At 66.3% G+C, this 54,841-nt stretch carries 56 protein-coding genes and 2 pseudogenes (1 of these 58 cut by a window edge); 24 read left to right on the plus strand and 34 right to left on the minus strand.

The features are described from left to right. Both FAZ69_RS24510 and fghA read left to right on the plus strand, forming a co-directional pair. Positions 1-118: pseudogene (locus FAZ69_RS24510) on the plus strand (zinc-binding dehydrogenase); the annotation flags it as partial. Between the two features lie 14 nt (positions 119-132). Continuing rightward, complete coding sequence (fghA, locus tag FAZ69_RS24515) at positions 133-981, plus strand: S-formylglutathione hydrolase (protein ID WP_136897692.1); 849 nt, start codon at positions 133-135, stop codon at positions 979-981. Here fghA and FAZ69_RS34580 read toward each other — a convergent pair. The 5 genes from FAZ69_RS34580 to FAZ69_RS24540 all read right to left on the minus strand — a co-directional run bounded on the left by FAZ69_RS34580 (position 945) and on the right by FAZ69_RS24540 (position 5,203). Further along, positions 945-1,715, minus strand: a complete 771-nt coding sequence (locus FAZ69_RS34580) for an amino acid permease (protein ID WP_136897693.1) — start codon at positions 1,713-1,715, stop codon at positions 945-947. The two genes, fghA and FAZ69_RS34580, sit on opposite strands and share 37 nt — an antisense overlap. 335 nt (positions 1,716-2,050) lie before the next feature. Then, positions 2,051-2,833: a metal ABC transporter permease gene (locus FAZ69_RS24525; protein WP_136898002.1), complete on the minus strand. Its 783-nt coding sequence runs from the start codon at positions 2,831-2,833 to the stop codon at positions 2,051-2,053. Then, on the minus strand, positions 2,826-3,743 hold the full coding sequence (locus FAZ69_RS24530; protein ID WP_240702454.1) for an ABC transporter ATP-binding protein: 918 nt from the start codon (positions 3,741-3,743) through the stop codon (positions 2,826-2,828). The genes FAZ69_RS24525 and FAZ69_RS24530 overlap by 8 nt, the downstream gene beginning before the upstream one ends. After that, positions 3,740-4,660 (minus strand): metal ABC transporter solute-binding protein, encoded by a 921-nt coding sequence (locus FAZ69_RS24535; RefSeq protein WP_240702455.1) that lies wholly within the window; start codon positions 4,658-4,660, stop codon positions 3,740-3,742. The genes FAZ69_RS24530 and FAZ69_RS24535 overlap by 4 nt, the downstream gene beginning before the upstream one ends. A 69-nt stretch (positions 4,661-4,729) precedes the next feature. Continuing rightward, positions 4,730-5,203, minus strand: coding sequence for a Fur family transcriptional regulator (locus FAZ69_RS24540; protein ID WP_136897695.1), 474 nt, complete (start codon positions 5,201-5,203; stop codon positions 4,730-4,732). A gap of 276 nt (positions 5,204-5,479) precedes the next feature. On the opposite strand from FAZ69_RS24540, the gene FAZ69_RS24545 reads away from it, so the two are divergent. From FAZ69_RS24545 to FAZ69_RS24575, 7 genes are all read left to right on the plus strand, one after another. Further along, the gene (locus FAZ69_RS24545) at positions 5,480-6,256 is read left to right on the plus strand and encodes an L-iditol 2-dehydrogenase (protein ID WP_136897696.1); all 777 of its coding nucleotides are present in this window, start codon (positions 5,480-5,482) and stop codon (positions 6,254-6,256) included. A 90-nt stretch (positions 6,257-6,346) separates the two neighbouring features. Then, on the plus strand, positions 6,347-7,672 hold the full coding sequence (locus FAZ69_RS24550; RefSeq protein ID WP_136897697.1) for an ABC transporter substrate-binding protein: 1,326 nt from the start codon (positions 6,347-6,349) through the stop codon (positions 7,670-7,672). A 220-nt stretch (positions 7,673-7,892) separates the two neighbouring features. Beyond that, the gene (locus FAZ69_RS24555) at positions 7,893-8,828 is read left to right on the plus strand and encodes a carbohydrate ABC transporter permease (RefSeq protein ID WP_136897698.1); all 936 of its coding nucleotides are present in this window, start codon (positions 7,893-7,895) and stop codon (positions 8,826-8,828) included. Positions 8,829-8,907: 79 nt separating this feature from the next. Further along, positions 8,908-9,771: a carbohydrate ABC transporter permease gene (locus tag FAZ69_RS24560; RefSeq protein WP_136897699.1), complete on the plus strand. Its 864-nt coding sequence runs from the start codon at positions 8,908-8,910 to the stop codon at positions 9,769-9,771. 2 nt (positions 9,772-9,773) lie between these two features. Then, positions 9,774-10,490: an HAD family hydrolase gene (locus FAZ69_RS24565; protein ID WP_136898004.1), complete on the plus strand. Its 717-nt coding sequence runs from the start codon at positions 9,774-9,776 to the stop codon at positions 10,488-10,490. A gap of 45 nt (positions 10,491-10,535) precedes the next feature. Then, on the plus strand, positions 10,536-11,651 hold the full coding sequence (locus FAZ69_RS24570) for an ABC transporter ATP-binding protein (RefSeq protein ID WP_136897700.1): 1,116 nt from the start codon (positions 10,536-10,538) through the stop codon (positions 11,649-11,651). 106 nt (positions 11,652-11,757) lie between these two features. Next, entirely contained in the window at positions 11,758-13,389 is a 1,632-nt protein-coding gene (locus tag FAZ69_RS24575; protein WP_169708756.1) for a methyl-accepting chemotaxis protein, read from the plus strand. Positions 13,390-13,532: 143 nt separating this feature from the next. Here FAZ69_RS24575 and FAZ69_RS24580 read toward each other — a convergent pair whose 3' ends face one another. The 6 genes from FAZ69_RS24580 to kynB all read right to left on the minus strand — a co-directional run bounded on the left by FAZ69_RS24580 (position 13,533) and on the right by kynB (position 20,724). Then, positions 13,533-14,486 (minus strand): sugar-binding transcriptional regulator, encoded by a 954-nt coding sequence (locus tag FAZ69_RS24580; RefSeq protein WP_136897702.1) that lies wholly within the window; start codon positions 14,484-14,486, stop codon positions 13,533-13,535. 21 nt (positions 14,487-14,507) lie between these two features. Next, positions 14,508-15,989, minus strand: a complete 1,482-nt coding sequence (gene xylB, locus FAZ69_RS24585) for a xylulokinase (protein ID WP_136897703.1) — start codon at positions 15,987-15,989, stop codon at positions 14,508-14,510. A gap of 86 nt (positions 15,990-16,075) precedes the next feature. After that, positions 16,076-17,473 carry a D-arabinitol 4-dehydrogenase gene (dalD, locus tag FAZ69_RS24590; protein ID WP_136897704.1) on the minus strand — a complete coding sequence of 466 codons (1,398 nt, stop codon included), beginning with the start codon at positions 17,471-17,473 and terminating at the stop codon, positions 16,076-16,078. A gap of 307 nt (positions 17,474-17,780) precedes the next feature. After that, a complete protein-coding gene (gene kynA, locus FAZ69_RS24595; RefSeq protein ID WP_169708757.1) occupies positions 17,781-18,749 on the minus strand; it encodes a tryptophan 2,3-dioxygenase in 969 nt (322 codons plus the stop codon). A gap of 16 nt (positions 18,750-18,765) precedes the next feature. Beyond that, positions 18,766-20,016: a kynureninase gene (gene kynU, locus FAZ69_RS24600; protein ID WP_136897705.1), complete on the minus strand. Its 1,251-nt coding sequence runs from the start codon at positions 20,014-20,016 to the stop codon at positions 18,766-18,768. Between the two features lie 60 nt (positions 20,017-20,076). Then, on the minus strand, positions 20,077-20,724 hold the full coding sequence (kynB, locus tag FAZ69_RS24605; protein WP_136897706.1) for an arylformamidase: 648 nt from the start codon (positions 20,722-20,724) through the stop codon (positions 20,077-20,079). 130 nt (positions 20,725-20,854) lie between these two features. Here kynB and FAZ69_RS24610 point away from each other — a divergent pair, with 130 nt between their 5' ends. Then, a complete protein-coding gene (locus tag FAZ69_RS24610; protein ID WP_136897707.1) occupies positions 20,855-21,346 on the plus strand; it encodes an Lrp/AsnC family transcriptional regulator in 492 nt (163 codons plus the stop codon). Between the two features lie 28 nt (positions 21,347-21,374). On the opposite strand, the gene FAZ69_RS24615 is transcribed toward FAZ69_RS24610, so the two are convergent. Next, positions 21,375-21,884, minus strand: a complete 510-nt coding sequence (locus FAZ69_RS24615) for a flavin reductase family protein (protein ID WP_136897708.1) — start codon at positions 21,882-21,884, stop codon at positions 21,375-21,377. Positions 21,885-22,201: 317 nt separating this feature from the next. Between FAZ69_RS24615 and msrA the strand changes: the two genes are divergently transcribed. After that, positions 22,202-22,753 (plus strand): peptide-methionine (S)-S-oxide reductase MsrA, encoded by a 552-nt coding sequence (msrA, locus tag FAZ69_RS24620; RefSeq protein ID WP_136897709.1) that lies wholly within the window; start codon positions 22,202-22,204, stop codon positions 22,751-22,753. Positions 22,754-22,781: 28 nt separating this feature from the next. Here msrA and FAZ69_RS24625 read toward each other — a convergent pair whose 3' ends face one another. From FAZ69_RS24625 to pdxH, 3 genes are all read right to left on the minus strand, one after another. After that, positions 22,782-24,110 carry a DUF72 domain-containing protein gene (locus tag FAZ69_RS24625; RefSeq protein ID WP_136897710.1) on the minus strand — a complete coding sequence of 443 codons (1,329 nt, stop codon included), beginning with the start codon at positions 24,108-24,110 and terminating at the stop codon, positions 22,782-22,784. Between the two features lie 39 nt (positions 24,111-24,149). Further along, complete coding sequence (locus tag FAZ69_RS24630) at positions 24,150-25,364, minus strand: class I SAM-dependent methyltransferase (protein ID WP_136897711.1); 1,215 nt, start codon at positions 25,362-25,364, stop codon at positions 24,150-24,152. Positions 25,365-25,560: 196 nt separating this feature from the next. Next, on the minus strand, positions 25,561-26,196 hold the full coding sequence (gene pdxH, locus FAZ69_RS24635) for a pyridoxamine 5'-phosphate oxidase (RefSeq protein WP_136897712.1): 636 nt from the start codon (positions 26,194-26,196) through the stop codon (positions 25,561-25,563). Positions 26,197-26,462: 266 nt separating this feature from the next. Between pdxH and FAZ69_RS24640 the strand changes: the two genes are divergently transcribed. Further along, positions 26,463-27,344, plus strand: coding sequence for a tRNA threonylcarbamoyladenosine dehydratase (locus tag FAZ69_RS24640; RefSeq protein WP_136897713.1), 882 nt, complete (start codon positions 26,463-26,465; stop codon positions 27,342-27,344). Between the two features lie 69 nt (positions 27,345-27,413). Here the strand turns inward: FAZ69_RS24640 and trxA are convergent, their stop codons facing one another. The 4 genes from trxA to tsaE all read right to left on the minus strand — a co-directional run bounded on the left by trxA (position 27,414) and on the right by tsaE (position 31,534). Then, on the minus strand, positions 27,414-28,262 hold the full coding sequence (gene trxA, locus FAZ69_RS24645; protein ID WP_136897714.1) for a thioredoxin: 849 nt from the start codon (positions 28,260-28,262) through the stop codon (positions 27,414-27,416). 160 nt (positions 28,263-28,422) lie between these two features. Further along, positions 28,423-29,304: a pirin family protein gene (locus FAZ69_RS24650; RefSeq protein ID WP_136897715.1), complete on the minus strand. Its 882-nt coding sequence runs from the start codon at positions 29,302-29,304 to the stop codon at positions 28,423-28,425. A 119-nt stretch (positions 29,305-29,423) separates the two neighbouring features. Continuing rightward, entirely contained in the window at positions 29,424-31,004 is a 1,581-nt protein-coding gene (locus tag FAZ69_RS24655; protein WP_136897716.1) for an N-acetylmuramoyl-L-alanine amidase, read from the minus strand. Beyond that, entirely contained in the window at positions 30,986-31,534 is a 549-nt protein-coding gene (tsaE, locus tag FAZ69_RS24660; RefSeq protein ID WP_136897717.1) for a tRNA (adenosine(37)-N6)-threonylcarbamoyltransferase complex ATPase subunit type 1 TsaE, read from the minus strand. The genes FAZ69_RS24655 and tsaE overlap by 19 nt, the downstream gene beginning before the upstream one ends. A gap of 17 nt (positions 31,535-31,551) precedes the next feature. On the opposite strand from tsaE, the gene queG reads away from it, so the two are divergent. The 5 genes from queG (at position 31,552) to plsY (ending at position 35,535) form a co-directional block, all read left to right on the plus strand. Then, positions 31,552-32,763 (plus strand): tRNA epoxyqueuosine(34) reductase QueG, encoded by a 1,212-nt coding sequence (gene queG / locus FAZ69_RS24665; RefSeq protein WP_136897718.1) that lies wholly within the window; start codon positions 31,552-31,554, stop codon positions 32,761-32,763. A gap of 49 nt (positions 32,764-32,812) precedes the next feature. Beyond that, on the plus strand, positions 32,813-33,286 hold the full coding sequence (locus FAZ69_RS24670; protein WP_136897719.1) for a methylated-DNA--[protein]-cysteine S-methyltransferase: 474 nt from the start codon (positions 32,813-32,815) through the stop codon (positions 33,284-33,286). A 5-nt stretch (positions 33,287-33,291) separates the two neighbouring features. Further along, a complete protein-coding gene (gene xerD / locus FAZ69_RS24675) occupies positions 33,292-34,245 on the plus strand; it encodes a site-specific tyrosine recombinase XerD (RefSeq protein WP_136898006.1) in 954 nt (317 codons plus the stop codon). 25 nt (positions 34,246-34,270) lie between these two features. Continuing rightward, positions 34,271-34,762: a Cys-tRNA(Pro) deacylase gene (ybaK, locus tag FAZ69_RS24680; protein WP_136897720.1), complete on the plus strand. Its 492-nt coding sequence runs from the start codon at positions 34,271-34,273 to the stop codon at positions 34,760-34,762. Positions 34,763-34,899: 137 nt separating this feature from the next. Continuing rightward, positions 34,900-35,535, plus strand: a complete 636-nt coding sequence (gene plsY, locus FAZ69_RS24685) for a glycerol-3-phosphate 1-O-acyltransferase PlsY (protein WP_136897721.1) — start codon at positions 34,900-34,902, stop codon at positions 35,533-35,535. 64 nt (positions 35,536-35,599) lie between these two features. On the opposite strand, the gene FAZ69_RS24690 is transcribed toward plsY, so the two are convergent. Further along, entirely contained in the window at positions 35,600-36,085 is a 486-nt protein-coding gene (locus tag FAZ69_RS24690) for a YajQ family cyclic di-GMP-binding protein (protein ID WP_136897722.1), read from the minus strand. A 175-nt stretch (positions 36,086-36,260) separates the two neighbouring features. Here FAZ69_RS24690 and murB point away from each other — a divergent pair, with 175 nt between their 5' ends. Continuing rightward, positions 36,261-37,316, plus strand: a complete 1,056-nt coding sequence (murB, locus tag FAZ69_RS24695) for a UDP-N-acetylmuramate dehydrogenase (RefSeq protein WP_136897723.1) — start codon at positions 36,261-36,263, stop codon at positions 37,314-37,316. A 113-nt stretch (positions 37,317-37,429) separates the two neighbouring features. Here murB and argF read toward each other — a convergent pair whose 3' ends face one another. Continuing rightward, a complete protein-coding gene (argF, locus tag FAZ69_RS24700; protein WP_136897724.1) occupies positions 37,430-38,359 on the minus strand; it encodes an ornithine carbamoyltransferase in 930 nt (309 codons plus the stop codon). Positions 38,360-38,790: 431 nt separating this feature from the next. Here argF and FAZ69_RS24705 point away from each other — a divergent pair, with 431 nt between their 5' ends. Next, positions 38,791-39,126: a DUF3579 domain-containing protein gene (locus FAZ69_RS24705; RefSeq protein WP_136897725.1), complete on the plus strand. Its 336-nt coding sequence runs from the start codon at positions 38,791-38,793 to the stop codon at positions 39,124-39,126. 175 nt (positions 39,127-39,301) lie between these two features. Here the strand turns inward: FAZ69_RS24705 and rpsT are convergent, their stop codons facing one another. Beyond that, entirely contained in the window at positions 39,302-39,577 is a 276-nt protein-coding gene (gene rpsT / locus FAZ69_RS24710; RefSeq protein ID WP_136897726.1) for a 30S ribosomal protein S20, read from the minus strand. Positions 39,578-39,780: 203 nt separating this feature from the next. Here rpsT and murJ point away from each other — a divergent pair, with 203 nt between their 5' ends. Both murJ and FAZ69_RS24720 read left to right on the plus strand, forming a co-directional pair. Beyond that, complete coding sequence (murJ, locus tag FAZ69_RS24715; protein ID WP_439654798.1) at positions 39,781-41,424, plus strand: murein biosynthesis integral membrane protein MurJ; 1,644 nt, start codon at positions 39,781-39,783, stop codon at positions 41,422-41,424. A gap of 5 nt (positions 41,425-41,429) precedes the next feature. Next, positions 41,430-42,269 carry a SirB1 family protein gene (locus tag FAZ69_RS24720; protein WP_136897728.1) on the plus strand — a complete coding sequence of 280 codons (840 nt, stop codon included), beginning with the start codon at positions 41,430-41,432 and terminating at the stop codon, positions 42,267-42,269. A 107-nt stretch (positions 42,270-42,376) separates the two neighbouring features. Here the strand turns inward: FAZ69_RS24720 and FAZ69_RS24725 are convergent, their stop codons facing one another. The 5 genes from FAZ69_RS24725 to lpxK all read right to left on the minus strand — a co-directional run bounded on the left by FAZ69_RS24725 (position 42,377) and on the right by lpxK (position 46,323). Continuing rightward, the gene (locus FAZ69_RS24725) at positions 42,377-43,135 is read right to left on the minus strand and encodes a 3-hydroxyacyl-CoA dehydrogenase (RefSeq protein WP_136897729.1); all 759 of its coding nucleotides are present in this window, start codon (positions 43,133-43,135) and stop codon (positions 42,377-42,379) included. 251 nt (positions 43,136-43,386) lie between these two features. Continuing rightward, positions 43,387-44,049: an adenylate kinase gene (gene adk, locus FAZ69_RS24730; protein WP_136897730.1), complete on the minus strand. Its 663-nt coding sequence runs from the start codon at positions 44,047-44,049 to the stop codon at positions 43,387-43,389. 230 nt (positions 44,050-44,279) lie between these two features. Next, positions 44,280-45,098: a 3-deoxy-manno-octulosonate cytidylyltransferase gene (gene kdsB / locus FAZ69_RS24735; protein ID WP_136897731.1), complete on the minus strand. Its 819-nt coding sequence runs from the start codon at positions 45,096-45,098 to the stop codon at positions 44,280-44,282. Positions 45,099-45,119: 21 nt separating this feature from the next. Then, on the minus strand, positions 45,120-45,326 hold the full coding sequence (locus tag FAZ69_RS24740; protein WP_136897732.1) for a Trm112 family protein: 207 nt from the start codon (positions 45,324-45,326) through the stop codon (positions 45,120-45,122). After that, positions 45,307-46,323, minus strand: a complete 1,017-nt coding sequence (gene lpxK, locus FAZ69_RS24745; RefSeq protein WP_136897733.1) for a tetraacyldisaccharide 4'-kinase — start codon at positions 46,321-46,323, stop codon at positions 45,307-45,309. The genes FAZ69_RS24740 and lpxK overlap by 20 nt, the downstream gene beginning before the upstream one ends. A 473-nt stretch (positions 46,324-46,796) precedes the next feature. Here lpxK and xseA point away from each other — a divergent pair, with 473 nt between their 5' ends. Both xseA and sodB read left to right on the plus strand, forming a co-directional pair. Further along, a complete protein-coding gene (xseA, locus tag FAZ69_RS24750) occupies positions 46,797-48,197 on the plus strand; it encodes an exodeoxyribonuclease VII large subunit (protein WP_136897734.1) in 1,401 nt (466 codons plus the stop codon). Positions 48,198-48,380: 183 nt separating this feature from the next. Continuing rightward, the gene (gene sodB, locus FAZ69_RS24755; protein WP_136897735.1) at positions 48,381-48,962 is read left to right on the plus strand and encodes a superoxide dismutase [Fe]; all 582 of its coding nucleotides are present in this window, start codon (positions 48,381-48,383) and stop codon (positions 48,960-48,962) included. Between the two features lie 78 nt (positions 48,963-49,040). Here sodB and FAZ69_RS24760 read toward each other — a convergent pair whose 3' ends face one another. The 3 genes from FAZ69_RS24760 to clpP form a co-directional block, all read right to left on the minus strand. Beyond that, positions 49,041-50,375: an NHL repeat-containing protein gene (locus FAZ69_RS24760; protein ID WP_136897736.1), complete on the minus strand. Its 1,335-nt coding sequence runs from the start codon at positions 50,373-50,375 to the stop codon at positions 49,041-49,043. A 140-nt stretch (positions 50,376-50,515) separates the two neighbouring features. After that, on the minus strand, positions 50,516-50,842 hold the full coding sequence (locus FAZ69_RS24765) for a hypothetical protein (protein WP_136897737.1): 327 nt from the start codon (positions 50,840-50,842) through the stop codon (positions 50,516-50,518). A 42-nt stretch (positions 50,843-50,884) separates the two neighbouring features. Then, entirely contained in the window at positions 50,885-51,514 is a 630-nt protein-coding gene (gene clpP, locus FAZ69_RS24770; RefSeq protein WP_136897738.1) for an ATP-dependent Clp endopeptidase proteolytic subunit ClpP, read from the minus strand. A 281-nt stretch (positions 51,515-51,795) separates the two neighbouring features. Here clpP and FAZ69_RS24775 point away from each other — a divergent pair, with 281 nt between their 5' ends. Further along, positions 51,796-52,206, plus strand: coding sequence for a pyruvate formate-lyase-activating protein (locus FAZ69_RS24775; RefSeq protein WP_169708754.1), 411 nt, complete (start codon positions 51,796-51,798; stop codon positions 52,204-52,206). Here the strand turns inward: FAZ69_RS24775 and FAZ69_RS34260 are convergent. The 4 genes and pseudogenes from FAZ69_RS34260 to mdtD form a co-directional block, all read right to left on the minus strand. Further along, positions 52,168-52,380: a hypothetical protein gene (locus FAZ69_RS34260; RefSeq protein ID WP_255451565.1), complete on the minus strand. Its 213-nt coding sequence runs from the start codon at positions 52,378-52,380 to the stop codon at positions 52,168-52,170. The genes FAZ69_RS24775 and FAZ69_RS34260 overlap by 39 nt on opposite strands. After that, positions 52,361-52,716, minus strand: a pseudogene (locus FAZ69_RS34480) (LytS/YhcK type 5TM receptor domain-containing protein). Before FAZ69_RS34480 ends, FAZ69_RS34260 begins: the two are co-directional and overlap by 20 nt. 138 nt (positions 52,717-52,854) lie before the next feature. Then, positions 52,855-54,129: an EAL domain-containing protein gene (locus tag FAZ69_RS24785; protein WP_136897739.1), complete on the minus strand. Its 1,275-nt coding sequence runs from the start codon at positions 54,127-54,129 to the stop codon at positions 52,855-52,857. A gap of 211 nt (positions 54,130-54,340) precedes the next feature. Next, positions 54,341-54,841, minus strand: the end of a protein-coding gene (gene mdtD, locus FAZ69_RS24790; protein ID WP_439654799.1) for a multidrug transporter subunit MdtD. 855 nt of this gene lie beyond the right edge of the window; 501 of the gene's 1,356 nt are visible here — the last part of the coding sequence; the start codon falls outside the window, past its right edge; it ends in the stop codon at positions 54,341-54,343.

The following is a 54,841-nucleotide window of genomic DNA, read 5'->3' on the forward strand; positions in this document are numbered from 1 at the left end:
GGAAGGCAAGCTCAACATCGACGACCTCATCACGCACACGCTGCCGCTCGAGAAGATCAACGACGGCTTCGAGCTGATGAAGAAGGGCGAATCGATTCGCTCGGTCGTGCTGTATTGAGCGGGAGGCGGGGCATGCTCGACATCGTCGAAGAGCACGCGTGCCACGGCGGCGTGCAGCGCATCTACCGGCACGACTCGCGCGCGATCGGCTTGCCGATGCGGTTCTCCGCGTATCTGCCGCCGCAGGCCGCGCACACTCGCGTACCCGCGCTGTTCTATCTCGCAGGACTCACTTGCACCGAGGAGACGTTCGCGATCAAGGCGGGCGCGCAGCGCTTCGCGGCGCAGCACGGGATCGCGCTGATCTCGCCCGATACGAGCCCGCGCGGCGCGGGCGTGGAGGGCGAGAGCGCATCGTGGGACTTCGGCGCCGGAGCCGGGTTCTATGTCGATGCGACCGAGGCGCCGTGGTCGAAGCACTACCGGATGGGCTCGTACGTCGTCGACGAACTGCGCGAGACGGTGTTGGCCGAGCTGCCGGTCGAGGGCGGCAAGCTCGGCATCTTCGGGCATTCGATGGGTGGGCACGGCGCGTTGACGCTGGCGCTGCGCAATCCGGGGATCTACCGCAGCGTGTCGGCGTTTGCGCCGATTGCGGCGCCGATGCGGTGTCCGTGGGGCGAGAAGGCGTTCTCCGGCTACCTGGGAGCGGATCGCGAAACGTGGAAGCGGTACGACGCGAGCGAGTTGGTGGCGCGCTCGGGCGGCGCGAAGTTCGCCGAAGGCATTCTCATCGACCAAGGGCTTGCCGATCAGTTCCTGCCGACCCAACTGAACCCGGATGTCTTCGAAGCCGCATGCCGCGCGGCGGGCCAGCCGCTCACGCTGCGCCGTCACGCGGGGTACGACCACGGGTATTACTTCATCTCGACGTTCATGAGCGATCACCTCGCGCACCACGCGAAGGTGCTGTGCGCGTGAAATGCGCCTGGCAAGCGCACTAGGACGCTACCGCAACGGTGGCGTCCGATCACGCCGCCAACACCGCATCCATCCACCCAGCGAATAGCCTGGGTGCCCACGCCCTTGCTTTCCGCCGTGATCTGCAACGCTAAACCTCCGCACGACGTTTCGCGGTACTTGGCATCCATATCCTTGCCCGTTTCGTACATGGCGGCGATCACCTTGTCGAGCGACACCTTCGGGCCGCCCAGCGTTTCGATCATGCCCAGGATCACCGGGTTCTGGAAGTGGTTGGCCAGGTAGGACAGGATCGAGAGGTTCTGCGCCTTGGCTGCGGCGAGATCGGCCGGAGACAGGCTGAACACGCAACTGAACACGAAGAACGCCACCGACAGCACCATCGTCACGTGAGCGCGGATCAGTACGCGGCCGGAAACCTTCTCGGCGTCGGTGCCGTGCAGCTTGCGCTGGTCGACCGCGAACGACGAGATGATCGGCGAGTGGTTGAACGAGAACACCATCACCGGGATGGCGAGCCACAGGGTCTTGTAGAAGGCGCCGCTCGAGCGCGCGCGGCCCAGGCTGCCGGCTTGCTCGAGGGCCGAGCCGTTCCATTGCGGGATCAGGTAGACGGCGAGCAGCATCAGCGCGCACACGAACGGATAGACGAGGATGCTCATCGCCTTGACGATCACCTTGCCGCCGAGCCGCGCGATCGACATCAGGCCGAGGATCAGGGCCAGCGAGAACACGGCGCGCGTACCGATGCCGGTGCCGACCGAGACGTGCAGCTGGTGTAAGCGATTGCCGATAACTTGAAAAGGCGTTTGACTCTGGTCAACCGGTTTCTCGTGCTTGGTTGGCCTGGTGAGGGTTCGAGCCGCAGGGTGCGGTAAATTTCAGCGCCGTTTCTAGAGCGCGATTTCTATTTATTTTTAGAAAAATCGGCGTGCTGGATTAATTGGTTGATTTTTTCCAGGGCGATTTTTCGATTGCTCTCGAAAAGCGGGAAATCCTGGCCCAATGCAAACAGCCCCGGAATGCGGGGCTGTTTGCATTAGGAAAAGTCAGGCAGGCTTCCGAGCGTTCAACGTCGCGCGAGCAAGCTCAAGCCATAGACGACCGCTGCGAGCGCGGTGATCCAGAAACTCGTGGGCCAATCGGTGTAGAACGCGAGCGTGACACCGAGCCACGCCTGCGCGAGCGCGAAGAGTGCGGCGAGCAGCAGGCCCATGGAGAGCCGCGTCGACAGGTTCTGCGCCGCCGCCGCCGGCCCGACCATCAGCGTGAACACGAGCAGCACGCCGACGATCTGCGTGCAGGCCGCCACGGCCAGCGCCGCGATCGTCAGGAACAGCACGGACACGAGCCGCAGCGACACGCCTTTCGCCTCGGCCAGCTCCGGCTGCAGCGACGCGAACAGGAGCGGACGCATGATCGCACCGAGCGCGATCAGGCTGAAGGCGCCGATGCCGGCGAGCACCGCGAGCGTCGAGGTATTCACGCCGAGCACGTTGCCGAAGAGGAGCGCGGTGACCTGCGTCGCGTAGGCGGTGAAGAAGTGCAGGAACAGGAGCCCGAAGCCGAGCGACAGCGACAGGGTCACGCCGATCGCCACATCGCGCCCTGCGAGCTTTTCGCCGAGCGCCCCCATGCCGACGCCGGCCGCGACCGTGAAGCCGATCATCCCCCAGATCGGCGAGATGCCGATCAGCACCGCGCCCGTCGCGCCCGTGAAGCCGACATGCGAGAGCGCGTGCCCGGCGAACGTCTGTCCGCGCATCACGAGGAAGTAGCCGACGATGCCCGCGAGCACCGCGACGATCCCCGATGCGGCGAACGCGTTGATCATGAAATCGTATTCAAACATCGTGCTTGTGTCCGTCGCGAGAGGAGTGGGGCGCGCCTGCCGCGTGCGCGTGGCCGTGCTCGTGGTCATGCGCATGGCCGCCATGGCCGTGATCGTTTTCATGCTCGTGGTCGTGCTTTTCGACCTCGACGTCGCCCGACATCACGAAGATGCGCCCGTTCATGCGCATCACGTCGATCGGCGAGCCGTACAGGCGCGAGAGCACCGGCTTCGTGATGACTTCGTCGACGGTGCCGAGCGCGGCGACGCCGCTGCCGAGATACAGCACGCGGTCGAGCGCGTTCAGGAGCGGATTGAGCTCGTGCGCGGAGAACAGCACGGTGATGCCGAGCTCGCGCTGCACGTGGCGCACGAGCTCGACGACGCCGCGCTGGTGATTCGGATCGAGGCTGATGAGCGGCTCGTCGAGCAGCAAGAGGCGCGGTTCGCCGAGCAGGCATTGCGCGAGCAAGAGGCGCTGCCGCTCGCCGCCCGACAGCTCGGAGAGCGGCCGTTCCGCGAGCGCGCGGCCGCCGACGAGATCGAGCGCGCGCTCGACGTTCGCGCGCGTCTTCGCATCGGCGCTCGGGAGGCCCCAGCGGTGTCCGTCGGCAGCCATCGCGACAAAGTCGCGGCCGCGCACGCGACGGCCGGCGAGCGCGCTGCGCGTCTGCGGCATGTAGCCGATCGCCGGATTGCCGCGCGCAACGGGTTCGCCCGCCACGCGGATCGTGCCGCTCGCCGCGGGCACGAGGCCGAGCACCGCGCGCATCAGCGTCGTCTTGCCCGCGCCGTTCGGGCCGAGCACGCCGATGAATTCGCCCTGGTTCACGGTGAGGCTCGTCTCGGTGAGGATCGTGCGTCCGCCGAGCTCGAGCGTCACGCGCTCGAGCTCGAGCGCGTGCCGCGGCTTGCTGCCTGAAACGCTCATTGTCCCTTTCCTTCGAGCGCGGCCGACAGCGCGTCGAGCTGCACGGCCATCCATTTCTGGAAGTTCTTGGCCGCAGGCTCCGTCTCCGTGACGCTCATCGCCGGCACCTTCGATTGCTGGGCAAGCTTGAGCATGCGCCTGGTCAGCGCCTCGGTCGCCTGGCTGTTGTAGATCAGCACGCGCACGCGCTTCTCGCGCAGGTCTTTCTCGAACGCGGCGATGTCCGACGCGCTCGGCTCGGTGTTGTTCATCACCGCAAGCTGGAAGCTCGGGTTGCGCATCGCGAGGCCGATCGCGTCCGACATGTAGCCGAACACGGGCTCGGTCGCTGTCACCGGCACGCCCGCGTAGCGCGCGCGCAGCGCGGCGACCTTGGCGTCGATGGGCTTCAGCGAATCGAGGAACTTCGCGAGGTTCGCGTCGTAGTCGGCCTTGTGCGCCGGGTCGGCCGTCACGAGCGCCGCGCTGACCGCGCGCGCGACTGCGGGCATGGTCGCCGGGTCGTACCAGAGGTGCGGGTTGTCGCCGGCCTTCTTGCCGACGAGGTCGGCGGCGATGATCACCGTGCGCTTCGCGTTCTTCGACACGTCGAGGAGCTTGGTCATCCACGGGTCGTAGTCGGCGCCGTTATAGACGACGAGGCTCGCGTGCTGCAGCGCGCGGGCCGTCTTCGGGCTCGCTTCGAAGAGGTGCGGGTCTTGGTCCGGATTGCTGAGGATGCTCGTCACGTCGACATGGCTGCCGCCAAGTTGCTGCACGACGTCGCCGTAGAAGTTTTCCGCGGCGACGACGGGAATCTTCGCGTTCTGCGCAAACGCGGCGTTGCAGAACGCCAGCGCCGCTGCGCCCGCCGCGATGAGCTTCGACAGTTTCAGCGCGCGGCGCGCGATGCCCTGCATGGGTCCGATTGCATTCATTCTTGTGTTCCTATCATGGGTGTCCGGCCGAGCGGCGGCGCGGGGTCATAAAACGGTGGTGCGCGGCGCTCAGGCGCCCGCTTCCTTGGACTTCGACTTGCATTCGCCGCACAGGCCGGTGAGCTCGACCACCTGCTTGTGCACCTCGAAGCCGTGCGCGGGCGGCGACGCCGACAGCCGCTCGGCGAGCTCCTCGCCGGGAATCTCGACGGTTTCGCCGCAGCGCTCGCAAATCAGGAACTGGCTCTGGTGCGGCTTGCCGATCTCGCAGCAGGCGACGAACGCGTTGCGCGATTCGATGCGATGCACGAAGCCGTTTTCGACGAGGAATTCGAGTGCGCGATAAACGGTGGTGGGCGGCACGCGGCCGCGCTGCGGCTCGAGCGCGGCGAGCAGGTCGTAGGCGCCGATCGGCTTCGCGGCCGTGACGATCAGCTCGTAGACCTGCCGGCGCAGCGGCGTGAGCGTCAGGTCGTGTTCGACGGCATAGGCGTCGGCGCGCGCGAGACGCTCGGCGGAAGAGTGGACGTGGTCGGCGGACATGACGGTGAATCCGGGATCGCTGAAGTGGCGATGATATAACGTATCGCGATTTTGTGCCGATAAGCGGCTTCCTCGCGTCAATCAAAAGCGTTCCGGTTTCCTTCCTGGAGCGCCGCGCTCCGCGCTGCTCTACCGCACCGCACCATCGAAATCCATTGCTTCACCTTGACAGTGCCCAACGCGTATCCGATCATTCGATCAATAACCGAGCAATTGCTCTATCGCTGAGCGTTCGCTCACCACGCGAAGCAAAGCACAACGATTCGGAGACATGCAGTGAGACTGCAAGACAAGGTCGCGATCCTGACGGGTGCCGCTAGCGGCATCGGAGAAGCCGTGGCGCTGCGCTATCTCGACGAAGGCGCGAAGTGCGTGCTGGTCGACGTGAAGCCGACGGCCAAGTTCGCGCAGCGTCTCATTGAGACGTACCCCGAGCGCGTCCACGCGGTCAGCGCGGACGTCACGCGCCGCGAGGACATCGATGGGATCGTCGCGGTCACCGTCCAGCACTTCGGCGGCGTCGACATCCTCTTCAACAACGCTGCGCTCTTCGACATGCGCCCGCTCGTCGACGAATCCTGGGACATCTTCGACAAGCTCTTCGCCGTCAACGTGAAGGGCATGTTCTTCCTGATGCAGGCGGTCGCGCGCCGCATGGTCGAGCAGGGGCGCGGCGGCAAGATCATCAACATGTCGTCGCAAGCGGGCCGGCGCGGCGAAGCGCTCGTCTCGCACTACTGCGCGACCAAGGCGGCGGTGCTGAGCTACACGCAGTCGGCGGCGCTCGCGCTCGCGCCGCACAAGATCAACGTCAACGGCATTGCGCCGGGCGTCGTCGATACGCCGATGTGGGACCAGGTCGACGCGCTTTTCGCACGCTACGAGAACCGGCCGCTCGGCGAGAAGAAGCGGCTCGTCGGCGAGGCGGTGCCGCTCGGCCGCATGGGCGTGCCGGCCGACCTGACCGGCGCCGCGCTGTTCCTGGCGTCGGCCGATGCCGACTACATCACCGCGCAGACGCTGAACGTCGACGGTGGCAACTGGATGAGCTGATTTCCCCCGCAACAACGCGCAGTACCGCCTACCCTGAAAAGGCGAGCGATCCCATAACGATTCATAACGCACAAGAGAAAGGAGACAAGCATGAAACGAACGTTTAGACCCACGCTCAAGGCGCTATGCGGCGCCGCCCTGGCGTGCACGGCGCTTGGCGCATCGGCCGCGCAGACGATCACGATCGCGATGTTGAACAACCCGGACATGATCGAGCTGAAGAAGCTCTCGCCCGCCTTCGAGCAGGCCAATCCGGACATCAAGCTCAACTGGGTGGTGCTCGAGGAAAACGTGCTGCGTCAGCGCGCGACCACCGACATCACGACCAACAGCGGCCAGTTCGACGTGATGATGATCGGCACGTACGAAGCGCCGCAGTGGGGCAAGCGCGGCTGGCTCGCGCCGATGGCCAACCTGCCGGCCGACTACGACCTGAACGACGTCGTGAAGACCGCGCGCGATGGCTTGTCGTACAACGGCACGCTTTATGCGCTGCCGTTCTACGTCGAGAGCTCGATGACGTACTACCGCAAGGACCTGTTTGCGGCGAAGGGCCTGAAGATGCCGGATCAGCCGACCTACACCCAGATCGCGGAGTTCGCCGACAAGCTCAACGACAAGGCCAACGGCGTCTACGGCATTTGCCTGCGCGGCAAGGCGGGCTGGGGCGAGAACATGGCCTACTCGACGACGGTCGTGAACACCTTCGGCGGCCGCTGGTTCGACGAGGGCTGGCATGCCCAGCTGACCTCGCCCGAATGGAAGAAGGCGATCACGTTCTATGTGGACCTGCTCAAGAAAGACGGCCCTCCGGGAGCGAGCTCGAACGGCTTCAACGAGAACCTGACGCTGATGTCCTCGGGCAAGTGCGCGATGTGGATCGACGCGACGGTCGCGGCCGGCATGCTGTACAACAAGCAGCAGTCGCAGGTCGCCGACAAGATCGGCTTCGCCCCCGCGCCGATCGAAGTCACGCCAAACGGCTCGCACTGGCTGTGGTCGTGGGCGCTCGCGATTCCGAAGTCGTCGAAGCAGCCGGACTCGGCGAAGAAGTTCATCACCTGGGCGACCTCGAAGGGCTACATCGAGATGGTCGCGAAGGATGAGGGCTGGGCGTCGGTGCCGCCGGGCACGCGCGAATCGACTTACGCGCGCCCCGAGTACCAGCAGGCCGCGCCGTTCGCGAGCTTTGTGCTGAAGGCGATCCAGACCGCCGATCCGAACCATCCGACCGCGAAGCCGGTGCCGTACACGGGCGTGCAGTTCGTCGGCGTCCCTGAGTTCCAGTCGTTCGGCACGGTGGTCGGGCAGAGCATCGCCGGCGCCATCGCGGGCCAGATGACCGTCGATCAGGCGCTGGCCGCGGGCCAGGCGACCGCCAACCGCGCGGTGCAGCAGGCCGGCTATCAGAAATGACGTAACGCGTCCCGCGTGAGGCGCACTCCCCGGCGCGCCGCACGCAGGACTCCGCAGCACAGCGGGCCGCCATTCTCGCGCGGCCCGCGCACGAGTCAGATGGGCTTCCAAACCTGGCGCTACGCGCCAGGCCCCCCGAGGGGGGCAATCACCCAAGGGGACTTCCTTCGGGGCGAAAAACTTGGTGCGGCCCGGCGTTTTCTTGAGAGGTGTCCCGAACATGCGTCATCTTCATCTTCCCCTCACCCACGCCCCAGCGCTCACCGAGCACGAACGCGAAGAGCGGCGCGCGTCCTCGTCGCGCTGGCTGATCGCGCCGTCCGTGTCGGTGCTGCTGCTCTGGATGGCGATTCCGCTCGCGATGACGATCTGGTATTCGTTCTCGCGCTACAACTTGCTGAACCCGGACCTGAAGGGCTTTGCCGCCCTCGACAACTACCGGTTCCTCGTCACCGATCCGTCGTTCGTGCCGTCGATCCTGCACACGATCGAATTGATCGGCTCGGTGCTGATCATCACGGTGGTGGGCGGCGTGCTGATGGCGGTGCTGTTCGACCGCAAGTTCTACGGCCAGGGCATCGCGCGCCTGCTCGCGATCGCGCCGTTCTTCGTAATGCCGACAGTGAGCGCGCTGATCTGGAAGAACATGATCCTGCATCCGGTGTACGGTCTCGTCGCCGATGCGATGCGCGCGCTCGGCCTGCAGCCGATCGACTGGTTCGCCACCTATCCGCTCACGGCGGTCGTCGTCATCGTCGCGTGGCAGTGGCTGCCGTTCGCGTTCCTGATCCTGTTCACTGCGATCCAGTCGCTCGACCAGGAGCAGAAGGAAGCCGCCAAGATCGACGGCGCCGGCCCGTTCTCGATGTTCTTCTTCATCACGCTGCCGCACCTGAAGCGCGCCATCGCGGTCGTCGTGATGATGGAGACGATTTTCCTGCTGTCGATCTTCGCCGAGATCTATACGACGACGGCCGGCGGTCCCGGCAACGCGACCACCAACCTGTCGTACCTGATCTACGCGGTCGGCCTGCAGCAGTTCGACGTGGGCCTCGCTTCGGCGGGCGGCATTCTTGCCGTGGTGCTCGCGAACATCGTGTCGTTCTTCCTCGTGCGCATGCTGGCGAAGAACCTCAAAGGGGAGTACGAGAAATGAACCACCCCCACGCTCACATTCGTTCGCTGCCCCCCGAGGGGGCGGATGCCCCCTCGGGGGCGGCCCGGCAGGAGGCATCATGAGCAGCCCCACTTTGCAAAACCCCGTGCAATATCGCGCACCGTCGCCGGTGCTTGGCGCGATCAAGAAGGTGCTGCCGGGCGTGATCGCCTGGCTGATCGCCGCGGCGCTCTTCTTCCCGATCTTCTGGATGACGATCACTGCTTTCAAGACCGAGCAGCAGGCGTACGCGTCGTCGCTGTTCTTCATCCCGACGCTCGAGAGCTTCCGCGAGGTGTTCGCGCGCAGCAACTACTTCGCGTTCGCCTGGAACTCGGTGCTGATCTCGGCCGGCGTCACGGCGATCTGCCTGGTGTTCGCGGTGCCGTGCGCCTATGCGATGGCGTTCTTCCCGAACCAGCGCACGCAGAAAGTGCTGCTGTGGATGCTGTCGACGAAGATGATGCCGTCGGTCGGCGTGCTCGTGCCGATCTACGTGATGTGGAAGAACGCCGGCATGCTCGACACCGTCTGGGGGCTCGTCGTCGTCTACTCGCTGATGAACCTGCCGATCGCGGTGTGGATGGCGTTCACCTATTTCAACGAGATTCCGAAGGACATTCTCGAAGCCGGGCGCATCGACGGCGCGGCGACCTGGCAGGAGATCGTCTACCTGCTGATGCCGATGGCGCTGCCGGGGCTCGCATCGACTGCGCTCCTGCTCGTGATCCTGTCGTGGAACGAGGCGTTCTGGAGCATCAACCTGTCGAGCTCGAACGCTGCGCCGCTCACGGTGTTCATCGCGTCGTACTCGAGCCCTGAAGGGTTGTTCTGGGCGAAGCTGTCGGCCGCGTCGCTGCTGGCCGTGGCGCCGATCCTGATCGTCGGCTGGCTGTCGCAGAAGCAGCTCGTGCGCGGCCTCACGTTCGGGGCGGTCAAATGACCATGACCGCTTACGCGAAGCGCGGCGAGGCCAACGGCGGCAAGTCGGTGCTGATCTGCGATTGCGACGGCGTGCTGATCGACAGCGAAGCCGTCGCCGCGCAGATGCTCGTGAGCGAGCTGGAAGCGCGCTGGCCCGACGCCGACGTCGAGCCGGTCGTGATGCCGCTGCTCGGCCTGCGCATCGAGCGCGTGCTGGCCGGCGCCGCGGCGCAGCTCGGCAGGACGCTCTCGGCCGGCGACATCGAGGCGATCCGCCGCGCGGTCGAGGCGGCGGCGATAGAAGCGCCGATGGTCGCCGGGATCGAGACGGCGCTCGCGCAGATCGACCTGACCAAGGCGTGCGCGAGCAACAGCTATACCGACTACGTCGAGGCGGTGCTGACGCGCACCGGGCTCACGCGCTTCTTCGGCCACCGCTTGTTTTGTGCGGACAGTGTCGAGTTGCCGAAGCCCGCGCCGGACGTCTATCTGGCGGCGGCGCGCTCGCTGGGCGCGCCGCCGGAGGCGTGCCTCGTCGTCGAGGACAGCGTGACGGGCGTGACCGCCGCGACCGCCGCGGGGATGACGGTGATCGGCTTTATCGGCGGCGGCCACGCGACGAGCGCGCAGATGGATGCATTGCGCGGCGTCGGCGCGCGGCACGTGTTCGACGACATGAGCGAGCTGCCGCGGCTCGTGGAGCAATGGCGGGTAAGCGGGGCGCTGAACGTCCACTGAGTTGGCGTGGGCTTGAACGGAACTTGAATAGACGGGAGACAGATCATGGCAAGCGTGACATTGCGCAACGTGGCGAAGCGCTATGAAGACAACGAGGTGCTGCGCAACGTGAACCTCGACATCAACGACGGCGAGTTCGTCGTCTTCGTCGGCCCGAGCGGCTGCGGGAAGACGACGCTGATGCGGATGATCGCGGGACTCGAAGACATCAGCGCCGGCGACCTCAACATCGACAGCACGCGCATGAACGACGTGCCGCCCGCCAAGCGCGGCATCGCGATGGTGTTTCAGTCATATGCGCTCTATCCGCACATGACGCTCTACGACAACATGGCGTTCGGCCTGAAGCTCGCGGGCGCGAAGAAGCCCGAGATCGACGCCGCAGTGAAGAACGCAGCGAAGATCCTGCACATCGATCACCTGCTCGAGCGCAAGCCGAAGCAGCTGTCGGGCGGCCAGCGGCAGCGCGTCGCGATCGGCCGCGCGATCACGCGCAAGCCGAAGGTGTTTTTGTTCGACGAGCCGCTCTCGAACCTCGACGCGGCGCTGCGCGTGAAGATGCGGCTCGAGTTCGCGCGGCTGCACGACGAATTGAAGACGACGATGATCTACGTGACGCACGACCAGGTCGAGGCAATGACGCTCGCGGACAAGATCGTCGTGCTGTCGGCGGGCAACGTCGAGCAGGTGGGGAGCCCGAACCGGCTCTATCACGCGCCGGCGAACCGCTTCGTGGCGGGCTTCATCGGATCGCCGAAGATGAACTTCCTGAACGGCGTCGTCAACGCGGTGACGGCCGACGGCGTGCTCGTGCGCTACGAGACGGGCGAAACGCAGCGCTGCGCGGTCGAGCCGGGCAATGCGCGCGTGGGCGACGCGGTGACGGTCGGGATCCGGCCCGAGCATCTGCATATCGCCGGCGCGGGCGACGACGGCATCGCTTCGCGGACGATGACGGTGGAATCGCTGGGGGATGCCGCGTATCTGTATGCGGAGTCGGCAGTGGCGCCGGATGGGTTGATCGCGCGCATTCCGCCGCTCGATCAGCACGACAAGGGAGCGACGCTCAAGCTCGGCGCGACGCCGGATCACTGCCATCTGTTCGATAGCGATGGGAAGGCGTTCGATCGGCGGATCGTGGAGGTGCGGTCGGCGGCGTGAGGATGAGGGGGCTCGAACGGGAGCATTCGTGGGGCACGGCCGCCAATGCGATGGCAGGCCCAGAGTAGATCGATTGGTAAACTCGACAACTGGCCAGGGGGCCTCGATGCGCGCGTTTGATCGACTCAATATCTTTGCTCAGCTGCTAGCCGGCTCGGCGGCCATGGTCGCGCTGCTCGTGATGCTGGGCGGCATCGCGATCGTCGAAATGCGGCACGGCAACGACCGTGTGACGAGTCTGCAGGGCACGCAGCTTCCCGCGGTGCGGAGCAGCCTTCAGATGGCCTCGTCCGTGCGCGAGATGGCGCTCGGCGAATTTCTCGCTGCGGGCGCGAACACCCCTGTGGATCTCAAGCACAGCACGGATGTCATCGACGCGGGCATGGCCGCGTTCCAGGCCGCCTTGGCTGAATTTCGCACGCTGGCGGCGCGTGAAGGCCCGGACGCGCAGGCCGCCGCGAGGCGCGTGTCCGATGCGTTCACGCAGTATGTGAACGTGGATCGCAAGATCCGCGCCGCGCTGGCCGACGGCAACCAGGCCGATGCCATGCAGCAGATCATGGGGGCCGCCGCCGCGGGGCGGGCCTCGCTCGATCGCGAGCTTGCCGGGATCGTCGCCAACAACGACGCGGCCGCGGCGAAGGAGGGCGCCGCCGCGCAGTCCGACTATCACCAGACCATTGCCACCGTGCTCGCTTTCATCGTGTGCTCCTCGGCGCTCGCCGTGGCGATCTCGGTGATCATTGCGCGCGGCGTGCTTCGGCAGCTCGGGGGCGAGCCGCGCGTTGCCGCGCACCTGACCGGCCGGATCGCGGCCGGCGACCTGTCGGTCGCGGTCCGCGTCCGGCCCGGCGATGAGGACAGCCTGATGGCGAAGCTCGCGTTCATGCGCGACCAGCTGGCGTCCATGATTGCGCATGTCAAGCACGCAAGCGGGTCGATCTCGGTCGCCTCGGCCGAAATCGCGCAAGGCAATCTCGACCTGTCGCGACGGACCGAGAGTCAGGCCAATTCGTTGCGGCAAACCGTCGACGCGATGGCAAAGCTCAATGCGGCGGTACACCAGACCGCCGAAACCGCCGGCCAGGCGGCATCGATGGCGCAGACCGCGACGACCACGGCGCAGACGAGCGGCGACGAGGTGCAGCGCATGGTCGATACGATGCTGGGCATCCGGGCCAGCTCGACGAAGGTGGGAGAGATCGTCGGCGTGATCGAGGGCATCGCATTCCAGACCAATATCCTTGCGCTGAATGCCGCCGTCGAGGCTGCCCGTGCGGGAGAGGAGGGGCGGGGCTTCGCTGTCGTCGCGGGCGAGGTGCGCACGCTCGCGCAGCGAAGCGCCGTGGCGGCAAAGGAAATCAAGGCGTTGATCCGCGATTCGGTCGCGCAGGTGCAGGCCGGCGCGGAGCTTGTCGAAGGCGCGCGTGGCACGATCGGCGAAGTGTCCGGCTCGGTCGCGCGCGTGAGCGGCATGATCAACGGGATCTCGCTTGCGTCGGGGGAGCAGAGCGTCGGCATCGATGAAATCGCCCATGCCCTCGAGAACATCGATGAGGTCACGCAACAGAATGCAGCCCTCGTCGAACAGGCGGCAGCGGCGGCCTCATCGATGGCGGAACAGGGGGACCTGCTGCTGCGAGCCGCGTCCGCGTTTACGCTGGAGCCCGCAGCTCACGCCGGCAGCGAAGGGCTTGCATTCGGGCGGCGGGTCGTGGCGTTGCCGTTGGTGGCGTGAACGGGCGTTTTTTGGAAGCCGGAGGATAGGGGCGGGCCTCCTCCAGGCTCATTTCGCAATCCATCTCACGTGGATATGTTCGGCGGCGGCCGTCACGCTGCCCGTTTCGACGACGGCAAAGAAGGCGGCGGGGCGGGTAAAGTTCATGCCCCCCCCTCCAACGCCGCCCGCGCGCAAACCTCATCGGTCACGAGCCCCGACAGCCACCCGCCTTTAAGCGCAGCCATCACCGCCCCGCGCTTTCTCTCCCCGCCCGCAAACCCGATCGTCGGCCGCTTCGGCGGCGAACCGAGCCGGATGCTCGTCACGCGCCGCCCGGTGGGCGATTCGATGCGCTTGCCGTCGGCGTCGATCGGCAGACCCAGCATCTCCGCCACCGCGTCCAGCTCCATCAGCTCGTTCAGCTCGTCGGTGGTGATGAACCCGTCTTCATGCAGCGGACAAAGCGGCCCGATATTGCCGATCCCGACAAACGCGACATCAGCCTCGCCCGAGAGCGCCTCGACGATCCGATACAGCCGGTGACTGCACCACTGCGCGCGCTCCGCTTCGTTATCGGCGATGAGCGGCGCCGGCAGCAGGAAGTGCTTGCCGCCCGTCTTCTCCGAGATATGCAGCGCGACGTCGTAGCGGTTCGACGAACCGTCCTGGGCAATCGCCCCGACCATCGATACCAGCCGGTGCTGCGGACGGTCGAGCTGCGCGATCTGGTCGACCGCCGCCTTCAGCGTGCGGCCGCTGCCCACCGCGATCACCATCGGCTTCTCGGCGATCAGGTAGCGCTCCATCACCTGCGCGCCGGCCACGGCGAGCTTGCGGTCGAGCGCTTCGGGGCTGTCGGCGTCGATCGGCACGACTTCGCACATCGATAGCCCGTAGCGCGCCGAGAGCTGGTCGGCCAGCGCCAGGCAGTCGGCGAGCCGATGGTCGACGCGCACGCGGATCAGGTTCTTCTCGACCGCGAACGCGACGAGCCGTTGTGCGACCGGGCGCGACACCTGAAGCTTTTCGGCGATCTCGTTCTGCGTGTTGCCGGCGACGTAGTAGAGCCAGGCTGCGCGCGTCGCGAGATCGAGTTTTTCGTTGGATTTGGGCACGATGTCGCTGGAATCGAAGGGTTATGCGAGCCGTTTGCGCGACGGCTCGAAAAGCGGCTGCACATGGCGGTACAGCTCGCGGTAGGCGGTAAGCCGCTCGCGCAGTTGCGCGTGACGTCCGGCGTTCGGCGCGAACTCGGCCTGGACCGGCGGCTTGGAAAGCACCTGCGCCGGGTCGCCGCCCGCGGCGAGCCAGCCGAGGCGCGCCGCACCGAGCGCGGCGCCCGTCTCGCCGCCGCCGTGCTTGCGCGTCGTGGTGGCGAGCGCGTCGGCGATGAGCTGCGCCCAGTACGTGCTGCGCGCGCCACCGCCGATCAGCGACAGCGCGCTCACCTCGGTGCCGGCCGCGGCGAGCGAGTCGAGCCCGTCGGCGAGCGCGAGCGTCACGCCTTCGAGCACCGCGTAGCCGAGCAGCGCGCGATCGGTGGCGTGCGTCATGCCGAAGAAGACGCCTTGCGCGTAGGGGTCGTTGTGCGGCGTGCGCTCGCCGGAGAGGTACGGCAGGAACAGCGGGGCGCCCGCAAGCGCGTTGCCGTCGAGCGCCTCGACTTCGGCGAGCAGCGTGGGCTCGTCGGTGCCGGTGAGCTTGCAGACCCAGCGCAGGCAGCTCGCCGCCGACAGCACCACGCTCATCTGATGCCAGCGATCCGGAATCGCGTGGCAGAACGCATGCACGGCCGACGCGGGATTCGGCCGGAAGCGGTCGCCGACGACGCACAGCACGCCCGACGTCCCGAGCGACACGAAGCCGTCGCCGGGCTGCGTCGCGCCGATGCCGATGGCGCTCGTCGCGTTGTCGCCGCCGCCTGCCGCGACCACGACTTCGCCTGAGAGGCCCCACTCGCGCGCGAGCTCGGCGCGCAGCACGCCCGAGGGTGCGCTGCCTTCGGCAAGCCGCGGCATCTGCGAGCGATCCATGTTGCACGCGGCGAGCAGCGCATCGGACCAGTCGCGCTTGGCGACGTCGAGCCACAGCGTGCCGGCCGCGTCGGACGGATCGGAGACCTTGCCGCCCGTCAGCTGCAGGCGCAGGTAATCCTTCGGCAGCAAAACGCAGGCGGTCTGCCGGAACACCTCGGGTTCATGGCGCGCGACCCACAGCAGCTTCGGCGCGGTGAAGCCGGGCATCGCGAGATTGCCTGCGATGCGATGCAGGTCCGGCGCACGCTCGGTCAGCTCGGCGCATTCGTCGACGCTGCGCATGTCGTTCCAGAGGATTGCTGGCCGCAGTATGCGGTCTTCGCTATCGAGCAGCACCGCGCCGTGCATCTGGCCCGACAGGCCGATGCCGCGGATCTGCGCGAACGCGGCGGGATGGGCCGCGCGCAATGCGGAGATCGCGGCGCGCGTGCCGTTCCACCAGTCGGCGGGGTTCTGCTCGGCCCAGCGGGCGTGCGGGCGCGAGACCGTGAACGGCGAACCTGCGGTGCCGATCACGTTGCCGCCGGGGGCGAGCAGCAGCACTTTCACTTCGGACGTGCCGAGGTCGATGCCGAGATACATGGGCAGGGGGCTGGTCGTTGAGAATGCGCTACTTTAGCCGCGCGGCGCATGCAACGACAATGGGCGCTCACCCCGAATCGCCGACCTCACGCGCGTTTCGCGAGCCATGCATCCACACGTGAGAGCGCCGCGCGCACCGCATTTTCGAGCGGCGCGCTCTGGGCCATGCCGCCCCACAGCAGGCGATCCGCGCAGAATGCGGCAAGCGGATCCGGGGCGGCGAAGAACGCGCGCGCCGCGGGCTCGTCCATCACGCCGTCCTGGTAGGCGTAGGGCAGCAGGCCCTGCTGCCAGCGGTCGAGAAAGCGGAAGAACAGCGCGGGCAGCATGGCCGTCGCCGCTGGCTCTACGCCGCGCTTGACGCATTCGGCGAGCGTCGGCGCGATGAAGCCGGGGATCTTCGAGAAGCCGTCCGCGGCGACGCGCTGGTTCGTGTCGAGGATGTACGGGTTGCTGAAGCGGTCGAGCACCACGTCGCGGTAGCGCGCGAGATCGAGCGGGCTCGGCGTGAGACACGGGATCACGTCTTCGGTCACGTAGTCGTGGGCGAAGCGGCGGATGTCGGCGTCGAGCGTGCCTTCGTGGATGTAGCTCAGGCCGACGAGTGTGCCGGCCCACGCGATGCAGCTGTGCGTCGCGTTGAGGATGCGGATCTTCGCCTCCTCGTACGGCAGCACCGATTCGACGAGCTCCGCGCCTACGCGCTCCCACGCCGGGCGTCCCGCGCAGAAGCGGTCTTCGATCACCCATTGGATGAACGCCTCGCCCATTACCGGGCAGGCGTCGGCAAAGCCCGTCGCGGCGAGCACGCGTTCGCGCACGTCGTCGGTCGGGCGCGGCGTGATGCGGTCGACCATCGAGTTCGGACAGGCGGTGTTCGCACCGAACCACGCGAGCAGGTTCGCTTGTCCGCGCTGCTCGAGGAACGCGCGCATCCCTGCGTGAAAGCGCTCGCCGTTGCTGCGCAGGTTGTCGCAGCTTTGCAGCGTGACGGGTCCCACGCCGCGCTGCATCCGGGCTTCGAGGATCGCCGCGAGCGCGCCGTAAATCGTGGCGCGCGCGCCTTTCAAGTCGGCGGCGAGATCGGGATTGGCGGCGTCGAGGCGGTCGTGCTCGTCTAGGTAGTAGCCGCCTTCGGTGACGGTGAAGGACACGATCTTGCAGGCCGGATCGGCGCCCGCCTCGACGAGCTCAGCGAGCGACGCCGACCACGGCACGACTCGCTGAATCGAGCGGATCGTCTCGTAGGCGCGCTCGCCTTGCGGCGTCACGGTCTCCAGCGTGTAGACGCCGTCCTGCGCGGCGAGCGCGTCGAGCACGGAGTTCATGTCGCCGCGGATGTTGCCGACCGTGAGCGACCAGCGCTCGCTCGCCGGGGATGCCTCGTTCAACCGGTGCAGATACCACGCCTGATGCGCGCGATGAAACGATCCCGCGCCGATGTGCAGGATCACGTTCGTGCCGGCGCCGCTTGAGTTGTCCATGGGGTGTGTCTCCAGCTGGATAGGCGGCTCAGGACGCGTTGTGGTCCGGGCCGCTTTCTTGGTCGATGTGATTGGAGCATTTGCTCGCACAATGAACGAATGATCGTATTCGGGTTGTCGAAAGTCAAGGCAGTGACGGGAGCATTTCGATGGCGCGTTGCGGCGCGTGAAGGGGTGTGGCGTGACGCGCGCCTTGCCGAGCGGGATCGCGTCGCAGATGCTGCGGCGCACAAGCAAAACAGCCCGGCGTTGCCGCCGGGCTGCTCTTATGTGAATGGACGAACGCCCGAGGGCGTCTACAACAGGTTCAAAGCACAGTCCGCACGTGCCAAAGCTCGGGAAACAGCACGACATCCAGCATCTTGCGCAGATACGGCGCGCCGCTCGTGCCGCCGGTGCCTTGCTTGAAACCGATGATCCGCTCGACCGTCGTCACGTGCCTGAACCGCCACTGCCGGAACGCGTCCTCGAGATCGACGAGCTCCTCGGCCATCTCGTAGAGCTCCCAGTGTTGCGTCGGATTGCGATAGACCTCGAGCCACGCCGCCTCGACCGACGCGTCGTGCTCCGTCGGCAGCGTCCAGTCGCGCTCGAGCCGCGCGGGCGCGATCGGAAAGCCGCGCCGCGCGAGCAGGCGCACGACTTCGTCGTAGAACGACGGCGCTTCGAGCGCCGCTTTCACCTCGGCGAAGATCTCCGGACGATGCGCGTGCGGCTTGAGCATCTGCTCGTTCTTGTTGCCGAGCAAAAATTCGATCTGCCGGTACTGGTACGACTGGAACCCCGACGACGCGCCCAGGTACGGCCGCATCGCCGTGTATTCGGACGGCGTCATCGTCGCCAGCACGTTCCACGCCTGCACCAGCTGCTCGAGGATGCGCGAGACGCGCGCGAGCATCTTGAACGCGGGCGGCAGGTCGTCGCGATGCACGCAGGCGAGCGCGGCGCGCAGCTCGTAGAGCGCGAGCTTCATCCAGAGCTCGCTCGTCTGGTGCTGGATGATGAACAGCATCTCGTTGTGATCGGGCGAGAGCGGATGCTGTGCCGACAAGATCTTCTCCAGCGAGAGATAGTCGCCGTAGCTCATCGACTTCGAAAAATCGAGCTGCGCATCGTGCCAGCCGGTGTCGTTGGCTTCGGGGACGTGCTGGCCGGGCGCCGCGTGCGCCGCGCCCTCGCTGCCGTGGCCGAAGGGGCAGCCGCCTTGCGGCGTCCGGGGCGTGGCCTGCGCGTCGTCGGCTCGCGCGTCTTCCGGCAATTGCATATGGTCGGTCATCGCAATTCTCCTCGCCTTACGTCACCGAGCCGCGCGCGGCGAACTCGGGCGAGCGCCACGCCTCGGTGGCGAGCACGTCGCGCAGCGTCTCGACGGCATCCCAGACGTCGACGAAGCGCGTATAGAGCGGCGTGAAGCCGAAGCGCAGGACGTGCGGCTCACGATAGTCGCCGATCACGCCGCGCGCGATCAGCGCCTGCATCACCTCATAGCCGTGCGGATGCTCGAAGCTCGCATGCGAGCCGCGCTGCACATGCGCGCGCGGCGTGACGAGCTTGAGCGACATGCCCGCACAGCGCGTCTCGACGAGCTCGATGAAGAGGTCGGTCAGCGCGAGCGACTTGCGGCGGATCGTCTGCATGTCGGTCTGCAGGAACACGTCGAGCCCGGCCTCGACGAGCGCCATCGACACCATCGGCTGCGTGCCGCAGAGGAAGCGGCCGATGCCGTCGTCGGGCTGGTAGCGCGGGTTCATCGCGAACGGCGTGCGATGGCCCCACCAGCCGGAGAGCGGCTGCGCGAACGCGTTCTGGTGACGGTGCGGCACCCAGACGAACGCGGGCGAGCCGGGTCCGCCGTTCAGGTACTTGTACGTGCAGCCGACGGCGTAGTCGGCGCCGACGCCGTTCAGGTCGACCGGCACCGCCCCCGCCGAGTGCGCGAGATCCCACAGCGCGAGCGCGCCCGCCTGATGGATCATCCCGGTGAGCGCGGCCATGTCATGCATGTAGCCGGTGCGGTAGTTCACGTGCGTGATCATGGCGACGGCCGTGTCGCTGCCGATCGCCTCCGGCAGCTCCGACGGATCGTCGACGAGGCGCAGCTCGTAGCCGCGGTCGAGCTGCTCGATGAGGCCCTGCGCGATGTAGAGATCGGTCGGGAAGTTCGAGCACTCGGAGACGATCACGCGCCGCTTCGGATCCCGTTCATGCGCGAGCTTGAGCGCCGCCGACAGCACCTTGAACAGGTTGATCGAGATCGTATCGGTGACGACGACCTCGTTCTCGGCCGCGCCGATCAGCGGCGCGAGCTTGTTGCCGAGGCGGCGCGGCAGCGCGAACCAGCCGGCGGTGTTCCAGCTGCGGATCAGGCCCTCGCCCCATTCGCTGCCGATCACCGCTTGCGCGCGGGCCGCCGCCGCGGCGGGCGGCGCGCCGAGCGAGTTGCCGTCGAGATAGATGACGCCGGGGTGGAGCGCGAACTGGCCGCGCAGAGGGGCGAGGGGATCGTCGCGGTCGAGCGCGAGGGCTTCTTCACGGTGTTTCATGGCGGAGGCGTTTCCGGTTTCCAGTGGGTTGTGTCGTGTTGCCTTGGGGCCGCGCGCCGCTCACGCGGCCGGCAGCGCGCGCAGCACCGCGCGCACCGGGCTCGCATCGAGCGTCGCGAATTTGAGGGGCAGGGCGATCAGCTCGTAGTCGCCGGGCGCCACCGCATCGAGCACGATGCCTTCGAGGATCGCCATCCGATGCGCGCGGATGCGGTGGTGCGCGTCCATCGTCTTCGACTCCTGGGGGTCGAGCGACGGCGTATCGATGCCGACGAGCTTCACGCCGCGCGCGGCGAGCAGGTCGATGGTCTCGGGGGCGACCGCGCAGAACGCGCTGTCCCAGGCGGCGAGCGGGGCGCGCGCGTAAGTGCGCAACAGCACACGCGGCGGCAGATCGGTGAGATTCGCGGCGAGGCTCGCGGCGATATGCTCGGGCGTCACGAGCGGCGCCGCGCCCACGCAGTGGATCACGCGGCAGCGCCCGAGGTAGGCGTCGAGCGGCACGGCGCCGATCGCGGCGCCCTCGGCGTCGTAATGAAGCGGTGCGTCGGTATGCGCGCCGGTGTGCGGCGAGAGCGTCACGCGCGCCACGTTGACGGGCGAGCCGGCCTCCATCTTCCAGACGCGCTCGATGCCGACCGGGGTGTCGCCGGGCCAGACAGGGGTGGCGGTGTCGATGGCGGGGGTGATGTCCCAGAGCGTTTCCATGTCTCCGTATCTCGTTATCTCGATGCTTTCGATGATAGGCAAGACCGAGTAGAAAGTGCTTGCGAAATAGTCGCCCGCAGACGCCCCGGCTAGAACATAATTCGAGATAAGTCGAAAAGGGAGACCAAAAATGAATGCGATCTCACTTGACGCCACCGATTGCCGTATCCTCACCGTCCTCCAGAGCGAGGGGCGGATCAGCAATCTCGACCTGGCCGAACGGATCGCGCTGTCGCCTTCGGCGTGCCTGCGCCGGCTGAGGCTACTCGAAGAGCAGGGGGTGATCGAGCGGTACCGGGCGTGCCTGAACAAGGAAGCGCTCGGCTACGAGCTGGAAGCGTTCGTGCAGGTGTCGATGCGCAACGATCAGGAGAACTGGCACGAGCACTTCGCCGACGCGCTGCGCGAATGGCCCGAGGTGGTCGGCGCGTTCGTCGTGACGGGCGAGAGCCACTATGTGCTGCGCGTGCTCGCCCACAACCTCAAGCACTACTCGGACTTCGTGATTTCCAAGCTCTACAAGGCGCCCGGGGTAATGGACATCCGCTCGAACATCGTCTTGCAGACGCTCAAGGAAGACACCGGCGTGCCGGTCGGGCTGACGCCGGAAACGGAGCGGTAGCGGGCGGCGCGCGCAGTTGCGTCCCGCGTCAGAGCGGGTCGAGCCCGTGGAATTCGCCGCCTTGAAATACGAGCGGCTTCAGATCGGCGGCGTTTTCATGCACCCCGCAGCGCTCGACCTCGCCGACAAAAATCACGTGGTCCCCTTCCTCGTAGCGGCTGCGGTTGTGGCACTCGAACCAGGCGAGCGCGCCCTCCAGCACCGGCATCCCCGAATCGCCCGCCGAGTGCGGGACGCCCGCGAAGCGGTCGCCCTTGAGCGTGGCGAAGCGTTGGCAGAGATCGAGCTGCGACGCGGCCAGCACGTTGACGACATAGTGGCTGTTGGTCTGGAACACCGGCATCGACGCCGATTTGGTCGAAAGGCTCCAGAGCACGAGCGGCGGATCGAGCGAAACCGAGTTGAACGAGCTCGCGGTGATGCCGATCAACTGGCCCGAGGACGCGCGTGTCGTGATGACCGTGACGCCGGTGGCGAATTGGCCGAGCGCCTGCTTGAATGCGCGGGTATCGAAATTGGGCGGGCTGGCGCGCTTCATCGGGCGTGGCCTCCGGAGCGGGGCTTCAGGGCGGCGCGCTGCCGGGGAAGCAGGGGAACTGAATCGAAAGAATCGAAAGTCATGTAGAAGATCGGCGAGTTGCCCCGATTTTAACGGAATCTCCCGTGCCGACGGGTAGGCCGGCCATTGGACGAGGGCATTGCGCCGGCCTTCGCAAAAAAGGCTAAGCTGAGCGGCGGAGGAATGGCGCATTCGGCGCTCGCGTTGCCGGTGGCATATCGGCGCGACGCTTGGCCCGCAGTCTTCCGAACGCGTGCTCCAGGCACGCGAGGCGCGGCAATCAACGAGGAGCAGGCATGACTCAAGCAAGCGAGACCGCCACGCTGGGCGGCGGTTGTTTCTGGTGTCTCGAGGCGGTGTACCTGGGCGTCGACGGGGTCAGCGCGGTCGAATCCGGCTATGCGGGCGGCACGGTCGAGCATCCGACCTATGAGCACGTCTGCGACGGCCGCACCGGCCACGCCGAAGTCGTGAAGGTCGAGTTCGATCCGGCGAAGATCGGCTACAAGGACATTCTCGAGATCTTCTTTGCGATCCACGATCCGACGCAGTTGAACCGGCAGGGCAACGATGTCGGCACGCAATACCGGTCGGTGATCTTCACGCACTCGGAGGCGCAGCGCGAGACCGCGCTCCAGGTGATCCGCGAGATCGCCGCCGAGGGTCTCTACGACGGGCAGATCGTCACGCAGGTCCTGCCGCTCGACGGCAACTACTGGCCTGCGGAGGCCTATCACCAGAACTATTTCGCACAGCATCCCGAGCAAGGGTATTGCGCGTTCGTCGTCGCGCCGAAGGTGGCGAAATTCCGCCAGAAATTCGCGCACCGGATGAAGCCTGGGGTGTGAAGGCGCGGCGCATCGAGCGCCGGTTTGGCTAAAGCGCCGGGCCTTCGCCGCGCATCTGCCCGCACGCCGCCGCGATTTCGCGCCCGAGTTCGACGCACGACAGCGGCGCGGAACCCTCCGCTTTGTTGTTGATGGTGATGAGCACCGCCTGCCCCGCCAGCGCATAGCGCGCCGCGAGTTCGGCGAGCGCGGCGCGCGTGTTGGGGTCTTCGTCGACGAGGCGGTTGAACGGGTCGTACTTCGCTTTCGCCTGCTCGTACTTGAACCCTTGGTGCAGGCTCCAGCGCACGATGAGCGGGCCGCTTGGCTCGTCGCCGTCCAGCAGGGCAAGCGCCGCCGCTTGCCGCAGCGGGTCGGGCATGCGCGCATGCAGACCGACGCAGTAGCGCACGCCGCACGCGCGCAGCATGCGGATGAAGCGCGGCGTCAGCAGGCAGGCGTCGCGAATCTCCACCGCGTAGCACGGCCCCTCCGGCAGCGGCGGCAGCGCGGCAAAGAACTGCGCGAGACGCTCGATGAAACCGGCCGGCTCGGCGAGGATTGGATCGGGCAGCGGCGAGAACTGGAAGACGAGGGCACCGGCTTTCGCGCCGAGTCCGTCGAGGCAAGGCCGCACGAACTCGTCGGCGGCAAGCCGCGCATTCAGAAAACACGGGTTCGGCGCCACCGGCTCGCCGCGCTCGGCGCGCACCGTCGCGTCGGTCACGGACGCCGGCGCTTTCACGATGAAACGGAAATGATCGGGCACCTGCTGGGCGTAGCGCAGGTAGTCGGTCAGCGTGAGCGGCTGGTAAAACGAGCGGTCGATGCTCACCGTGCGCAGCAGCGGATGCGCGCCGTAGGCGGCAAGGCCGTCGCGCGCGAGCTTCGAGTTGCTGTACTCGTCGCCATAGACGATGCCCTGCCAGCCGGGAAACGACCATGATGACGTGCCCAGATGCACGTGCGGCGGCAGCGCGTTTGCGGCGTCGAGCACGTCGGAAGAGGGCGGCGCCGGAAGCACCTCGCGCGCGCGGCGCTTAGGTTTGGGTTTGGCGGGCGATGCGGCGCCGGACTCGGCGGATGCGGCCTCCGTCTCTTCGCCGCCTGGTTCTGCTTCGCCGTCTCCCGCATCGGGTTCGTCGTCGCCCCACAGCGTGGCAGTGCGCGCGGACGCGCGCCGCGGCGGCTCGGCATCGGTGGATGGGGAAGAAGGCGCGGCGGGCTTGACGCCGTTGCCGCGCCTCGAAGGCGGGCTGGCCGGCTCCGCGGGCGGCGCCGGCGCACCGAAGAGGTCGAATTGCTCGCCTCCGGTTTCGCCGGTCTCCGATTCGTCACCGCTTTGTCGCGCCCAGTCGCGCGGCCTGCCGTCGTCCATCGATCGCTTGTGATTGACCCGCGCGACGCGCGGGACGCATCACAGCGGCTTTTCGTACATATAGCGCCGCGACCACGGCAGCGTTGTCGCGCTGCGCCCGGCCTTGCGGCACACCACTTGGTAAAGCGACACGTCGTCGTGCTCGAACGCGTAGGCGCAGCCCGCCAGATACACGCGCCAGATGCGGAATTTCTCGTCGTCGACGAGCTTCTTCGCTTCCTCGGCCTTCGCTTCGAAGTTGTCGGCCCAGATGTCGAGGGTGTGCGCATAGTGCCGACGCAGGCTCTCGACGTCAACTGCCTCGAGCCCGCCGCGCTGCATCGCTTCGAGCGCGAGGCTGATGTGCGGCAGCTCGCCGTCGGGGAACACGTAGCGGTCGATGAACTCGCCGCCGCCGAGCGCCGTCTCGCCGCTGTTGTAGTCGGTCGAGGTGATGCCGTGGTTCATCGCGACGCCGTCGTCGACGAGCAGGTCGTGGATCTTGCGGAAGTACTCGGGCAGGTTCTTGCGGCCGACGTGCTCGAACATGCCGACGCTCGTGATGCGGTCGAACTGGCCGGGGACGTCGCGGTAATCCTGCAGACGAATCTCGATCTTGTCCGAGAGGCCGGCGGCTTTCACGCGCTCGGTCGCGAGATCGAACTGGTTCTGCGAGAGCGTGACGCCGACGCACTGCGCGCCGAACTTGCTCGCCGCGCGCAGCACGAGCGCCCCCCAGCCGCAGCCGATGTCGAGCAGGCGCTGGCCCGGCTGCACCTGGATCTTGGTGAGGATGTGGTCGATCTTATTGATTTGCGCGGTGCCGAGATCCTCGTCGCCGTTCTCGAAGTACGCGCACGAATAGACCATGTTCTCGTCGAGCCACAGCTTGTAGAACTCGTTCGAGACGTCGTAGTGATACTGGATCGCCTTCTTGTCCGACACTTTCGTGTGACTGAAGTAGCGGCGCACGCGCGCCAGCTTGCTTGCGCTCGTCACCGTGCTCCGGGCGAGCGAATAGCTGATGTTGATGATGTCGGAGAGCTTGCCTTCGATATCGATCTTGCCCTTGACGTAGGCCTCGCCGAGATTGTCGAGGCTCGGCTCGAGCAGGAGCGGCAACGCCGCTGCGCTATTGACCTTCAGCGTGACCTGCGGCGCCGCGAAATTGCCAAAGTCCAGCTGCTGGCCGTTCCACAACACCAGGCGGGCGGGGATGTTGGCCTTCTCCCGCACGTCCTGCACCCACTGCGCCAGCTTTTTCTCCCAGAACATGTTCTCCCTCCGTGTCCGATGAAATGAAAGGCAAAGCAACCATTCGACCGTTACGCAGGTTCGCCCAGGAGACCGGCGCAGCGGCAAGATCAGGCAGGGCGGCGGGCAGCGTGAGGCCGTCCGCGGGACCGAGTGCAGGCCGGCGATGCGCGCCGCGCGCAGGGGCGGCGCGGCGAAGGGCCGGCCGGCAAAAGCGTCAGGGCGAGAGCCGCGAGATGAGCCAGCCGCCGGCGTCGCGCGTATACACGATGCGGTCGTGCAGGCGCGAGGGGCGCCCTTGCCAGAATTCGATCGTGTCGGGCACGAGCCGGTAGCCGCCCCAATGCGGCGGACGCGGCGGGTTTTCGCCGTAGCGCTCGCTCATTTCGCGTTCGCGCGTTTCGAGCACGGCGCGGCTTTCGATCAGCTGACTCTGGTCCGACGCCCATGCGCCGATGCGCGAGCCGAGCGGCCGCGACGCGAAATACGCATCGCTTTCCTCGGCGCTCGTCTTGACGACGGCACCCTCGATGCGGACTTGCCGCTCGAGTTCGATCCAGTAGAACAGCAGGCTGGCGTGCGGGTTGTGCTCGAGATCGCGGCCTTTGCGACTTTCGTAGTTCGTGAAGAAGACGAAGCCCCGTTCATCGACGCCTTTGATGAGCACGATGCGTGCCGACGGGCGCCCACGCTCGTCGACGGTGGCCAGCGTCATGGTGTTCGGTTCCGGCAGCTTGGCATCGACTGCCTGCTTGAACCACGCTTCGAATTGCCTGATCGGATCGCGATCGACGTCGGCTTCATCCAGTGACCCGAGCGCGTAGTTTTTGCGGAGTTCGGCAAGTGTGCTCATATTCTTATGCGAACGCTTCAATTTATTCAGTATAGCGAAGGCGCGAATTTCTTGTGTGAAGGCACGCGTGTCCTGGAGGTGCCTGATCCAGCCTTTGCAAGACGATGCCCCTGGCTCGGCGCAGCTTAGCTTTGTCGTTGGCGCTTGCTAGTGTCGTACAAGGCAGTCCTGCGCGGCGGCGCCTCGCCAAGCTCGCCGCGCCGATCCAAGTGCCGCCGGCGATCAGGCAAAATATCGGCTTCAATTGCCCGTTATGCCCCATCGCCATGTCCAGCACCCCCGCCACCGCGACGAGTCCCGATCTTACTACCAGCCGCGCAGACGAGTTTGACGTGGATCGCGCGCGCCGCTTCGGCGGCGTGTCGCGGCTCTACGGCGCACCGGCGCTCGCCGCGTTCGAGCGCTCGCACGTGGCGGTGATCGGGATCGGCGGGGTGGGCTCGTGGGCGGTCGAGGCGCTTGTGCGCAATGCAATCGGCACGTTGACGCTGATCGATCTGGACAATGTCGCCGAAAGCAACACGAACCGGCAGATTCATGCGCTCGACGGCAACTACGGAAAGCCCAAGGTCGAGGCGATGGCCGAGCGCATCGCGCTGATCAACCCGGCCTGCGACGCGCGCCTGGTCGAAGATTTTGTCGAGCCTGACAATTTCGACGCCCTGCTGGGCGGCGGCTTCGACTATGTGATCGACGCGATCGACAGCGTGCGCACCAAGACGGCGCTGATCGCGTGGTGTGTCGAGCGCCGGCAGCCGCTCGTGACGGTGGGTGGCGCGGGCGGGCAGCTCGACCCGACGCGCATCCGTATCGACGACCTCGCGTTGACGATTCAGGACCCGCTGCTGTCGAAGGTGCGCGCGCAACTGCGCAAGCACCACGGCTTCCCGCGCGGCCCGAAGGCGAAGTTCAAGGTGAGCGCGGTGTATTCGGACGAGCCGCTGATCTATCCCGAGGCCGCGGTGTGCGATATCGACGAGGAGGCGCAGCACGTCCAGCACGTCGTCACGTCGCCGGGCCATACGGGGCCGGTCGGGCTGAACTGCGCGGGATTCGGCTCGAGCGTCTGCGTGACGGCAAGCTTCGGATTTGCGGCCGCCGCGCACGCGCTGCGCGCGCTGGCGAAGGCGGCCGCTACGGCTGAATAAAGGCATCGGCTTGACGAAGCGTTATCGGCTTCGTCAAGCCCGCCTTCCCTACGGCCGGGGGGCGGCCGTTCAATTCAGTGCCGCACTGAGCCTGCGGCGCCATTTCGACACCAGCTCCGGCTGGTGCGCCGCGAGATCGAACACCGACAGCATCGTCTTGCGCCCGACATCGTCCTGATACGAGCGATCGCGCTGGACGATCTCGAGCAGGTGCCCAAGCGCGCCGTCGTAGTCGTGCCGCGCGATCAGCGCGTTGGCCAGGTCGAAGCGCGCGGCGAGGTCGGCCGGGTTCGCGGCCACCTGGGCTTCGAGCGCGTCGGTGGGAGGCAGGTCGGCCGCGACGTCGAGCGCGTCGAGCCGCGTCTTCAGCGCGTTGTAGCGCGGGTCGATCCCCTGCGTGATTCTCGGCGACAGCAGCGTGGCTTCCGCGCGCGCTGCTTCCACGTGGTTCTGCATGAGCAATAGCTCGATCAGGTCAAGACGCGCATCGTCATAGCCCGGATCGAGCGCGAGCGCCGCCTGCAGGCGATCGAGCGCTTCTTCCGTCTGTCCTTCGGCCAGCGCGAGCTGTGCGGCGCGCCGTTCGGCTTGCGCCGGGTCCGGCACGAGCCGGTCGATGAACTCGCGCAACTGCCCTTCGGGCAGCACGCCGATGAATTGATCGACGGCCTGCCCGTCGACGAAGGCGATGACGTGCGGAATGCTGCGCACCTGGAAGTGGGCGGCGAGCTGCTGGTTCTCGTCGACGTTCACCTTCACGAGCCGCCACTTGCCTTCATGCTCGCTTTCCAGCTTTTCGAGCATCGGGCCGAGCGACTTGCAGGGACCGCACCAGGGCGCCCAGAAGTCGACCAGCACCGGTGCAAGCAGCGACGCCTCGATGACGTCTTTTTCGAAAGTGGCCAGGGTGGTGTCCATCGCATCCTCGTCAAATAGTGTCTGGCGAGCGCGCCGCAAGGAAACCCGAGGGCGGCTCGACGCATGGTTGCGAGATGGGGGCGGCACAGCGGCTTTCAATGGCGGGTTGCGTCCGGGATGCCGCCGTCATGCCGTGCCCGTCGTGCTTGTCGCGTCGCACTTACCGTGCCGCGCGCTCCGGCAGCGGAATCCATTCCGTCTCGCCCGGGATCTTCCCCATTTCCTGCCGCATCCAGGTCTCCTTTGCACGCTCGATCTTCTCGCGCGAGCTCGCGACGAAGTTCCATTCGATGAAGCGCTCGCCCGCGAGCTTCTCGCCGCCGAGCAGCATCACGGTCGCGCCTTCCGTGCTGGAGAGCGTGACGGTCTCGCCCGGCGTGAGCACAGCCATTTGCGCCACGGCGAGCGGTTCGCCGTCGATCGCGAGATCGCCGTCCACGAGATAGACGCCGCGCTCCTCATGCTCGGGCTCGAGCGCGAACGCGCTGCCGGGCGTGAAATGCGCGGCCACGTAGAGCGTGCCGGAGAACGTCGTGACCGGCGAGGCCTCGCCGAACGCCGTGCCCGCGATCACGCGCAGCGTCACGCCGTTGCGCTCGATCTGCGGCAGCGTTGCGGCGGCGTGGTGCTCGAAGAACGGCGCGTCGTCCTCGTGCTCGAGCGGCAGCGCGATCCAGGTCTGGATGCCGTGCATCGTCAGGCCGCGCCCGCGGTCTTCGTCGGGCGTGCGCTCGGAATGGACGATGCCGCGTCCGGCTACCATCCAGTTCACGTCGCCGGGGACGATCTTCTGGACCGAACCGATGCTGTCGCGATGCATGATCGCGCCCTCGAACAGATAGGTGACGGTCGCGAGCCCGATATGCGGATGCGGGCGCACATCGAGACCGATGCCGGGTGTGAGCGTGGCCGGCCCCATGTGATCGAAGAAGATGAACGGGCCGACGAGACGCGCGGCCATGGCGGGAAGGACGCGGCGCACGGCGATGCTGCCGACGTCGCGCACGTGGGGCTTGAGGATGGCTTTGATCGAGGCGGGCATGGCGATTTCCGGAACGCGCTGCGTTGTGATGAACGGGGAGCGCCCATTCTACTGCGCACCGGGCGGCGGGTTGGGCCGCTGCCCGGTGCGTTGGCCATTCGGCCGATGCCCGCGCGCGCTTACGCCATGCGATTCTTGGCTAGCGGCGGATTCGCCGCGAAATAGCGCTTGATGCCCTTCAGGATCGCGTCGGCCATCTTGTCGCGGTAGGCCTCGTCGTTGAGCTTCTGCTCTTCCTCGGGGTTGCTGATGAACGCCGTCTCGACAAGGATCGACGGGATGTCGGGCGCCTTCAGCACCGCGAAGCCGGCCTGCTCGACCGAACCCTTGTGGAGCTTGTTGATGTCGCCGATCTCATTCAATACGAAGCCGCCGTAGCGCATCGAGTCGCGGATCTGCGCCGTCGTCGACATGTCGAAGAGCGCGCGGTTCACCGATTCGTCCTGCGTTTTCACGTTGATGCCGCCGATCGAGTCCGACGAGTTTTCCTTGTTCGCCATCCAGCGCGCGGCCGCGCTCGACGCGCCGTGCTGCGACAGCGCGAATACCGACGAGCCGCGCGCCTCCGGCGTCGTGAAGGCGTCCGCGTGGATCGACACGAACAGATCGGCGCCGACGCGGCGCGCCTTCTGCACGCGCACGTTGAGCGGCACGAAGAAGTCGGCGTCGCGCGTCATCATCGAGCGCATGTTCGGCTGGGCGTCGATCTTCGCGCGCAGGCGCTTTGCAATGTCGAGTGCGACGTGCTTCTCGTAGGTGCCTGCGCTGCCGATCGCGCCGGGGTCTTCGCCGCCGTGGCCTGGGTCGATCGCGACGGTCAGCAGGCGAATCGTGTTGCCGGCGCCGGGCTTCGACGGTGCGGTGAAGCCGTAGGCATCGTTGCCGCCGGCGTCATCGCCGCCGTTGTTGCGCGCGAGCGCAGACTGTGCCGAGGAGAGGGGGGCGGCAGGCGGCGCGACGGCCGGCGCGCGCGGGGCAGGCGCTGGAGCCGGAGCCGGAGCCGCATGGACCGGCGGTCGCGGCACGTCGGCCCCTGGCGTGTTCTGCGCGTACTGCTGGAAGAACGCCTCGCTGTTGTCGGCGGTGGCGGCGGGCGGCGCAGCGGGGCCCGCGAGCGGCGCGGGCGCCAATGCCTGGTTGTCTTGGCTCAGGCGCTGCTCCTTGCGCTCGGTCTGCGCGAGCAGGTCCATCAGCGGGTCAGGCGCGACGGCCGGGTACAGGTCGAACACGAGCCGGTAGTGGTAGGTGCCGACGGGCTCCAGCGAGAACACCTGCGGCTTCACCTGACCTTTCAGGTCGAACACCATGCGCACCACGTGCGCCTGATATTGGCCTACGCGCACCGCTTTGATCTGCGGATCGTTCGGCGTGATCTTCGAGACGAGATCCTTGAGCGCCTGATCGAGATCGAGACCGTTCAAGTCGACGACGAGCCTGTCCGGTGCGGCGAGCAGCGTCTGGGTGGTTTGCAGCGGCTGATCCGATTCGATCGTCACGCGCGTGTAGTCGCGCGCGGGCCACACGCGCACGCCGAGCACCGAGCTCGCCCACGCGAGGCGAGGCGCCATGAACGGCGCAGCGAGCCCGAGCACGAGCGTCGAGGCGCCCGCGCGCAGCACGTGCCGGCGGCGCCAGTTGTGCGCAGCGGTCGCGGCCGATTCGATCGAGCGGAACGGCTTGATTAACATCTTTCTAGACATGCTTTTCCTGATTCGCTGTACGCGCGCGCATCGAGCGCGCGGCCGTCGCCGGCTACCTCGAGCGAGAAGACGAGATCCGGAATGCCGAGCAAGCCCCCTGCCTGCTGCGGCCATTCGACGAGGCAGATCGCAGTCGAATTGAAATACTCGCGAAACCCGGCGTCGGCCCATTCGGCCGGATCGGTGAAACGGTAGAGATCGAAGTGGTAAAGCTCGAGTTCCCCATCGGGCCGCTCGAGGGCGTACGGCTCGACGAGCGTGTAGGTCGGGCTGCGCACGCGGCCCGTATGGCCGAGCCCGCGCAAGGTCGCCCGTACGAGCGTGGTCTTGCCCGCGCCGAGCTCGCCGATCAGTTGCACGTGCAGCCCGTTGAACGGCCGGTCCTCGCGGTTTTCCGTGCGCACGCTCTCGATCGCCTCGCCGAAGCGCGCACCGAAGGCATTGGTGGCGGCTTCGTCCGCGAGCGGGAAACGGCGCGCGAGCAATGGGCTCGCGGACGGCTGAATCGAGGGATCGGGCTTGACGGGCATTCTCGTAAAATAGCGTGATGAACCGATGTCCGGAACATTCCATGTCCCGCACGCCTTTGTCCGATGACGACTGCCGTGCGTCGCGCCGCTTCGACGAAGCCGCGTTGGCGGCGCTCGCGCAGCGCGTCAAGGAGTGGGGGCGCGAGTTGGGTTTCGGTGCGGTCGGTATCAGCGATATCGACCTGACGGACGCCGAGGCGGGCCTGGCCGCGTGGCTCGAGGCGGGCTGCCACGGCGAGATGGATTATATGGCCAAACATGGCGTGAAACGCGCGCGTCCGGCCGAGCTTGTGGCCGGCACGCTACGCGTGATTACGGCGCGCATGGCTTATTTGCCGGCGTCGACGCGGGATGAAAGCGAGCCGTCAGGCGGCTGGCGCGCACGGGAAATGGCGCGGCTTGCCGATCCATCGACGGCTGTCGTCTCGATCTACGCGCGCGGGCGCGACTATCACAAGGTCATGCGCAACCGGCTGCAACAGCTCGCGCAGCGCATCGAGGACGAAATCGGCGCATACGGCTATCGCGTCTTCACGGATTCGGCGCCGGTGCTCGAGATCGAGCTTGCGCAGAAGGCGGGCATCGGCTGGCGCGGCAAGCATACGTTGCTGCTGCAGCGCGACGCGGGGTCGCTCTTCTTCGTCGGCGAGATCCTTGTGGATGTGCCGTTGCCGACGGATGCCGAGACGTCGCCCGAGCGTGCCCCCGAAGCGCCGGGCGCACATTGCGGGCAGTGCACGCGCTGCATCGATGCGTGCCCGACCGGCGCGATCGTCGCGCCTTATCGCGTCGATGCGCGGCGCTGCATTTCCTATCTGACGATTGAATTGAAGGGCAGCATTCCGGAAGACTTGCGGCCGCTGATCGGCAATCGTGTCTACGGATGCGACGATTGCCAGCTCGTGTGTCCGTGGAACAAGTTCGCTCAGGCTGCGCCTGTCGACGATTTCGACGTGCGGCATGGCCTCGACCGTGCGACGCTCGTCGAGTTGTTCGGCTGGAGCGCCGGTGAATTCGATACGCGGATGCAGGGCAGCGCGATCAGGCGCATCGGCTACGAGCGATGGCTGCGCAATATCGCCGTGGCGATGGGCAACGCGTTGCGCTCGGACGCGGCGTCTATCGGCGATGCCGCGCGCGCGGAGATCGTCGCCGCGCTCGAGAGCCGCGCCGACGACGACTCGCCGCTCGTGCGCGAACACGTGCAGTGGGCGCTCGCGGCGGCATGATGTCCGCTTCGAATCAGCGCCGTAGGTCTGGAATGCTAAGGAGAAAGCCATGTTCAACGCTGTGATCGACGCGCCGTTCGGCAAAGTCGGCATTCGCACCGATGGCGTGACGGTGCGTGAGATCGTCTATCTGCCGGATTCGGCGCCGAACGTCGAGCCGGATTCGCCGCTTGCCGCACGCGCGGCCGAGCAGATCGGACGTTACCTCGCGGACCCCCGCGCGAGCTTCGATTTGCCGCTTGCCCGGATCGGCACGGAATTTCAGCGCCGCGTCTGGCAGGGCATTTGCGCGATTCCTCCAGGCGAAGTGCTGACCTACGGGCAGCTCGCCAAGGAAATCGGCAGCGTAGCGCGCGCGGTCGGCCAGGCCTGTGGCGACAATCGCTTCCCGCTGGTGATTCCGTGTCACCGGGTGGTGGCGGCGGGCGGCATCGGCGGCTTCGCGCATGATGCAGGGGAGGGCTACCTGCGCCGCGCGAAGCGCTGGCTGCTCGCGCACGAAGGCCTGGTGCAGTACGCATGAGCCGCATGAACGACGATGCGATTGCCGCGGTGGCGGCCGCCGGCGAGGCGCCGCCGCCGTCGCCTTCGCTTGTGGCGAGCACCGGCTCGATCGACGCGTTCTGCGACGCGCTGTGGCTCGAGCACGGCCTGTCGCGCAACACGCTCGACGCCTATCGCCGCGACTTGCGTCTCTTCGCCGAGTGGCTCGCCGCCACGCACGCGGCGTCGATCGACGGTGCGAGCGAGGCTCAGCTGAACGGCTACATCGCCGCGCGCCGCGCCGACAAGGCGACTTCCGCGAACCGGCGGCTGTCGGTATTCCGCCGCTTCTACGCGTGGGCTGTGCGCGAGCATCGCAGCACCGTCGACCCGACGCTCAAGATACGCTCCGCGAAGCAGCCGCCGCGCTTTCCGTCGACGCTCTCCGAAGCGCAAGTCGAAGCGCTGCTCGGCGCCCCCGACATCGACACGCCGCTCGGCCTGCGCGACCGCACGATGCTGGAGCTGATGTACGCAAGCGGCTTGCGCGTGACCGAGCTCGTCACGCTGAAGACGGTCGAGGTGGGGCTCAACGAGGGCGTCGTGCGCGTGATGGGCAAGGGCTCGAAGGAGCGGCTGATTCCGTTCGGCGAGGAGGCGCACGGCTGGATCGAGCGCTATCTGCGCGGGGCGCGGCCGGCGCTGCTCGGCGCGCGTGCGGCGGACGCGCTATTCGTCACGGCGCGCGGCGAGGGCATGACGCGCCAGCAGTTCTGGAACATCATCAAGCGCCATGCGCGGGCCGCCGACGTGCAGGCACCGCTCTCGCCGCACACGCTGCGGCACGCGTTCGCGACGCACTTGCTCAACCACGGCGCGGACTTGCGCGTGGTGCAGCTGCTGCTCGGCCACACCGATATCTCGACGACGCAGATTTACACGCACGTCGCGCGCGAACGGCTGAAGTCGCTGCACGCGACGCACCATCCGCGGGGCTGAGGGGTGGGATTGCTAGAATGCGCCGATGAGCAAATCGAAACACGTCTCCGAAACGCCTGCCACTCAGTTTCTCCGCCGCAACAAGGTGAGCTTCGGCGAGCATCCCTACGACTATGTGGAGCACGGCGGCACGTCCGAGTCGGCGCGGCAGCTCGGCCTCGACGAGCATTGCGTCGTCAAGACGCTCGTCATGGAGGATGAGCAAGCGAAGCCGCTGATCGTGCTGATGCACGGCGACCGCACGGTCTCCACCAAGAACCTCGCGCGGCAGATCGGCGCAAAACGCGTCGAGCCGTGCAAGCCCGAGGTGGCGAACCGGCATTCCGGCTATCTCGTGGGCGGCACGTCGCCGTTCGGCACGAAGAAGGCGATGCCGGTCTACGTCGAGTCGACCATCCTCGAGTTCGACACGGTCTACCTGAACGGCGGCAAGCGCGGCTACCTCGTGAGCATCGCGCCCGGCGTGCTGACGGCGCTGCTCGGCGCGAAGCCGGTGCAATGCGCGAGCGTCGATTGACGAAGGCGAGGGCCCGCCGCGCAACCTGCGCGTGGACAGGGAAAGCAAGGATCATCGGCGCAGCGGCGGTTCGGTAGAATGAGCGCCGGTCCGCGTTCGGACCCGCTCGCTAACGATACGTTGAAAGAGTCCCTTACATGGAAATCCTGATCGCCACCGTTGCTGCCTACCTGATCGGATCGGTGTCGTTTGCCGTGATAGTCAGCGCCGCGATGGGGCTTGCCGACCCGCGCTCGTACGGCTCGAAGAATCCCGGCGCGACCAACGTGCTGAGAAGCGGCAACAAGAAAGCGGCGATTCTCACGCTGATCGGCGATGCGTTCAAAGGGTGGCTCGCGGTGTGGCTCGTCGACCGGCTCGGTCCGCATTACGGGCTTGACGACGTCGCCGTCGCGTGCGCGGCGCTCGCCGTGTTCCTCGGCCATCTGTACCCGGTCTTCTTCAAGTTCAAGGGCGGCAAGGGCGTGGCCACGGCGGCCGGCGTGCTGCTCGCGATCCACCCCGTGCTTGGCCTGGCGACTGCGCTCACGTGGCTCATCATCGCGTTCTTCTTCCGCTATTCGTCGCTGGCGGCGCTTTGCGCCGCGGTGTTCGCGCCGCTTTTCGATGTCTTCCTGTTCGGCGCAAACCATATCGCCTGGGCCGTCTTCGCGATGAGCGCGCTCCTCATCTGGCGTCATCGCGCCAATATCTCGAAGCTGATTACCGGGAAGGAGAGCCGGATCGGCGAGAAGAAAAGCGATGCCGGCGGGGCGGCGGCGCGCAAACACTGAGGAGGACAAGCGGCCCGGGTAGTGATGGCCAGGCCGCTTGCTTGGCGCGCCAGGCGCCGGGTAATCAATCGCGGAAGTTGTTGAAGTCGAGCGGCGTATCGGTCACGTCCTTGCGCAGCATCGCGATCACGCTTTGCAGGTCGTCGCGCTTCGCGCCCGAGATGCGCACCGCGTCTCCCTGGATGCTTGCCTGCACCTTGATCTTGCTGTCCTTCACGAGCCTGACGATCTTCTTCGCGAGATCGCCCGACACGCCCTTCTTCACGGTGACGACTTGCTTCACCTTGTCGCCGCCGATCTTCTCGATCTTGCCGTAGTCGAGGAAGCGCACGTCCACGTTGCGCTTCGCCATCTTCGACAGCAGCACGTCTTTCACTTGGCCGAGCTTGAAGTCGTCGTCGGCGAACAGCGTCAGCTCGCCTTCCTTCTGCTCGACGCGCGCGTCGGACCCCTTGAAGTCGAAGCGCGTCGAGATCTCCTTGTTGGACTGCTCGATCGCGTTCTTCACTTCGATCATGTTGGCTTCGCAAACGACGTCGAACGATGGCATTGCATTCTCCCTGTAGAGCGGCGGTGCCTGGCGCCTCCTGGTGGCGCGCCGCGGTTGCGCGGCAGGCACTCGCTATAATCATGAACCGAACGCCATTCTACCGACCCCTCATCTTTTGCCCAAGGCCGCCCTCTGCTTGAGGTGGCGCGGCGTTGCGGCATGAAAGCGATTTCCGATGTCTTTGCCCGATTGTTTGTCCGCTGGTTTGCCTGATCCCGTCTCGTTCGTTTCCGATGCGTCGCTGCGTCCGTACAACACGTTCGGTCTCGATGCGCGTGCACGTCTGCTGTGCCGGATCGAGCGCGAAGCGCAACTGATCGAGATCGCACGCGATGCGCGCGCGGCCGGTTTGCGCAAGCTCGTGCTGGGCGGCGGCAGCAACATCGTGCTCACGCGCGATTTCGACGGGCTCGTGTTGCTGATGGCGCTCTCCGGCAAGCGCGTCGCGCGGGAGGATGGCGACGCGTGGTACGTCGAGGCGGCCGCCGGCGAAAACTGGCACGACTTGGTCGCGTGGACGCTCGCCGAGGGCTTCCCGGGCCTCGAGAACCTCGCGCTGATTCCCGGTACGGTGGGCGCCGCGCCGATCCAGAACATCGGCGCATACGGGCTCGAGATGTGCGAGCGCTTCGCATCGCTGCGCGCGGTCGAGCTCGCGACCGGCAGAATCGTCGAGTTCGATGCGGCCGCGTGCCGCTTCGGCTATCGCGACAGCTACTTCAAGCGCGAGGGGCGGGGCCGTTACGCGATCGTCTCGGTGACATTCAAGCTGCCGAAAGCGTGGACGCCGCGCGCCGACTACGCGGATGTCGCCCGCGAACTGGCCGCGCACGGCGCGGCGCCGAGCCCTCAAGCGATCTTCGAGGCGGTCGTTGCCGTGCGGCGAGCCAAGCTGCCCGATCCGCTCGTGCTCGGCAACGCGGGCAGTTTCTTCAAGAATCCCGTCGTCGATGCGGCGCAGTTCGACGCGTTGAAGGCGAGGGAGCCGGAATTGGTGTCGTACCGGCAGCCCGATGGGCGGGTCAAGCTTGCGGCGGGCTGGCTGATCGACCGCTGCGGCTGGAGGGGCCAGGCGATGGGCGCGGCGGGCGTGCATGAGCGGCAGGCGCTCGTGCTCGTCAATCGTGGCGGCGCCTCCGGGGCGGACGTGCTGGCGCTCGCGCGGGCGATTCAGAAGGATGTGCTCGAGCGCTTTGGGGTTGAGCTGGAGGCAGAGCCGGTTTGCTTGTAGTGGTGGTCTGGGTACGCGCGATACACGCGATCAGAAACGCAAAGCCCCGCTCGAAAGCGGGGCTTTTGCTTGCCGCCGGGCGAGCCGGCGCATCCGGAAGGACGACGTTGGCGTCAGTGATTCAATTTGCCGAGCATGAGGAATTCCATCAGCGCCTTCTGCACGTGCAGACGGTTCTCGGCTTCGTCCCACACGACGCTTTGCGGACCGTCGATCACCTCGGCGCTCACTTCCTCGCCCCGGTGCGCGGGCAGGCAGTGCATGAATAGCGCGTTGGCCTTGGCGCGGGCCATCATCTTCGCATCGACGCACCAATTGGCGAACGCCGCCTTGCGCGCCTCGTTCTCGGCTTCGAAGCCCATGCTGGTCCAGACGTCGGTGGTGACGAGGTCCGCGTCCGCGCAGGCCTCGTTCGGATCGTCGAACTCCTGGTAGAACGGAGCGCTTTCCTTGGCGACGAGCGCGTCGTCGAGCTTGTAGCCCGGTGGCGTCGAGATGTTCAGCCTGAAGCCGAGGATCTGCGCGGCCTCGATCCAGGTGTAGAGCATGTTGTTCGCATCGCCGATCCACGCGACCGTCTTGCCGCGGATGGGCCCGCGGTGCTCGTAATACGTGAAGATGTCGGCCAACACCTGGCACGGGTGGTATTCGTTGGTCAGGCCGTTGATGACCGGCACGCGCGAGTTCTCCGCGAAGCGGCGGATGATGTCCTGGCCGAACGTGCGGATCATGATGATGTCGACCATCCGCGAAATCACCTGCGCGGCGTCTTCGATAGGCTCGCCTCGGCCGAGTTGGGTGTCGCGCGTGCTCATGAAGACCGCATGGCCCCCGAGCTGGAAGATGCCGGCTTCGAACGACAGGCGCGTGCGCGTCGAGTTCTTCTCGAAGATCATCGCGAGCGTACGGTCGTGCAGCGGGTGGTAGGTCTCGTAGTTCTTGAACTTGCGTTTCAGGATGCGCGCGCGTTCGAGCACGTACTCGTATTCATCCAGCGAGAAATCGTTGAACTGCAGGTAGTGGCGAATTTTCTTGGCGGTCATGAAACGAAATACGGCGGTCTCACCCGGCGGAAAAAGCCGGACGGCGCCGCCGTCAGTTGTGGTAACTCAGGGCAGGATAAAGGATTTTCGCGGGTTTGACGAGTCGGCCAAATGGCTGCTGAAGGCCTGCCCAAGCCAGGTTCGCAAGCCTTCGTCATGGTCTTTGGACGAGATCGGAATCGTCCTATGTGCAGTGCGGAAAAATGTTCGCTGCGGTATAATTCCCCGGATTTGTCACGCCCGGCAGGCCTGTTTCGTGCTTGCGGGACACCGGTGTTGCGGCTTGGCTCCAAGCCCTGCCGATCACGCCGCGCAGATTGCGCTCGCGGCCCTTTTCAGGTGCCGGTTCGCCCTCAATGCTTCGTGTTCATCGTGTTCAGGCGGTCTCGTTCGCCGGCACGCCGCTGGGCTAGATATTTGGGTATTCCTACATGGCCGAAGCCCCCTTTACCGAATATTTCATTCAAGGCATCACGAAGGACGGAAAGAAATTTCGGCCTAGCGATTGGTCGGAGCGCCTCGCCGGTGTGATGTCGTGCTTCGGGCCCGGTGCTCGTGGTCCCAATGCCCGCCTGCAGTACTCGCTCTATGTACGGCCGACTTTGCTCGGCGATCTCAAGTGTGTGATCCTCGATTCGCGGTTGCGAGATATCGAGCCGATGGCGTTCGATTTCGTCTTGAACTTTGCAAAGGACAACAACCTCGTGGTGACCGAGGCGTGTGAGCTTCCCGCGCATCACGGCACGCAGCAGAAGCGGGCCGAGTAAGGTTTGCCGCTGGCTGGAGTGGCGGAGGGTGGTGTGCGAGTCACGCCATCCGTCCTCGGAGCAAGATGAATTGAATGGACGAAGAAAAGCCCGCGAAGGCCGTGCCGGCGCGGGCTTTTTTACGTCGCAGCGGAAACAGGAGGTGGCCCGCCGGTGTGCGGCAGGCCGACCAGATTTACTGCGCGGGAGCTTGCAGGCCCTTGATGGCTGCAGCGAGGCGGCTCTTGTGGCGAGCGGCCTTGTTCTTGTGAACGATCTTCTTGTCGGCGATGATGTCGAGCGTCTTCGTCGACAGCTTGAACACTTCAGCCGCCTTGGCCTGGTCGCCGGCTTCGATCGCCTTGCGAACGGCCTTGACTGCGGTGCGGTACTTCGAGCGCAGCGCGGAGTTGTGCGAGTTGGCCTTCGCGGCCTGGCGGGCGCGCTTGCGTGCTTGTGCGGAGTTAGCCATGAGGGTTCCTTATCCTGTTCCTGTTTCCAGTGCCTGACCGGGCAGGGTGGCCTGAGGCGGTTGCCGCGGGCCGTCCGGTAAAGCGCTGCATTCGATCAAACCCCTGGAAGCGATTGCCCAGGAGCGCAAAAAGGTAAATTACGTCGACCGAGTCGACTCACGAAGTGGCTCAAAAAAGCATGAGCCGAGCTTCGAAACCAGCGATTATAGCAACAAAATCAGACACGTGGCAACCTTTATGGCCGTACGGCGCGAGCAGGGCCGCGACGCGGATCGACCCGTATAATAAGCGCCCCATGAATCTATTCCGAGCCCTGCTGACGGTCAGCGGCTTCACGCTGCTGTCGCGCGTGACCGGACTGGCCCGCGAGACGCTGATCGCCCGCGCGTTCGGCGCCAGCCAATATACCGACGCGTTCTACGTCGCGTTCCGAATTCCCAACCTGCTGCGGCGGCTGTCCGCCGAGGGCGCGTTTTCGCAGGCGTTCGTGCCGATTCTCGCCGAGTTCAAGAACCAGCGAGGCCATGACGCGACGAAGGCGCTCGTCGACGCGATGTCGACGGTGCTCGCGTGGTCGCTCGCGGTTCTCTCGCTCATCGGCGTGGCGGGGGCGTCGTGGGTCGTGTTCGCGGTCGCCTCCGGCCTGCGCGCCGACGGCCAGGCATTCCCGCTCGCCGTCGCGATGACGCGGATCATGTTCCCGTACATCATCTTCATCTCGCTGACGACGCTCGCCTCTGGCGTGCTCAACACTTACAAGAGCTTTTCACTGCCTGCGTTCGCGCCGGTGTTGCTGAACGTTTCGTTCATCGTGGCCGCGGTGTTCGTCGCGCCGCATATGAAGGTGCCGGTCTACGCGCTCGCGTGGGCGGTGATTGTCGGCGGCCTGCTGCAGTTCCTCGTGCAGCTGCCGGGCCTGAAGAAGATCGACATGGCGCCGCGCGTCGGGCTCAATCCGTTTGCCGCGCTCGCGCACCGCGGCGTCAAGCGCGTGCTCGTGAAGATGGTGCCGGCGACCTTTGCGGTCTCGGTCGCGCAGCTGAGCCTCATCATCAATACGAACATTGCGTCGCGGCTGGGGCAGGGCGCGGTCTCGTGGATCAACTACGCCGATCGGCTGATGGAGTTCCCCACCGCTTTGCTCGGCGTCGCGCTCGGCACGATCCTGCTGCCGAGCCTGGCGAAGGCGCACGTCGACGCCGATACGCACGAGTATTCGTCGCTGCTCGACTGGGGCCTGCGCGTCACTTTCCTGCTCGCCGCGCCGAGCGCACTCGCGCTCTTCTTCTTTGCCGAGCCGCTCACGGCGACGCTCTTCCACTACGGCCGCTTCGACGCGAACTCGGTCGTGATGGTCGGCCGCGCGCTTGCAGCGTACGGCGTCGGATTGATCGGTCTCATCCTCATCAAGATCCTTGCGCCGGGCTTCTACGCCAAGCAGGACATCAAGACGCCAGTGAAGATCGGCGTCGGCGTGCTGGTCGTCACGCAGCTCTCGAACTACGTGTTCGTGCCGATCTTCGCGCACGCGGGGCTCACGCTCTCGGTCGGGCTCGGCGCATGTGTGAATGCGCTCTTTCTGTTCCTCGGCTTGAGAAAGCGCGGCATCTATACTCCATCGAGCGGGTGGGCGCATTTCTTCGTGCAGTTGCTGGGCGCCTCGCTCGTGCTGGCCGGCACGATGCATTGGTTCGCGGTGAACTTCGACTGGATCGGTATGCATAGCCGTCCGGTGGAACGGATCGTGCTGCTTGGGGCTTGTCTCGTCCTGTTTGCCGCGATGTACTTCGGTATGCTGTGGCTGATGGGTTTCAAATACGCCTATTTCAGAAGACGAGTGAAGTGACCACGATGACACGCGTTCTCGACTACTTCAGCACGCTCGTCGCCGACGACGACAGCCTGCCGCTCACCGAAACGGCGCTTTCGCTCGCACAGGACGCATATCCGGACCTCGACCTCCAGGGCGCGCTCGCGGAGATCGACGAACTGGTCGTGCGCTTGAAGAAGCGCCTGCCCGAGGACGTCGACCTGCGCGAGAAGATCAGCACGCTGAATCGCTACTTCTTTCGCGAGCTCGGTTTTTCCTGCAACCTCAACGACTACTACGATCCCGACAACAGCCATCTCAACGTCGTCCTCAAGCGCCGCCGCGGCATTCCGATTTCGCTGGCGGTGCTGTACCTCGAGATGGGCGAGCAAATCGGCGTGCCGGTGAAGGGCGTGTCGTTCCCTGGGCATTTCCTGCTGCGTGTGAGCCTGCCCGAAGGCGACGCGATGCTCGATCCGACGACCGGGCAATCGCTTTCGGAAGCACAGATGGTCGAGATGCTGGAGCCCTACGTCACGCGCGCGGGCGAATCGATCGGCAGCGCGCTGCGCGTGCTGCTGCAGCCGGCGACGCGCCGCGAGATCGTCGCGCGGATGCTGCGCAACCTGAAGGCGGTGTATCTGCAGACGGAGCGCTGGCAGCGGCTCTTGGCCGTGCAGCAGCGCCTTGTGATCCTGCTGCCCGAGAACATCGAGGAAGTGCGCGACCGTGGTTTCGCTTACGCGCGGCTCGATTACCTGCGGCCGGCGCTCGAGGATCTCGAGCGCTACCTGGGCGACTGCCCGGACGCGGATGATGCGACCGTCGTCGAATCGCAGCTGCATGAGCTGCGGCAGCGCACGCATCAGAGCGACGACTGATCACGCTCCTGTAGAAACGACAACGCCTGCGATTCGCTTGCCGCGCACCGCAGGCTTTCGCGCCCCGGGCGTTTTTCATCGCGCCGCGGCTGGGTTGGGGCGACGGCTTACTTCGGCTGCATCCGGATCGCGCCGTCGAGGCGGATGACTTCGCCGTTCAGCATCGGATTGTCGAGGATCTGCTTGACGAGCATCGCGTATTCGACCGGCTTGCCGAGGCGCGGCGGGAACGGCACCATCGCGCCGAGCGCGTCCTGCACTTCCTGCGGCATGCCGAGCAGCATCGGTGTTTCGAAGATGCCCGGGGCGATCGTCATCACGCGGATCGCGTTGCGCGAGAGGTCGCGCGCGACCGGCAGAGTCATGCCCGCCACGCCGGCCTTGGACGCCGCATAGGCGGCCTGGCCGATCTGTCCGTCGAATGCAGCGACCGACGCCGTGTTGACAATCACGCCGCGCTCGCCGTTCGCGTTCGGCTCGTTCTTTGCCATGGCCGCTGCGGCCAGGCGCAGCACGTTGAAGGTGCCGATCAGGTTGATCGAGATGGTCTTTGCAAATGCGTCGAGCGGGTGCGGGCCGTCCTTGCCGACCGTCTTGACCGCAGGCGCCACGCCCGCGCAGTTCACGAGCCCGGAGAGCGCTCCGAGCTCAGTCGCGGCGGCGACGGCTTGCGCCGCGTCTTCTTCGCGCGTCACGTCGCATTTGACGAACACGCCGCCGATTTCCTTCGCCAGCGCAGTGCCCGCACTCTCGTTCAGGTCGGCGACGACGACCTTGCCGCCGTGCTCCGCCAACAGGCGCGCGGTGGCTGCGCCGAGGCCGGATGCACCGCCCGTGACCAGAAATGCGTTGCCGCGAATCTCCATCTTGCTGCTCCTTTTCTTGGGTAAAGAATGTGTCCCGTCGCTTTCGCTGTCGTTGTTATCGCGCGAGCGCCGATTGTAAAGGCTCGCTGCGCCCGGGCATAGGATGGTTGCCGGCAGGCGCGACGCTTTGGCGCTGGGGTGCGCGCCGCGTGGCATCGAGCAGCGCTATTGTCGCTGGATATCGGTCGCCGGACATAAAAAAACCCGCCTGTTCCAGGGCGGGTTTTTTGTGCGGCAGCCGATAAGCGCGCTTACTTCAACGCTTCGAACACGCGCTCGCGGATCTCGTCGACCGAACCGAGGCCCGAGATGCGGCGATATTGAGGCGCCTCGAGGCCCCTCTCGGCGCCGCGCTGCGCCCACTGGTTGTAGTAGTCGATGAGCGGCTTGGTCTGCGCGACGTACACGTCGAGGCGCTTCTTCACCGTTTCTTCCTTGTCGTCGTCGCGCTGGATCAGCGGCTCGCCCGTCACGTCATCCTTGCCTTCGACTTTCGGCGGGTTGAACTTGACGTGGTAGGTGCGGCCCGAGGCCGGGTGCGTGCGGCGGCCGCTCATGCGGACGATGATCTCGTCGAACGGCACGTCGATTTCCAGCACGTAGTCGATCGCCACGCCTGCTTCCTTCATCGCTTCCGCTTGCGGCAGCGTGCGCGGGAAGCCGTCGAACAGGTAGCCGTTGGCGCAATCGGGCGCTTTCAGGCGCTCCTTGACGAGATTGATGATGAGCTCATCGGTGACGAGTTCGCCTGCATCCATGTAGCGCTTCGCCTCGAGGCCGAGCGGCGTGCCCGCCTTGACTGCGGCGCGCAGCATGTCGCCGGTGGAAATCTGCGGAATCCCGAATTTTTCCTTGATGAAGTTTGCCTGGGTGCCCTTGCCCGCGCCAGGAGCGCCCAACAGGATCAAACGCATGGTGATATCTCCGAATCGTATGTGAATTCTGCGGCGCGAGGCGGAGCGGCATCCGCAAGACCCGTCGCTCCCTTTGCGCAAAAAAATGACGGCCCGCCGAGCGGCGGCGCATCCGTGGGATGGCGCTCAGAGGCGGGCAGCAGGGCAAACGCGGGGCTGACGAGTGGGAAACCGGGTGACCGAATGTTTCGGATCGCTCGCGTAATCGAGACTGATTATGCCACGGCTTGTTAGGTTTCCGACCGAAAAAGGGACCTTATGCGTTCCAGATCGGCCGGCGTGTCGACGCCGGGGGCGGGCGCTTCATGCGTGACGAGCACCGCGATGCGCTCGCCGTGCCACATGGCGCGTAGTTGCTCGAGCATTTCGTGATGTTCGAGCGGCGCTTGTTCGAGCGTCGGGTAGGTCCGCAAGAAACGCGCGCGATACGCGTAGAGGCCGATGTGGCGGAATACGCTATCGGCGGGCGGCGCGGGCATCGCCGCGAGGCTCGGTGCGGAGTTCGACCAGTGCGGCTGATAGGCGTCGCGCAGCCAGGGAATCGGCGCGCGCGAGAAATACAGCGCGACGCCGCGCTTGTCGAGCACGGCCTTCACGACGTTGGGGCTGAAGACTTCAGCCGGATCGGAGATCGGGTGGGCCGCCGTCGCGATCGCACAATCGGGGTTGGCAGCGAGGTGCGCCGCGACGCCGCGCACGAGCGCCGGGTCGATCAGCGGCTCGTCACCCTGCACGTTGACGACGATCGTGTCGTCGCTCCAGCCGTAGTGCGTCGCGACTTCCGCGAGACGGTCGGTGCCCGAGGGGTGGTCGGCGCGCGTGAGGAGCGCCTCGAAGCCGTGCGCGCGGGCCGCGTCGAGCACGCTCGGGGCATCCGTCGCGATCAGCACCTGCTGCGCGCCCGCGAGCCGCGCGCGTTCCGCGACGCGCACGACCATCGGCTTGCCGGCGATGTCGGCGAGCGGTTTCTCGGGCAGCCGGGTGGACGCGAGGCGGGCCGGCACGACGGCCACGAACGGCAACGTGTTGGAGCTGACGGAATCGGTCATCGAAAAAGCGGTGGGGAGGTGTCAGGCGCCGGAGGACGGATTGAGCGGCTCGACCGGCGTGCCTTCGACCGTCTGGCGCGCCTCGTCGACAAGCATCACCGGGATGCCGTCGCGGATCGGATAGGCGAGCTTGTCGGCATTGCAGATGAGTTCCTGCGCGGCGCGATCGTAGCTGAGCGGCCCCTTGCAAATTGGGCAGACGAGGATTTCAAGCAGGCGAGCGTCCACGGAGTTTCTCCACAACTAGGGCGATGAGGCGAGGGTCCAGCGCGGCTTCGACGGGTACGACCCAGATCCGCGCGTCGCGCCGGGAGGCTAATTTTACCGCATCCTTTTCGGTGACCAGGATGGCGTCGGCGTCGGCATCGACGAACGGATTGTCGTCGAATGCGTAGTGGTCGGGCAGGGCGCGCGTGGCCGGCGACAAGCCCGCCGCGCGCAGCGTCGCGAAGAAGCGTTCGGGCGACCCGATGCCCGCCGCCGCCAGCACGCGTTCGTTGGCGAACTGCGAGAGCGGCCGGCGCAGGCCGGGGTTGGCGAGATGCCAGGCGTCCCCGGGCGTGAGGTTCAGCGCGAAGGTGTTTGGCCACGCGGGCAGCGTGCGCTCGTAGGGGCTGTTGATGAGCGTCGCGTCGCGGCGGCGCGAAAGCGGCTCGCGCAGCGGTCCGGCCGGCAGCAGGAAGCCGTTGCCGCCCAGGCGCTGGTCGAAGACGACGAGCTCGACGTCGCGCGCGAGACGGTAGTGCTGGAGACCGTCGTCGCTGACGATCACGTTGACGTCGCGATGCGCGGCGAGCAGGGCGAGCGCCGCCGCGACGCGGTCGGGGCAGACGTACACCGGCGCGCCGGTGCGGCGCGCGATCAGGAGCGGCTCGTCGCCGGCCTGCTCGGGGGACGATGACGGCGTGACCGCGGCCGGCCCCGCGATTTTCGCGCGATAGCCGCGCGACACGACGCCCGGCGTGAAGCCGGCGGAGCGCAGGGCCTCGACGAGCGCGATGACGGTCGGCGTCTTGCCGGTGCCGCCGACGGTGACGTTGCCGACGATCACGACCGGCACGCCGATGCGCACGCGCTTCCGCCAGCCGAGCGCGAAGCTCATGCGGCGCAGCGCGGCGACGAGGCCGAACACGCACGCGAGCGGGGTGAGCGCCCAGGCGAAAGCGCCGCGGCGCTGCCATTCGCGCGTGATGCGCGCTTCGAAGCGCGCGGCGAGGCGGCTCATGGCGCTCGCCGGCAAGACGCCGAAGCGCCGCGCGGCGCGGCAGTCGAGGAAAGCAACAAGCGGTTCTCCGGGCGAAGAGCTGGGTCGGGGGCATGCGGGCAATGCCGCAGCGGAACCTGCCACTCTAGCGTGCCGGGCTTCGATCGGGCAAGTCGGCGGCGGCCTTTCCGCACGCCGCCGCCCTGATTCCAGCGCCTGTCCACAGCTGTGGATAACTCTGTGAAAAACTTTGTCGAGAAAAGGCCGGGAGGCCGGACAATCAAGCCTCCTATCGGCAATTGCTTTGCTCGTACAAATGTCAAGTCGTTTTAAATCAACAAGTTATGACGCGCACGCTAGCTGCGGCGATTGACCGGGCAAACATGCTGCAACTGCGCACCAATGTGGAAACTTCCCACCATTTGCCATGCCGCGCTGGACGAGGCTGGCTGGGCGGTCTATCGTCTGTCCGGTCATAAAATTCCTCGTTTTCGATGCAATCGGATCCTTTCTCTCAGCTTGGCCAGGGCGCGGGCGGCGCCGCCGGCCCCTACGGCGGCGACGTGGTCGTGCCGGTGTCGGCGCTCAATCGCGCGATCAGCACGATGCTCGAACGGTCGTTTCCGCTCGTCTGGGTCGCCGGCGAAATCTCGAATTTCACGCGGGCCGCGAGCGGTCACTGGTACTTCTCGATCAAGGATGCGCAGGCGCAGATGCGCTGCGTGATGTTCCGCGGCCGCGCCCAGTACGCCGAATTCACGCCGCGCGAAGGCGACAAGATCGAAGTGCGCGCGCTCGTCACGATGTACGAGCCGCGCGGCGAGTTGCAACTGAACGTCGAGGCGGTGCGGCGCACCGGGCAGGGGCGCTTGTATGAAGCGTTTCTGCGGCTGAAGGCGCAGCTCGAAGCCGAAGGGCTCTTTGCCGCCGAGCGCAAGCGCGCGCTGCCCGCGCATCCGCGGTCGATCGGCGTGGTGACGTCGCTGCAGGCCGCCGCGTTGCGCGACGTGCTGACGACGCTCGCCCGCCGTGCGCCGCATATCCCCGTGATCGTCTATCCGGCGCCCGTGCAGGGCGCGGGCGCGAGCGAGAAAGTCGCGGCGATGATCGAGACGGCCAACGCGCGGCGCGAGGTCGATGTGCTGATCGTCTGCCGCGGCGGCGGCTCGATCGAGGACTTGTGGGCGTTCAACGAAGAAGGGCTCGCGCGGGCGATCGCGGCGAGCGGGTTGCCGGTGGTGAGCGGCGTCGGTCACGAGACCGATTTCACGATCGCCGATTTCGCCGCGGACGTGCGCGCGCCAACGCCGACCGGCGCCGCCGAGCTCGTGAGCCCGCAGCGCGCGCTCTTGCTGCGCGACCTCGATCATCGCCACGCGACGCTCGCCCGCGGCTTCGGCCGCATGATGGAGCGGCGCGCGCAGCAGCTCGACTGGCTCGCGCGCCGGCTCGTGAGTCCGGCCGAGCGCCTGCAGCGGCAGCGCATGCATTTGCAGCAGTTGCAGGTGCGGCTGGCGTCGGCGGGGGCGCGTCCGGTGCGCGACGCGCGTGCGCGTTTCGCGCTCGTGCAATTGCGCTGGCAGCGCTGGCGGCCCGATCTCGCGGTGCATCGCCGGACGATGGATGGCCTCGCGCAACGTCTCGATGCGGCGCTGCTCCGGCATCACGAGCGGCAGGGCGCGCGCGTCGCGACGCTCGCCGCGCGGCTCGAAGTGCTGAGCCCGAAGCGCACGCTCGAGCGCGGCTACGCGGCGCTGCTGGACGCGCAAAACGGCCGCGCGGTGCGCTCGCCGTCGGCGCTGAAACTCAACCGCCGCCTGACAGTCCATCTCGCAGAAGGGTCGGCCGACATCGCTCTCGCCGACATTCAGCCGCGCCTTTCCGATAGCTTTTGACGCCGTCTTTTTTGCATTGCCGAGAGCCTTGGATGAGCATGTTTTACGCTTCATCCCCAGTGTTCCTGGGCAATGCTTCCCATAAAAGACCACTGGTTTGCGGGGTTTTTGCAAGTCGCCTACAATCCAGTGCTCCAAAGCGTCAGTCGCCAATCCCCCACACTCGAAAGAAGGAACAGCATCATGGAACATACGCTCCCGCCGCTGCCGTACGCGAAGAATGCCCTCGCCCCGCACATGTCGGAAGAGACGCTCGAGTTTCACTACGGCAAGCATCATCAGACTTATGTGACCAACCTGAACAAGCTGATTCCGGGCACCGAGTTCGAGAACCTGTCGCTCGAAGAGATCGTGAAGAAGTCGTCGGGCGGCATCTTCAACAATTCCGCGCAGATCTGGAATCACACGTTCTTCTGGAACAGCGTCTCCCCGCAAGGCGGCGGCGCACCGGCCGGCGCGCTCGGCGATGCGATCAACGCGAAGTGGGGCTCCTACGACAAGTTCAAGGAAGCGTTCACGGCGACGGCAGTGGGCACGTTCGGCTCGGGCTGGGCATGGCTCGTGAAGAAGGCGGACGGCTCGCTCGACCTGGTCTCGACCAGCAACGCCGCCACGCCGCTCACGACCGACGCGAAGCCGCTCCTCACGATCGACGTGTGGGAACACGCTTACTACATCGACTACCGCAATGCGCGTCCGAAGTTTGTCGAAGCGTTCTGGAACATCGTGAACTGGGACTTCGCTGCGAAGAATTTCGGCGCGTAAGCGCCGGCTGTTTCGTCACAAAAAAGCCCTCGTCTGAGGGCTTTTTTTCGCTCGAATTTCCGCAATCGCAGATCCCGCTTACGGCGCGGGCGTGATCACACGGATCTCGTTGTTGCTGGCATCGCCCACGTAGACGAAGCCGTTCGACCTGGCCGCCACGCCGAACGGAAAGTTGAACGACGCGGCGGTGCCCGTGCCGTCAGCCGAGCCAGACGTGGTGGAACCCGCCAGTGTGGTGACCACTCCCGCCGGCGTGATCTTGCGGATTTCGTTGTTGCCGCCATCGGCCACGTAGATGTTGCCGCTCCCGTCGAGCGCCACGTCGTACGGATGATTGAACGACGCGGCGGAGCCGGTGCCGTCGGCTGAGCCGCTCGTCGTGCTGCCAGCCAGCGTGCTGACCACCCCAGCCGACGTGATCTTGCGGATTTCGTTGTTGAAGGTATCGGCCACGTAGACGTTGCCGCTCGAATCGACCGCCACGCCGTACGGAGTCTTGAACGACGCGGCGGAGCCGGTGCCGTCGGTCGAACCGCTCGTCGTGCTGCCAGCCAGTGTGCTGACCACCCCAGCCGACGTGATCTTGCGGATTTCGTTGTTGAAGGCATCGGCCACGTAGACGTTGCCGCTCGTGTCGACCGCGACGCCGCTCGGGGTGTTGAACGACGCGGCGCTGCCCGTGCCGTTGGCCGAGCCAGACGTGGTGGAACCCGCCAGTGTGCTGACTACCCCTGCCGGCGTGATCACGCGGATCTCGTTGTTGGATCGATCGCCCACGTAAACGTTGCCGCTCGCGTCGACCGCTACGCCTTCCGGTTTATTGAACGTCGCGGCGGTGCCGGTGCCGTCGGCCGAGCCGGCTACCCCGGCGGAGCCGGCCAGGGTGCTCACTACGCCCGCCGGTGTGATCTTGCGAATCAGGCTGTTGCCCCAATCGCCCACGTAGACGTTGCCGCTTGCGTCGAGCGCCACGTGAGTCGGACTGTTGAACGACGCAGCGGTGCCGGTGCCGTTGGTCGAGCCGGACGTGGTGGAGCCCGCCCATGTCACCACGAGCGCCGACGGGAAAGCACACGAGATCGCCACATTCGTCACGTCGGCGGTGGCGGTGCCGCTGCCGTTGGTCACCGAGCAGTTCTGCCACAGCGGCTGCGTGCCCACCGTGACGGCATAGGCGTTGTTGGTCGCGACCGGCGTGGCGAAGCTGAAGGAGCCGTTGGCCGTCAGCGTCAGCGTATCGGCACTGTTGTTGAGCACTTTGATCGACAGACCGCTGTCGAGCGCGGAAAGGGTGCCGCTGATCGTGTGGCTGGTGGCTTGTTGTGAATTGTCGCTCCCGCCGCAGGCGGCGAGGAACAGGCACAGCGACGCGATGGTCGTCTGGCGCAGGCGGGTGGCTGCAAGTCTTGTCATCTGCTTTTCTCGAGGACTGTTCTTGGGTTCGTTGTCGAGCAAAGCCGAATTCTTTTCGCCATTGCGACCGTATTTGCTTGAAGCCCCGGCGCTCGCTCAGGTCGATTTACGGCAGTCGGGCGGAAAACTTGATTACTTTGTTATGCAAACGTTTGCGCAAACGATGCCACAGATGCTCGTCTTATTTCGACGGAAATGACGTCATGTGATACCCCGCACGACAGATCTCGTGCCGCGTCGAAATCGCTTCCAACGCGGCTGTGGCGCCGACGCTTCACCACAGCACGCCTTTCTCCGCCTGCACCGGCTTCAGCTCGTGCGCATCGCCGAGGCTGTCGCGCAAGTCGATCTCGATCGTGCGCGTTCAGCAGCTCGCGCATCGTTTGCTCGATGGTCGTCAGCCGGACGCTGTCGAGCGGCAGCAGCGTCTGCACCTCGCGGCCGAAGCTGCGCGAGTGGTTGATCATCGCTTCGCCTTCCTGGCTTGCGAACGAGCGGATCGGAACCGGTCAGAGCAGGTTGCGGCTCGCCGTGACGGCAAGCGTGCTGCGCTCGGTCAGCACGTCGTCGATCAATCCATATTCCTTGGCCGCCGCGGCCGACATGAAGTTGTCGCGATCGGTATCCTTCGCGATCTGCTCGGCGCTCTGGCCCGTGCGCTCGGCGAGCACCTTGTTCAGGCGTTCGCGCAGGAACAGCACTTCCTTCGCCTGGATCTCGACGTCGGCGGCCGTGCCCTGGCTGCCGCCCGACGGCTGGTGGATCATGATGCGCGCGTTCGGCAGCGCGAAGCGCTTGCCCTTTGCGCCGGCCGCGAGCAGGAACGTGCCCATGCTCGCGGCAAAGCCCGTGCATAGCGTCGATACGTCGGGCTTGATGAACTGCATCGTGTCGTAGATCGCGAGGCCGTCGTAGACCGAGCCGCCCGGCGAGTTGATGTAGAAGTAAATGTCCTTGTCGGGGTTCTCCGATTCCAGGAACAGCATCTGCGCGACGATCAGGCTCGCGGTCTCTTCTTCCACCGGCCCGACGAGGAACACGATGCGCTCGCGCAATAGGCGCGAGTAGATGTCGAAGGCGCGCTCGCCGCGGCCCGATTGTTCGATGACGGTCGGCACGAGCTGGCTGTATGGCTGCATGACGCTCCTCGCTGTGGTTTCGAACCGCCGGTTCAGGGTGGGACGCTCCGGCGATTGCTCCAGACAAGATAGTATTTTGCGCCTCGCGTGTCAGCTACGCGGAAGCCCAATAAAAATCGAAACGCGCATGGCGCATTCTCGATTCAAATCACGCCGGATCTTTCAAATCTATTACGTGGAGTGACGTCTCTGGCTAACGCCATTCGCCGTTCGAAACCTTTCAACTAATCTCTTCGTGCACGGCAGCCGCGCTGTGGAGAGAGGCCGGCGGCGAACCGCTGATGCAGCCGGAGTTCGCCGGGGCCCTGCTTTCCCGCCTGCATGACGGCTACGGTCTTCACACCGCGCTCGACACGCAAGGCTATCTTGCCCGCAACGTCAGCAGCAGCTGGTTCGACGCCGTCGATCTCGTGCTGCTCGACATCAAGCACATCGCCCCGGAGCGCTATCGCCAGATCACGAGTTGTGAGCTCGCGCCGACGCTCGATTTTGCGCGCCGTCTCGTGCGCCTCGATAAGCCGATGTGGATTCGTTACGTGCTGGTCCCGGGTTTGACCGACGACGCCGGCGATATCGCGCGTCTCGCCGATTCTCGCCGATTTTCTTGCCGAGCTCGGCCCGCTCGTTCAACGGGTCGATGTCCTGCCGTTCCATCAAATGGGCGCACACAAATGGGAGGCGCTCGATCGTGAGTACACGCTCGCCAACACGCCGCCCCCCACGCTTGCCTCGATCGTCTGCAGCGAGGTGATCGGCGTGCCCGCGAGATGGTGATCGTCGCCGATGCCGATGAAGGCGAGCACTTTGCCGCGATCGGTGATCGTGACCGCGCCGACGCCGGTCTCCTCATAGACGATGCGCGCCACGCGCGTCGCGTTCGCCGTGTCGAGGCCGCCGCGCAGCGCGCCTTCGGCGCGCGCGCCGAGAAGATGCTCGATTGCCGATCAGCCCCTCGACGACCGTCGACACCATGCCCGCGAACGCCGTCGGTCCGCCGATCGAGTAGCGGTGCAGCCCGCCCGTCAGCCCGACAGCGAAGCCGACGAGCGGCCCCCTAGCGTGCCGCCGAGCACTGCGCCGATCGCGCGCGTGTTGGCGATCGAGTTGTCGATGTCGAGCCCGAGGTAGGTGCCCATGATGCAGAAGAGCGAGAACACCACATAGCAGGCGATGCGGTGCGGCAGGCGCACGCTGATGTGCATGAACGGCAGGAACAGCCGCGTGCGCGTGAACAGGTAGGCGATGACCAGGTAGACGCAGGTCTGAATTTGTCGGATGTAAACGGCTTGAAGGCCGCCCGATTGAGGCAGGTCAGGCCGCGGTGGCGTGCGGCAGGGGGCTCAGCCGCGATGCACGGCCGCTTCCCAGTTGATGTCGGCGCAGAGCACCTGCAGGCCGTGCGCGGTCTGCGCCGCGATCGATGCCGTCACGCACAGGTGCGCCTCGTTGATCGACAGATACGGCGCGGTCAGATGTGCGCGGCCCGGCGCGCGCATCGCCTCGATGAAGTAGGGACGGCGCTCCCAGCTCGCGCCTTCCGAGTGCAGGAGCGGCGAGAAGCGCTTGGCGCGCCGCGAGACGCGTCCCGGCGGCACGACGTTGTCGCCGATCTGCCGGCCCGATGCGTCGAGCAGGAAGCAGCGCGCCGTCTCGGCGAGCGCGAGGAGCGGCGCCGCCGCGTGCGCGACGTCCTCGCCCGCCACGATGCGCGCGCTCGCGTCTTCGAGCGCGCTGACATAGGGCGCGAGCCTCGCGCTTTGCGAACGCTCGCGAGCGGCGACGCGCTTGCGCAGCGCCGCCGAGAGCTCGTCCATCACGCTCGCCGCGGCCGCCGGCTTGACCGGGTCGACGCTCGGTCCGGCGAAAAAGGTGCCTTGCACGAAGTCGACATCGCATTCGAGCGCGATCAGCGCGTCGCGCTCGGTCGTGAGGCCGCCCATCAGCACCAGCTGCCCGGATTCGTGCAGCAGCGACACCAGGCCCGGCAGCACGCGCTCGATATGCGAGTGCTCGCTCGCCTGCGCGAGGATGCAGCGGTCGAGCGTGACGATGTCGGGGTGCAGGTGCCAGACGCGGTCGATGTTCGAGTGCTTCGCGCCGAACCCGCCGAGCGCGATCAAAAAGCCCGACTTGCGCAGCCCGTCGACGATCGCGGCGAAGCGCGGGGTTTCGCCGCCGGCCTGCTCGGGCACCTCCAGCACCACGCGCTGCGGCGGCAGGCCGAGCGCCTTGAGGCCGGCGAGCAGGGCGTCGCCGTAGCTCGTGTCCATCAGCGCGGCCGGGTGCAGGCTCAGGAAGAGCCACTCGTCGTGGCTGTCGAACGCATTGAAGTTGCCCAGGTGCAGCGATTCGGCGAGCCGTCCCAGCTCCAGCAGGTCGCCGCGGCGCGCCGCCTGCGTGAACACCTCGTGCGACGGCGCGTGCTGCTCCTGCTCGTCGTGCGCGCGCAGCGACGCGTGATAGCCGATCGCGCGCCGGTGCGACACCGAGAACACCGGCTGGAACACGCTGAACACGGTGTAGCCGCCATACAGGATGGTGCGCCGGGCGCCTTCGTCGCCGGCCATCGGGCGCGGCGGCTGGAAGCCGGGGGGATCGAGTTCGATCATGCTCATGGTCGGTCGTGGGGTGAGGCAGTGCCGATTTCGGGATACGCAGGCTCAAAGTTTATCGGATCGGCACGCAAGAAGCATGCGCGGGACACAGAACGAGTCGGACGGAGCAGGGCACGTTTTAGCGCGATTGAATGCACAGCGATAGTGCGGGGCGTGCCCTGCCGCGGGTCGATCCGGCGCCTTGCCGCGCGGCGGCCGGCCGCCGCTCGCCTCAGGTCCGCTCCGACGGATCCGTCTTCTTCGCCGTGGTCCGGATATCCGGCGCCAGTTGCGCGAAGATCCAGGCCGAGCCCGACGTGATGATCCCCACGCACAGGAACGTCGCATGGAACGCCGGCAGCGGGTTGGCCGTGCTCGCGTGCGGGACGAGCCCGGTGAAGGTGGCGAGCAGCGCGCCGGCCACCGTCACGCCGAGGCTCATCGACAGCATCTGCACGAGCGAGAACAGGCTGTTGCCGCTGCTCGCGCCGCCCGTGCCGAGGTCCTTCAGCGTGAGCGTGTTCATCGCCGTGAACTGCATCGAGTTGACGCTGCCGAAGATCGCCAGCTGCACGAGCCGCAGCCACATCGGCTGATGGATGCTCGTCAGCAAGAAGCTCGCCATTGCAAGGCCCACGAGCACGGTGTTCACGACGAGCACCTTGCGATAGCCGTGCTTCGTGATGAGCCGCGTGACGAGCCGCTTCGAGAACATGCCGGCCGCCGCGACCGG

Origin of the sequence: Trinickia terrae, assembly GCF_005144415.1 — a bacterium.
In the GTDB taxonomy this organism is placed as follows: Bacteria; Pseudomonadota; Gammaproteobacteria; order Burkholderiales; family Burkholderiaceae; genus Trinickia_A; species Trinickia_A terrae.

Bases quoted from the DNA above. Each gene is read 5' to 3' on its own strand.
- fghA (WP_136897692.1), top strand. From the start codon at position 133: ATGCTCGACATCGTCGAAGAGCACGCGTGCCACGGCGGCGTGCAGCGC.
- FAZ69_RS24525 (WP_136898002.1), bottom strand. From the start codon at position 2,833: ATGTTTGAATACGATTTCATGATCAACGCGTTCGCCGCATCGGGGATC.
- FAZ69_RS24530 (WP_240702454.1), bottom strand. From the start codon at position 3,743: ATGAGCGTTTCAGGCAGCAAGCCGCGGCACGCGCTCGAGCTCGAGCGC.
- FAZ69_RS24535 (WP_240702455.1), bottom strand. From the start codon at position 4,660: ATGAATGCAATCGGACCCATGCAGGGCATCGCGCGCCGCGCGCTGAAA.
- FAZ69_RS24540 (WP_136897695.1), bottom strand. From the start codon at position 5,203: ATGTCCGCCGACCACGTCCACTCTTCCGCCGAGCGTCTCGCGCGCGCC.
- FAZ69_RS24550 (WP_136897697.1), top strand. From the start codon at position 6,347: ATGAAACGAACGTTTAGACCCACGCTCAAGGCGCTATGCGGCGCCGCC.
- FAZ69_RS24555 (WP_136897698.1), top strand. From the start codon at position 7,893: ATGCGTCATCTTCATCTTCCCCTCACCCACGCCCCAGCGCTCACCGAG.
- FAZ69_RS24560 (WP_136897699.1), top strand. From the start codon at position 8,908: ATGAGCAGCCCCACTTTGCAAAACCCCGTGCAATATCGCGCACCGTCG.
- FAZ69_RS24565 (WP_136898004.1), top strand. From the start codon at position 9,774: ATGACCGCTTACGCGAAGCGCGGCGAGGCCAACGGCGGCAAGTCGGTG.
- FAZ69_RS24570 (WP_136897700.1), top strand. From the start codon at position 10,536: ATGGCAAGCGTGACATTGCGCAACGTGGCGAAGCGCTATGAAGACAAC.
- FAZ69_RS24575 (WP_169708756.1), top strand. From the start codon at position 11,758: ATGCGCGCGTTTGATCGACTCAATATCTTTGCTCAGCTGCTAGCCGGC.
- xylB (WP_136897703.1), bottom strand. From the start codon at position 15,989: ATGTATCTCGGCATCGACCTCGGCACGTCCGAAGTGAAAGTGCTGCTG.
- dalD (WP_136897704.1), bottom strand. From the start codon at position 17,473: ATGGACAACTCAAGCGGCGCCGGCACGAACGTGATCCTGCACATCGGC.
- kynA (WP_169708757.1), bottom strand. From the start codon at position 18,749: ATGACCGACCATATGCAATTGCCGGAAGACGCGCGAGCCGACGACGCG.
- kynU (WP_136897705.1), bottom strand. From the start codon at position 20,016: ATGAAACACCGTGAAGAAGCCCTCGCGCTCGACCGCGACGATCCCCTC.
- kynB (WP_136897706.1), bottom strand. From the start codon at position 20,724: ATGGAAACGCTCTGGGACATCACCCCCGCCATCGACACCGCCACCCCT.
- FAZ69_RS24610 (WP_136897707.1), top strand. From the start codon at position 20,855: ATGAATGCGATCTCACTTGACGCCACCGATTGCCGTATCCTCACCGTC.
- FAZ69_RS24615 (WP_136897708.1), bottom strand. From the start codon at position 21,884: ATGAAGCGCGCCAGCCCGCCCAATTTCGATACCCGCGCATTCAAGCAG.
- msrA (WP_136897709.1), top strand. From the start codon at position 22,202: ATGACTCAAGCAAGCGAGACCGCCACGCTGGGCGGCGGTTGTTTCTGG.
- FAZ69_RS24625 (WP_136897710.1), bottom strand. From the start codon at position 24,110: ATGGACGACGGCAGGCCGCGCGACTGGGCGCGACAAAGCGGTGACGAA.
- FAZ69_RS24630 (WP_136897711.1), bottom strand. From the start codon at position 25,364: ATGTTCTGGGAGAAAAAGCTGGCGCAGTGGGTGCAGGACGTGCGGGAG.
- pdxH (WP_136897712.1), bottom strand. From the start codon at position 26,196: ATGAGCACACTTGCCGAACTCCGCAAAAACTACGCGCTCGGGTCACTG.
- FAZ69_RS24640 (WP_136897713.1), top strand. From the start codon at position 26,463: ATGTCCAGCACCCCCGCCACCGCGACGAGTCCCGATCTTACTACCAGC.
- trxA (WP_136897714.1), bottom strand. From the start codon at position 28,262: ATGGACACCACCCTGGCCACTTTCGAAAAAGACGTCATCGAGGCGTCG.
- FAZ69_RS24650 (WP_136897715.1), bottom strand. From the start codon at position 29,304: ATGCCCGCCTCGATCAAAGCCATCCTCAAGCCCCACGTGCGCGACGTC.
- FAZ69_RS24655 (WP_136897716.1), bottom strand. From the start codon at position 31,004: ATGTCTAGAAAGATGTTAATCAAGCCGTTCCGCTCGATCGAATCGGCC.
- tsaE (WP_136897717.1), bottom strand. From the start codon at position 31,534: ATGCCCGTCAAGCCCGATCCCTCGATTCAGCCGTCCGCGAGCCCATTG.
- queG (WP_136897718.1), top strand. From the start codon at position 31,552: ATGAACCGATGTCCGGAACATTCCATGTCCCGCACGCCTTTGTCCGAT.
- FAZ69_RS24670 (WP_136897719.1), top strand. From the start codon at position 32,813: ATGTTCAACGCTGTGATCGACGCGCCGTTCGGCAAAGTCGGCATTCGC.
- xerD (WP_136898006.1), top strand. From the start codon at position 33,292: ATGAACGACGATGCGATTGCCGCGGTGGCGGCCGCCGGCGAGGCGCCG.
- ybaK (WP_136897720.1), top strand. From the start codon at position 34,271: ATGAGCAAATCGAAACACGTCTCCGAAACGCCTGCCACTCAGTTTCTC.
- plsY (WP_136897721.1), top strand. From the start codon at position 34,900: ATGGAAATCCTGATCGCCACCGTTGCTGCCTACCTGATCGGATCGGTG.
- FAZ69_RS24690 (WP_136897722.1), bottom strand. From the start codon at position 36,085: ATGCCATCGTTCGACGTCGTTTGCGAAGCCAACATGATCGAAGTGAAG.
- murB (WP_136897723.1), top strand. From the start codon at position 36,261: ATGTCTTTGCCCGATTGTTTGTCCGCTGGTTTGCCTGATCCCGTCTCG.
- argF (WP_136897724.1), bottom strand. From the start codon at position 38,359: ATGACCGCCAAGAAAATTCGCCACTACCTGCAGTTCAACGATTTCTCG.
- FAZ69_RS24705 (WP_136897725.1), top strand. From the start codon at position 38,791: ATGGCCGAAGCCCCCTTTACCGAATATTTCATTCAAGGCATCACGAAG.
- rpsT (WP_136897726.1), bottom strand. From the start codon at position 39,577: ATGGCTAACTCCGCACAAGCACGCAAGCGCGCCCGCCAGGCCGCGAAG.
- FAZ69_RS24720 (WP_136897728.1), top strand. From the start codon at position 41,430: ATGACACGCGTTCTCGACTACTTCAGCACGCTCGTCGCCGACGACGAC.
- FAZ69_RS24725 (WP_136897729.1), bottom strand. From the start codon at position 43,135: ATGGAGATTCGCGGCAACGCATTTCTGGTCACGGGCGGTGCATCCGGC.
- adk (WP_136897730.1), bottom strand. From the start codon at position 44,049: ATGCGTTTGATCCTGTTGGGCGCTCCTGGCGCGGGCAAGGGCACCCAG.
- kdsB (WP_136897731.1), bottom strand. From the start codon at position 45,098: ATGACCGATTCCGTCAGCTCCAACACGTTGCCGTTCGTGGCCGTCGTG.
- lpxK (WP_136897733.1), bottom strand. From the start codon at position 46,323: ATGAGCCGCCTCGCCGCGCGCTTCGAAGCGCGCATCACGCGCGAATGG.
- xseA (WP_136897734.1), top strand. From the start codon at position 46,797: ATGCAATCGGATCCTTTCTCTCAGCTTGGCCAGGGCGCGGGCGGCGCC.
- sodB (WP_136897735.1), top strand. From the start codon at position 48,381: ATGGAACATACGCTCCCGCCGCTGCCGTACGCGAAGAATGCCCTCGCC.
- FAZ69_RS24760 (WP_136897736.1), bottom strand. From the start codon at position 50,375: ATGACAAGACTTGCAGCCACCCGCCTGCGCCAGACGACCATCGCGTCG.
- FAZ69_RS24765 (WP_136897737.1), bottom strand. From the start codon at position 50,842: ATGATCAACCACTCGCGCAGCTTCGGCCGCGAGGTGCAGACGCTGCTG.
- clpP (WP_136897738.1), bottom strand. From the start codon at position 51,514: ATGCAGCCATACAGCCAGCTCGTGCCGACCGTCATCGAACAATCGGGC.
- FAZ69_RS24775 (WP_169708754.1), top strand. From the start codon at position 51,796: ATGCAGCCGGAGTTCGCCGGGGCCCTGCTTTCCCGCCTGCATGACGGC.
- FAZ69_RS24785 (WP_136897739.1), bottom strand. From the start codon at position 54,129: ATGAGCATGATCGAACTCGATCCCCCCGGCTTCCAGCCGCCGCGCCCG.